Annotated in this window: 57 protein-coding genes and 1 tRNA gene (1 of these 58 running past the window's edge); 41 read left to right on the top strand and 17 right to left on the bottom strand. The window is 57.4% G+C overall.

The genetic code is table 11. The features are described 5' to 3' along the window. Positions 1-103 carry the beginning of an amidohydrolase gene (locus AC2CGQ_RS20935; RefSeq protein ID WP_484593860.1) on the bottom strand. It extends 671 nt beyond the left edge of the window, so the window shows 103 of its 774 coding nt (coding positions 1-103); it begins with the start codon at positions 101-103; the stop codon falls past the left edge of the window. Beyond that, positions 91-1,251: a pyridoxal phosphate-dependent aminotransferase gene (locus AC2CGQ_RS20930; protein ID WP_015376723.1), complete on the bottom strand. Its 1,161-nt coding sequence runs from the start codon at positions 1,249-1,251 to the stop codon at positions 91-93. The genes AC2CGQ_RS20935 and AC2CGQ_RS20930 overlap by 13 nt, the downstream gene beginning before the upstream one ends. Before the next feature lie 142 nt (positions 1,252-1,393). On the opposite strand from AC2CGQ_RS20930, the gene AC2CGQ_RS20925 reads away from it, so the two are divergent. From AC2CGQ_RS20925 to AC2CGQ_RS20915, 3 genes are read left to right on the top strand one after another with little or no spacing between them, the layout of a single operon-like run. Further along, entirely contained in the window at positions 1,394-2,008 is a 615-nt protein-coding gene (locus AC2CGQ_RS20925; RefSeq protein WP_484593859.1) for a methylthioribulose 1-phosphate dehydratase, read from the top strand. Continuing rightward, positions 2,005-2,694: an acireductone synthase gene (gene mtnC / locus AC2CGQ_RS20920; protein WP_021505012.1), complete on the top strand. Its 690-nt coding sequence runs from the start codon at positions 2,005-2,007 to the stop codon at positions 2,692-2,694. The genes AC2CGQ_RS20925 and mtnC overlap by 4 nt, the downstream gene beginning before the upstream one ends. Continuing rightward, complete coding sequence (locus AC2CGQ_RS20915; protein WP_015376726.1) at positions 2,691-3,233, top strand: 1,2-dihydroxy-3-keto-5-methylthiopentene dioxygenase; 543 nt, start codon at positions 2,691-2,693, stop codon at positions 3,231-3,233. The genes mtnC and AC2CGQ_RS20915 overlap by 4 nt, the downstream gene beginning before the upstream one ends. Positions 3,234-3,250: 17 nt before the next feature. Here AC2CGQ_RS20915 and mtnA read toward each other — a convergent pair whose 3' ends face one another. Next, positions 3,251-4,279 carry an S-methyl-5-thioribose-1-phosphate isomerase gene (gene mtnA / locus AC2CGQ_RS20910; protein WP_484593858.1) on the bottom strand — a complete coding sequence of 343 codons (1,029 nt, stop codon included), beginning with the start codon at positions 4,277-4,279 and terminating at the stop codon, positions 3,251-3,253. A 146-nt stretch (positions 4,280-4,425) separates the two neighbouring features. On the opposite strand from mtnA, the gene mtnK reads away from it, so the two are divergent. Continuing rightward, positions 4,426-5,625 (top strand): S-methyl-5-thioribose kinase, encoded by a 1,200-nt coding sequence (gene mtnK / locus AC2CGQ_RS20905; protein WP_033634102.1) that lies wholly within the window; start codon positions 4,426-4,428, stop codon positions 5,623-5,625. Between the two features lie 73 nt (positions 5,626-5,698). Here mtnK and AC2CGQ_RS20900 read toward each other — a convergent pair whose 3' ends face one another. Next, complete coding sequence (locus AC2CGQ_RS20900) at positions 5,699-5,851, bottom strand: Hok/Gef family protein (protein ID WP_004930217.1); 153 nt, start codon at positions 5,849-5,851, stop codon at positions 5,699-5,701. Between the two features lie 284 nt (positions 5,852-6,135). After that, positions 6,136-8,592 carry an acyl-CoA dehydrogenase FadE gene (fadE, locus tag AC2CGQ_RS20895; protein WP_004930218.1) on the bottom strand — a complete coding sequence of 819 codons (2,457 nt, stop codon included), beginning with the start codon at positions 8,590-8,592 and terminating at the stop codon, positions 6,136-6,138. A gap of 246 nt (positions 8,593-8,838) precedes the next feature. Here fadE and lpcA point away from each other — a divergent pair, with 246 nt between their 5' ends. Further along, complete coding sequence (gene lpcA, locus AC2CGQ_RS20890; protein ID WP_004930220.1) at positions 8,839-9,420, top strand: D-sedoheptulose 7-phosphate isomerase; 582 nt, start codon at positions 8,839-8,841, stop codon at positions 9,418-9,420. Positions 9,421-9,521: 101 nt separating this feature from the next. After that, positions 9,522-10,325 (top strand): class II glutamine amidotransferase, encoded by an 804-nt coding sequence (locus AC2CGQ_RS20885; protein WP_004930222.1) that lies wholly within the window; start codon positions 9,522-9,524, stop codon positions 10,323-10,325. On the opposite strand, the gene dpaA is transcribed toward AC2CGQ_RS20885, so the two are convergent. After that, entirely contained in the window at positions 10,260-11,030 is a 771-nt protein-coding gene (gene dpaA / locus AC2CGQ_RS20880; RefSeq protein WP_004930225.1) for a peptidoglycan meso-diaminopimelic acid protein amidase, read from the bottom strand. The two genes, AC2CGQ_RS20885 and dpaA, sit on opposite strands and share 66 nt — an antisense overlap. Positions 11,031-11,584: 554 nt before the next feature. On the opposite strand from dpaA, the gene AC2CGQ_RS20875 reads away from it, so the two are divergent. The 10 genes from AC2CGQ_RS20875 (at position 11,585) to AC2CGQ_RS20830 (ending at position 19,866) form a co-directional block, all read left to right on the top strand. Beyond that, positions 11,585-12,934 carry a Na(+)-translocating NADH-quinone reductase subunit A gene (locus tag AC2CGQ_RS20875; RefSeq protein ID WP_031300185.1) on the top strand — a complete coding sequence of 450 codons (1,350 nt, stop codon included), beginning with the start codon at positions 11,585-11,587 and terminating at the stop codon, positions 12,932-12,934. A gap of 3 nt (positions 12,935-12,937) precedes the next feature. After that, positions 12,938-14,179 carry an NADH:ubiquinone reductase (Na(+)-transporting) subunit B gene (locus tag AC2CGQ_RS20870; RefSeq protein WP_021505005.1) on the top strand — a complete coding sequence of 414 codons (1,242 nt, stop codon included), beginning with the start codon at positions 12,938-12,940 and terminating at the stop codon, positions 14,177-14,179. Beyond that, positions 14,169-14,963: a Na(+)-translocating NADH-quinone reductase subunit C gene (locus AC2CGQ_RS20865; protein ID WP_015376731.1), complete on the top strand. Its 795-nt coding sequence runs from the start codon at positions 14,169-14,171 to the stop codon at positions 14,961-14,963. The genes AC2CGQ_RS20870 and AC2CGQ_RS20865 overlap by 11 nt, the downstream gene beginning before the upstream one ends. Next, a complete protein-coding gene (locus AC2CGQ_RS20860; protein WP_004930232.1) occupies positions 14,956-15,585 on the top strand; it encodes an NADH:ubiquinone reductase (Na(+)-transporting) subunit D in 630 nt (209 codons plus the stop codon). The genes AC2CGQ_RS20865 and AC2CGQ_RS20860 overlap by 8 nt, the downstream gene beginning before the upstream one ends. A 6-nt stretch (positions 15,586-15,591) precedes the next feature. Next, complete coding sequence (gene nqrE, locus AC2CGQ_RS20855) at positions 15,592-16,188, top strand: NADH:ubiquinone reductase (Na(+)-transporting) subunit E (RefSeq protein WP_015376732.1); 597 nt, start codon at positions 15,592-15,594, stop codon at positions 16,186-16,188. Between the two features lie 15 nt (positions 16,189-16,203). Beyond that, entirely contained in the window at positions 16,204-17,427 is a 1,224-nt protein-coding gene (gene nqrF, locus AC2CGQ_RS20850; RefSeq protein ID WP_033634097.1) for an NADH:ubiquinone reductase (Na(+)-transporting) subunit F, read from the top strand. After that, positions 17,411-18,460, top strand: coding sequence for an FAD:protein FMN transferase (locus AC2CGQ_RS20845; RefSeq protein ID WP_049241365.1), 1,050 nt, complete (start codon positions 17,411-17,413; stop codon positions 18,458-18,460). Before nqrF ends, AC2CGQ_RS20845 begins: the two co-directional genes overlap by 17 nt. Before the next feature lie 7 nt (positions 18,461-18,467). Continuing rightward, on the top strand, positions 18,468-18,695 hold the full coding sequence (gene nqrM / locus AC2CGQ_RS20840; RefSeq protein ID WP_004930244.1) for a (Na+)-NQR maturation NqrM: 228 nt from the start codon (positions 18,468-18,470) through the stop codon (positions 18,693-18,695). 216 nt (positions 18,696-18,911) lie between these two features. Next, the gene (locus AC2CGQ_RS20835) at positions 18,912-19,442 is read left to right on the top strand and encodes a type IV secretion protein Rhs (protein WP_176063648.1); all 531 of its coding nucleotides are present in this window, start codon (positions 18,912-18,914) and stop codon (positions 19,440-19,442) included. 4 nt (positions 19,443-19,446) lie between these two features. Continuing rightward, positions 19,447-19,866 carry a putative T6SS immunity periplasmic lipoprotein gene (locus tag AC2CGQ_RS20830; RefSeq protein ID WP_075686141.1) on the top strand — a complete coding sequence of 140 codons (420 nt, stop codon included), beginning with the start codon at positions 19,447-19,449 and terminating at the stop codon, positions 19,864-19,866. Between the two features lie 65 nt (positions 19,867-19,931). Here the strand turns inward: AC2CGQ_RS20830 and AC2CGQ_RS20825 are convergent, their stop codons facing one another. After that, positions 19,932-20,828: a glycerophosphodiester phosphodiesterase family protein gene (locus AC2CGQ_RS20825; protein WP_176063646.1), complete on the bottom strand. Its 897-nt coding sequence runs from the start codon at positions 20,826-20,828 to the stop codon at positions 19,932-19,934. A 183-nt stretch (positions 20,829-21,011) separates the two neighbouring features. Here AC2CGQ_RS20825 and dinB point away from each other — a divergent pair, with 183 nt between their 5' ends. Then, the gene (gene dinB, locus AC2CGQ_RS20820; RefSeq protein ID WP_021505001.1) at positions 21,012-22,073 is read left to right on the top strand and encodes a DNA polymerase IV; all 1,062 of its coding nucleotides are present in this window, start codon (positions 21,012-21,014) and stop codon (positions 22,071-22,073) included. A 42-nt stretch (positions 22,074-22,115) separates the two neighbouring features. Here the strand turns inward: dinB and pepD are convergent, their stop codons facing one another. Then, positions 22,116-23,576, bottom strand: coding sequence for a beta-Ala-His dipeptidase (pepD, locus tag AC2CGQ_RS20815; protein WP_049241371.1), 1,461 nt, complete (start codon positions 23,574-23,576; stop codon positions 22,116-22,118). Positions 23,577-23,915: 339 nt separating this feature from the next. Between pepD and gpt the strand changes: the two genes are divergently transcribed. From gpt to AC2CGQ_RS20750, 13 genes are all read left to right on the top strand, one after another. Beyond that, positions 23,916-24,374, top strand: coding sequence for a xanthine phosphoribosyltransferase (gpt, locus tag AC2CGQ_RS20810; protein WP_004930253.1), 459 nt, complete (start codon positions 23,916-23,918; stop codon positions 24,372-24,374). 303 nt (positions 24,375-24,677) lie between these two features. Beyond that, positions 24,678-25,925, top strand: a complete 1,248-nt coding sequence (gene frsA, locus AC2CGQ_RS20805; RefSeq protein WP_015376737.1) for an esterase FrsA — start codon at positions 24,678-24,680, stop codon at positions 25,923-25,925. A 60-nt stretch (positions 25,926-25,985) separates the two neighbouring features. Beyond that, entirely contained in the window at positions 25,986-26,387 is a 402-nt protein-coding gene (gene crl, locus AC2CGQ_RS20800; protein ID WP_004930258.1) for a sigma factor-binding protein Crl, read from the top strand. A 116-nt stretch (positions 26,388-26,503) separates the two neighbouring features. Continuing rightward, the gene (gene proB, locus AC2CGQ_RS20795) at positions 26,504-27,607 is read left to right on the top strand and encodes a glutamate 5-kinase (RefSeq protein ID WP_033634090.1); all 1,104 of its coding nucleotides are present in this window, start codon (positions 26,504-26,506) and stop codon (positions 27,605-27,607) included. Between the two features lie 9 nt (positions 27,608-27,616). After that, positions 27,617-28,870: a glutamate-5-semialdehyde dehydrogenase gene (gene proA, locus AC2CGQ_RS20790; RefSeq protein ID WP_019454296.1), complete on the top strand. Its 1,254-nt coding sequence runs from the start codon at positions 27,617-27,619 to the stop codon at positions 28,868-28,870. A 189-nt stretch (positions 28,871-29,059) separates the two neighbouring features. Next, a tRNA-Thr gene (locus AC2CGQ_RS20785) sits at positions 29,060-29,135 on the top strand. A 162-nt stretch (positions 29,136-29,297) separates the two neighbouring features. After that, positions 29,298-30,473, top strand: a complete 1,176-nt coding sequence (locus AC2CGQ_RS20780) for a tyrosine-type recombinase/integrase (protein WP_484593857.1) — start codon at positions 29,298-29,300, stop codon at positions 30,471-30,473. Between the two features lie 785 nt (positions 30,474-31,258). Further along, entirely contained in the window at positions 31,259-31,522 is a 264-nt protein-coding gene (locus AC2CGQ_RS20775; protein ID WP_480941304.1) for a helix-turn-helix transcriptional regulator, read from the top strand. Further along, positions 31,522-31,734 (top strand): hypothetical protein, encoded by a 213-nt coding sequence (locus tag AC2CGQ_RS20770; RefSeq protein WP_480941319.1) that lies wholly within the window; start codon positions 31,522-31,524, stop codon positions 31,732-31,734. Before AC2CGQ_RS20775 ends, AC2CGQ_RS20770 begins: the two co-directional genes overlap by 1 nt. Continuing rightward, positions 31,721-32,269, top strand: coding sequence for a host cell division inhibitor Icd-like protein (locus AC2CGQ_RS20765; protein WP_480941303.1), 549 nt, complete (start codon positions 31,721-31,723; stop codon positions 32,267-32,269). The genes AC2CGQ_RS20770 and AC2CGQ_RS20765 overlap by 14 nt, the downstream gene beginning before the upstream one ends. Further along, on the top strand, positions 32,266-32,529 hold the full coding sequence (locus tag AC2CGQ_RS20760; protein WP_484593856.1) for a hypothetical protein: 264 nt from the start codon (positions 32,266-32,268) through the stop codon (positions 32,527-32,529). The genes AC2CGQ_RS20765 and AC2CGQ_RS20760 overlap by 4 nt, the downstream gene beginning before the upstream one ends. Next, positions 32,526-32,861: a DUF5375 family protein gene (locus AC2CGQ_RS20755; protein WP_480941301.1), complete on the top strand. Its 336-nt coding sequence runs from the start codon at positions 32,526-32,528 to the stop codon at positions 32,859-32,861. Before AC2CGQ_RS20760 ends, AC2CGQ_RS20755 begins: the two co-directional genes overlap by 4 nt. 10 nt (positions 32,862-32,871) lie before the next feature. Next, entirely contained in the window at positions 32,872-35,205 is a 2,334-nt protein-coding gene (locus AC2CGQ_RS20750; RefSeq protein ID WP_484593855.1) for a primase-helicase zinc-binding domain-containing protein, read from the top strand. 248 nt (positions 35,206-35,453) lie between these two features. Here AC2CGQ_RS20750 and AC2CGQ_RS20745 read toward each other — a convergent pair whose 3' ends face one another. From AC2CGQ_RS20745 to AC2CGQ_RS20705, 9 genes are all read right to left on the bottom strand, one after another. Further along, positions 35,454-36,560: an SAVED domain-containing protein gene (locus AC2CGQ_RS20745; RefSeq protein WP_484593854.1), complete on the bottom strand. Its 1,107-nt coding sequence runs from the start codon at positions 36,558-36,560 to the stop codon at positions 35,454-35,456. A gap of 1 nt (position 36,561) precedes the next feature. After that, positions 36,562-37,116: a 3'-5' exonuclease gene (locus AC2CGQ_RS20740; protein WP_484593853.1), complete on the bottom strand. Its 555-nt coding sequence runs from the start codon at positions 37,114-37,116 to the stop codon at positions 36,562-36,564. Then, positions 37,106-37,585, bottom strand: a complete 480-nt coding sequence (locus tag AC2CGQ_RS20735; protein ID WP_228392547.1) for a type II CBASS E2 protein — start codon at positions 37,583-37,585, stop codon at positions 37,106-37,108. Before AC2CGQ_RS20735 ends, AC2CGQ_RS20740 begins: the two co-directional genes overlap by 11 nt. A gap of 1 nt (position 37,586) precedes the next feature. Next, positions 37,587-38,813: an SMODS domain-containing nucleotidyltransferase gene (locus AC2CGQ_RS20730; RefSeq protein WP_484593852.1), complete on the bottom strand. Its 1,227-nt coding sequence runs from the start codon at positions 38,811-38,813 to the stop codon at positions 37,587-37,589. 132 nt (positions 38,814-38,945) lie between these two features. Continuing rightward, positions 38,946-39,230: a DUF3892 domain-containing protein gene (locus AC2CGQ_RS20725; RefSeq protein ID WP_063918781.1), complete on the bottom strand. Its 285-nt coding sequence runs from the start codon at positions 39,228-39,230 to the stop codon at positions 38,946-38,948. Positions 39,231-39,656: 426 nt separating this feature from the next. Further along, complete coding sequence (locus AC2CGQ_RS20720) at positions 39,657-41,045, bottom strand: FKBP-type peptidyl-prolyl cis-trans isomerase N-terminal domain-containing protein (protein ID WP_484593851.1); 1,389 nt, start codon at positions 41,043-41,045, stop codon at positions 39,657-39,659. Beyond that, positions 41,042-41,434, bottom strand: a complete 393-nt coding sequence (locus tag AC2CGQ_RS20715; protein ID WP_082997627.1) for a hypothetical protein — start codon at positions 41,432-41,434, stop codon at positions 41,042-41,044. The genes AC2CGQ_RS20720 and AC2CGQ_RS20715 overlap by 4 nt, the downstream gene beginning before the upstream one ends. 2 nt (positions 41,435-41,436) lie before the next feature. Next, positions 41,437-42,057 (bottom strand): helix-turn-helix transcriptional regulator, encoded by a 621-nt coding sequence (locus tag AC2CGQ_RS20710; protein WP_484593850.1) that lies wholly within the window; start codon positions 42,055-42,057, stop codon positions 41,437-41,439. Positions 42,058-42,829: 772 nt separating this feature from the next. Continuing rightward, positions 42,830-43,615 carry a winged helix-turn-helix domain-containing protein gene (locus AC2CGQ_RS20705; protein WP_484593849.1) on the bottom strand — a complete coding sequence of 262 codons (786 nt, stop codon included), beginning with the start codon at positions 43,613-43,615 and terminating at the stop codon, positions 42,830-42,832. A 408-nt stretch (positions 43,616-44,023) separates the two neighbouring features. Between AC2CGQ_RS20705 and AC2CGQ_RS20700 the strand changes: the two genes are divergently transcribed. The 11 genes from AC2CGQ_RS20700 (at position 44,024) to AC2CGQ_RS20650 (ending at position 54,770) form a co-directional block, all read left to right on the top strand. Further along, on the top strand, positions 44,024-44,551 hold the full coding sequence (locus tag AC2CGQ_RS20700; protein WP_484593865.1) for a fimbrial protein: 528 nt from the start codon (positions 44,024-44,026) through the stop codon (positions 44,549-44,551). Positions 44,552-44,630: 79 nt separating this feature from the next. Further along, entirely contained in the window at positions 44,631-45,164 is a 534-nt protein-coding gene (locus AC2CGQ_RS20695) for a fimbrial protein (RefSeq protein WP_484593848.1), read from the top strand. Positions 45,165-45,292: 128 nt separating this feature from the next. Continuing rightward, positions 45,293-47,827, top strand: coding sequence for an outer membrane usher protein (locus AC2CGQ_RS20690; protein WP_484593847.1), 2,535 nt, complete (start codon positions 45,293-45,295; stop codon positions 47,825-47,827). 108 nt (positions 47,828-47,935) lie between these two features. After that, the gene (locus AC2CGQ_RS20685; RefSeq protein ID WP_082997633.1) at positions 47,936-48,679 is read left to right on the top strand and encodes a fimbria/pilus periplasmic chaperone; all 744 of its coding nucleotides are present in this window, start codon (positions 47,936-47,938) and stop codon (positions 48,677-48,679) included. Between the two features lie 27 nt (positions 48,680-48,706). Next, positions 48,707-49,357, top strand: coding sequence for a fimbrial protein (locus tag AC2CGQ_RS20680; RefSeq protein ID WP_484593846.1), 651 nt, complete (start codon positions 48,707-48,709; stop codon positions 49,355-49,357). Beyond that, positions 49,350-49,883 (top strand): fimbrial protein, encoded by a 534-nt coding sequence (locus AC2CGQ_RS20675; protein ID WP_374930460.1) that lies wholly within the window; start codon positions 49,350-49,352, stop codon positions 49,881-49,883. Before AC2CGQ_RS20680 ends, AC2CGQ_RS20675 begins: the two co-directional genes overlap by 8 nt. Then, positions 49,880-50,365, top strand: coding sequence for a fimbrial protein (locus AC2CGQ_RS20670; protein WP_437211200.1), 486 nt, complete (start codon positions 49,880-49,882; stop codon positions 50,363-50,365). The genes AC2CGQ_RS20675 and AC2CGQ_RS20670 overlap by 4 nt, the downstream gene beginning before the upstream one ends. Continuing rightward, positions 50,362-50,895, top strand: a complete 534-nt coding sequence (locus AC2CGQ_RS20665) for a fimbrial protein (protein ID WP_082997637.1) — start codon at positions 50,362-50,364, stop codon at positions 50,893-50,895. Before AC2CGQ_RS20670 ends, AC2CGQ_RS20665 begins: the two co-directional genes overlap by 4 nt. Further along, positions 50,888-51,847, top strand: coding sequence for a reverse transcriptase domain-containing protein (locus AC2CGQ_RS20660; RefSeq protein ID WP_484593845.1), 960 nt, complete (start codon positions 50,888-50,890; stop codon positions 51,845-51,847). Before AC2CGQ_RS20665 ends, AC2CGQ_RS20660 begins: the two co-directional genes overlap by 8 nt. 1,412 nt (positions 51,848-53,259) lie before the next feature. Continuing rightward, positions 53,260-53,466 carry a hypothetical protein gene (locus AC2CGQ_RS20655; RefSeq protein ID WP_484593844.1) on the top strand — a complete coding sequence of 69 codons (207 nt, stop codon included), beginning with the start codon at positions 53,260-53,262 and terminating at the stop codon, positions 53,464-53,466. Positions 53,467-54,338: 872 nt separating this feature from the next. Next, positions 54,339-54,770, top strand: coding sequence for a reverse transcriptase domain-containing protein (locus AC2CGQ_RS20650; RefSeq protein WP_484593864.1), 432 nt, complete (start codon positions 54,339-54,341; stop codon positions 54,768-54,770). Positions 54,771-55,576 lie beyond the last annotated feature (806 nt).

Here is a 55,576-nt window from a genome sequence, read left to right as displayed (position 1 = left end):
GCCCGACGATCGGCGCCAGCAACGCGTCGAAGGCGGCCAGGTTAGCGGGGCCGTCGCGCCAGACCAGAGGTTGCTGCAACAGGGTAATTTTTAAAGTCGACATAACCGCTCCGCAGCTGCATCCAGCGTGGCGTCCTGTTTAGCGAAGCACAGCCGGATCAATTTATGGGGGAAAGGATCGGCACAGAAGACCGACAGCGGAATGGCCGCCACGCCCACGTGCTCAGTTAACCAATGGCAGAACGCCACATCGTCCAGATCGGAGATGGCGCTGTAGTCCGCCAGCAAGAAGTATGTACCGGCGCAGGGTAAAATTTCCAGTCGGCTGCTCGCCAGCGCCTGCACAAAGCGATCGCGCTTGGCGCGATAGAACGCCGGCAGCTGTCGCCAGTGCTCCGGTTCGGTGCGCAGGCTATCCGCCAGCGCCAGCTGCGCCGGAGTATTGACCGAAAAGGTCAGGTATTGATGCACCTTGCGCACCTCGGCGCTCAGCGTGGTGGGCGCCACGCAGTAACCCACTTTCCAGCCGGTCATGTGGAAGGTTTTACCGAAGGAGGACACCGCGATCGCCCGTTGGCGCAATTGCGGGTGGGCCAATACGCTGGCGTGGCCGCCTTTGGCGAAGCAGATGTGTTCGTAGACTTCGTCACTGAGCACGTAGATCTCGCGTTCGGCGATGGCGTGCCACAGCTGCTGCATGTCTTCCGCCTGCCAGGCGGTGGCGGACGGATTGTGCGGCGTATTGACGATCACCAGGCGGGTGCGCGGCGACAGCGCGGCGGCGAACCGTTGCCAATCCACGGCAAACGCGGGCGGCTGCAGGGCGAGGCGTTTGAGTACGCCGCCGGCCAGCGTCACCGCCGGCGCGTAGCTGTCGTAGCTCGGATCGAAACAGACCACCTCATCGCCGGGGCGAACCAGCGCCGTGATGGCGGCGAACAGCGCTTCGGTAGCGCCGGCGGTGACGGTCACTTCGGCGGTGGCGTCCGGCTGCCAGCCATACAGCTCGGCGGTTTTGTCGGCGATGGCTTCGCGCAGCGCCGCCACGCCGGTCATCGGTGCATACTGGTTGGCGCCCTGGGCGACATGCCAGGCCAGGCGTGCTTTCAGGTAGTCCGGCCCGTCGAAATCGGGGAAGCCCTGCGACAGGTTGATCGCCTGATGCTGCTGCGCCAGCGCGCTCATCTGGGTGAAGATGGTGGTGCCCAGGGCAGGCAGTTTACTTTCGGGAATCAATGCGGAAGTGCTCATAGCAGGTGAATACTCCAGGCGCTTATATTGCCGTCAATATAACACGATGCTAGTATTTGGCAATCAAGACGCTTAGATGGCTAAATGCGAAAAAGTGCTTAGCCTGCCTGCTGACTGCTTTAGCGAACGGGAAACGATAATAATGACGGAGAATCCGCAAATTGCCGCGTTACTGGCGGCCTGCCACTGGATTGGCGACAAAGGCTGGTGTCCGGCGACCGGCGGCAACATGTCGCTGCGCCTCGACGAACGTCAATGCCTGGTTACCGAGTCCGGCAAAGACAAGGGCAGCCTGAGCGCCGCCGATTTTCTGCGGGTGGATATTGCTGACAATCATGTGCCGAGCGGCCGTACGCCGTCGGCGGAAACCGGGCTGCATACGCTGCTCTATCGCTTGTACCCGCACCTTGGTGCGGTGCTGCATACCCATTCCGTCAACGCCACCGTGTTGTCGCGGGTGGAACGCGGCGATGCGTTGGTGCTGCAGGGGTACGAAATGCAAAAGTCGCTCGCCGGCCAGCGCAGCCACCTGGACGGCGTGGCGATCCCCATTTTCGATAACGATCAGGACATTCCCCGCCTGGCGTCGCGCGTGGCGGCCTATGCCGAGGTCACGCCGCTGCAGTACGGTTTTCTGGTGCGCGGCCACGGTCTCTATTGCTGGGGAAGCCAGGTGGCGGAAGCCCGCCGCCATCTCGAAGGGCTGGAATTCCTGTTCCAGTGTGAACTGCAACGTCGCTTGCTGGAGGCGAAATGATCCGCGCTATCGTGACCGATATTGAAGGCACCACCAGCGATATTCGCTTCGTGCATCAGGTGCTGTTTCCCTATGCCCGTGAACGGCTGGCGGATTTTGTTCGCCGTCACGCCACGGAGAGCGAAGTCGCCGCGCCGCTGGCGGCGCTGCGCGCTGAAATTGACCAGCCACAGGCGGATCTCGACGCGCTGATCGCCGCGCTGTACCGCTTTATGGATGAAGACCGCAAATCCACCGCGCTCAAGGCGCTGCAGGGCATCATCTGGCGTAGCGGCTATCGCGAAGGGGATTTTCGCGGGCATCTGTACCCGGAGGTCGCGGGGCAGCTGGCCGCCTGGCAGCGTCAGGGGCTGCAGCTTTACGTCTATTCCTCCGGTTCGGTGGAGGCGCAGAAGCTGCTGTTCGGCCACAGCGACGCCGGCGATCTGCAGCCGCTGTTCAGCGGCTATTTCGACACGCACGTCGGTGCCAAGCGTGAAACCGCGTCGTACCGCAACATTGCGCAGGCTATCGGCATCGCGCCCGACGAACTGCTGTTCCTGTCCGATATCCACCAGGAGCTGGACGCGGCGCAGGCCGCCGGCTGGCATACCTGCCAGCTGATCCGCGATGAGGCGGACGCACAGAGCCGGCATCCGCAGGTCAGCCGTTTTGATCACATCGATTTAGGGGAGTTTGTCTCATGAGTGGATTGACCATTTTCAGTGATACAGCGCCGCAGCAGCCGCTGTGGCAGAGCCGCGACGCGCAGGAAATCCAGCGCCAGCTGGCGCAGATCGGCGTGCGTTTTGAGCGTTGGCAGGCGGATCGCGAGCTGGGCGACAATCCGCAGCCGGAGGCGGTGATCGCCGCCTACCAGCATGAGATCGACCGGCTGGTGGCGGAAAAGGGCTACCAGAGTTGGGACGTGATCAGCATGCGGCCGGACCACGAGCAGCGTCAGGCGCTGCGGGAAAAATTCCTGTCCGAACACACGCACGGCGAGGATGAAGTGCGCTTTTTCGTTGAAGGGGCGGGGCTGTTTTGCCTGCATCTGGACGGCAAGATCTTCCAGATCCTGTGCGAAAAGAACGATCTGATCTCGGTGCCGGCCAACACCCGCCACTGGTTCGATATGGGCTCGGCGCCGCACTTTACCGCGATCCGGGTGTTCGACAACCCGGAAGGCTGGGTGGCGCATTTCACCGGCGACAAGATCGCCGATGCCTATCCGCGTCTGGACTGATCGTTAACCGGCGGGCGTTAACCCAGCGTCCGCCGGAAGATCCCCGCTTCAACCTGTTGCGGCGTGATCACGCCGCTGTCGAACACCCACCCGCTGATGAGTTTTGCCGGCGTGACGTCGAACGCCGGATTGTAGACCGGCGCCTCGGCCGGCGCCCACTGGCAGGCGCCGAAGCTGCCTGAAACGCCGGTGACTTCGGCCGCCGCGCGTTGCTCGATCGGGATGGCGGCGCCGTCCGGACAGTGCGGATCGTGGGTGGTATGCGGGGCAGCCACGTAGAATGGAATGCTATGGTAGTGCGCCAGCACCGCCAGGCTGTAAGTGCCAATCTTGTTGGCGACGTCGCCGTTGGCGGCGATGCGATCCGCGCCGACCCACACCGCATCGACCTGGCCCTGCGCCATCAGGCTGGCGGCCATCGAATCGCAGATCAGGCGATAGGGAATGCCCAGCTCGCCCAGTTCCCAGGCGGTCAGACGGCCGCCCTGCAGCAGCGGCCGGGTTTCATCGACCCATACCTGTTGCACCTTGCCCTGCTGGTGGGCGCGCAGCAGCACGCCGATGGCGGTGCCGACGCCGGCGGTGGCCAACCCGCCGGTATTGCAGTGGGTCAGCAGGCGGCTGCCGGGCTTGACCAGACCAGCGCCGCGATCGGCGATGCGATCGCACAGCAGGCGATCTTCCTCCACCAACCGCAGCGCTTCGTTCACCATCGCCGGCGCCCAGTCAGACTCCGCCAGCGCCAGCTTCATGCGATCCAGATTGTTCATCAGGTTAACCGCCGTCGGGCGGGCGGCGCGCAGCGTGTGCAGCGCCTGCTCCAGCTCGGCGCGCGGCAGACCGCGCTCCGCCAGCAGCGCCAACAACAGGCTGGCGGACAGCCCGATCAGCGGTGCGCCGCGCACCCGCAGGCTGTGAATGTGCCCGACCAACTCCTCCACGCTGTCGCAAGCGCGCCACCGCTTTTCCTGCGGCAGGGCTTGCTGATCGAGGATCCAAAGGCGGTTGTCCTGCAGGGTCAAACTGGTGGTGTTAAGCGCTTGCATCGGCGGTTAATTCCTTGTTGCGAGGTTATTGCATCTGAAACGCTATTCTGCCAACATGACTTCCAGATGTATAGACGTCCAAATGCTTTTACGTCTAAATAAACAGAATCGCTGGGGGCAGCGAGAGAGAACAGAGGGGTTGGGGAATGTCGCTTTATCGTACGTTTACGGCTGCCGATGCCGTTGAATACGCCCGCCAATACGGGCAGGTGGCCGATCCGCAGGCGCTGGTCAGCGCCGACGAGATCGGCGACGGCAACCTGAACCTGGTGTTCAAGATCCGCGATCGCGAAGGCGTGAGCCGGGTGATCGTCAAACAGGCGCTGCCCTACGTGCGCTGCGTGGGCGAATCCTGGCCGCTGACGTTGGATCGGGCGCGCATCGAAGCGGAAACGCTGTTGATCCACGGCGGTTTCTGCCCGCGGCATACGGTAAAAGTCTTGCATCACGATCCCGAGTTGGCGGTGATGGTGCAGGAAGATCTCTCCGATCATCGCATCTGGCGCAGTGAACTGGTGCAGGGGAACTATCATCCGCTGGCGGCCGGGCAGCTGGCGGAATACCTGGCGCAGACGTTGTTTCACACCTCCGATTTTTATCAGCCGGCGCAGCAGAAAAAGGCGGAAGTCAGCCGCTTCACCAACCCCGAGCTGTGCCAGATCACCGAAGATCTGTTCTTTACCGATCCCTATATCGACCATGAGCGCAATCAGTTCGAGGCGGCGCTGTTGCCGCAGGTGCAGGCGCTGCGTGAGGATGCGCCGCTGAAGCTGGCGGTCGCCGGCCTGAAACACCGCTTCCTCAGCAAGGCGGAGGCGTTGTTGCATGGGGATATCCACAGCGGTTCGATCTTCGTGGCGGAAGGGCGATTGAAAGCGATCGACGCTGAATTCGGTTTCTACGGCCCGATCGGTTTTGATGTCGGCACTGCGTTAGGCAACCTGCTGCTCAACTATTGCGGCCAGCCTGGGCTGTTCGGGCCGCGCGACGCCGCCGCCGGGCGCGAGCAGCGTCTGCAGGATGTGCGCGAGCTGTGGCTGATCTTTGCCGATCGTTTCCTGGCGCTGTGCCATCAGCAAAGCCGCGATGCGGCGCTGGCGACGCCGGGTTACGCCGAGCAGTTCCTGCTGCAGGTCTGGACTGATGCGATAGGGTACTGCGGTACCGAGCTGATTCGGCGCACTATCGGCCTGGCGCACGTCGCCGATCTGGACAGCATCGCCGACGCCGACATGCGCCTCGGCTGTCAGCGTCATGCGCTGGGCTTGGGGCGCACGCTGATCGTCAATGCGCCGCAGATCGAGCATATCGATGCGCTGTTGGCGCGTATTCGTCAGCAAGGCTGAAAAGGCGGGTGCTCGTGGATCCTGCCTGACATCATCAGCCAACGGGCGGGGCGAACCCCGCCGTTGGGTTGCCTTACCGTTCGGATTCGTAAGCCAAAGTGGCCGCAACCTCCGAGTCTCCCAACCTGATGCGCAGTTCGCACAGCGAACCGCGGGTGAGCCAGATGAACGCGATCAGCGTCATACAGACGATCACCAGTTTAAGCACGACCCGTTTTTGCTGCATTTTTGACCTCCCTATCCTTGCCTTGCGGCGGGTAAGAGGCTAACCTGATGTTGCTTGGCATCAGAGTGGCCTCGGGTTGATAATATCGACTCGGGGCCTTTCTCTTTCTCTCCTTTGCCAAGGCGCCGGACAGAAAGATCCAGAGCACCCGCGGCGCAGTCTACCCGAACTTCCTTCCCGTTAAATCCGCCGTTGCGCCAACCTGCGGCGCGGTGCGCAGTTTGTCATGAAAGCAAAAGAAAAAGGGGCGATGATGATCGCCCCTTGGATGCGTGAAGTGAACCTTAAGCCGCTTCGGTCTGCTGCTGGCGCTTAGACTGCGCCGCCGGCTTTTCCGGCTTGGCGGCCGCCAGCGCGTCCGGCGCGAAGTCGTCTACGTTGATGGAGCGCAGGCGGCTCTCTTCGGCTTTCACCAGGATCTTCGCCTCGTCGGCGCTGATCTTGCCTTCTTCCAGCGCGCGCTCCGCCAAACGATCCAGACGGGTGAACGGCAGGTTTTTGCCGGCTGCCTTGCACAGGCGTTCGTGAATCGGCTCAGCGGCCATCACGTCGGCCAGCGCCGCTTCCAGCAGGCCGATTGGGTTATGCTCGCTCGGCGTCAGGTACTGGCCGCGCCCCAGACGGCTGCGGGTGGCGGAAGGCACCTGCAGGATCTTGGCCAACTGATGATCCAGGCGATCGGACGGTGCGGTATGCACGCGGCCGAACGGGAAGACCACGAAGCGCAGCGCGCCGGCGATAAAGCGGTTCGGGAAGTTGCGCAGCAGATCATCCAGCGCCTGTTCGGCTTTATGCAGGCTGTCTTGCACGCCCCAATGTACCAGCGGCAGATCTTCTTTCTGACGGCCTTCGTCGTCAAAGCGTTTCAGCACGGCGGAAGCCAGGTACATCTGGCTGAGGATATCCCCCAGGCGAGCGGAGATGCGCTCGCGGCGCTTCAGGCTGCCGCCCAGCACGCCCATGGAAACGTCCGACAGCAACGCCAGGTTGGCGCTCAGGCGGTTCAACTGCTGATAGTAACGACGGGTCGCGTCCTTGGTTGGCGTGGCGCTGGTGCGGCCGTTGGTCAGACCCAGCCAGAAGCTGCGTACCTTGTTGCTACCGACGTGGCCCAGGTGGCCGAACAGCGATTTATCGAAGGCGTTCAGATCGTTGTTCTGCGCCGCCGCCATTTCATCCAGCACATAAGGATGGCAGCGGATCGCGCCCTGACCGAAGATCATCATGGTGCGGGTCAGGATGTTCGCGCCTTCCACCGTGATGGCGATCGGTGCGCCCTGATAAGCGCGAGCCAGGAAGTTGGATTCGCCCAGCATGATGCCTTTACCGCCGGCGATGTCCATGGCGTCAACGATCGACTGCTGGCCGCGGTGCGTACAGTGGTATTTGACGATGGCCGACAGCACGGCCGGTTTCTCGCCCTGCACCAGTGCATAGGTGATCAGCGAAGCGGCGGCGTCCATCACATAGGTGTTGCCGGCGATGCGCGCCAACGGCTCTTCGATCCCTTCCATCTTGCCGATGGAGATCTTGAACTGACGGCGAATGTGCGCGTAGGCGCCGGTCGCCAGGGCGATGGATTTCAGGCTGCCGGTGGAGTTGGACGGCAGGGTGATGCCGCGACCGACCGACAGACATTCAACCAGCATGCGCCAGCCCTGGCCGGCCATTTTCGGCCCGCCGATGATGTAATCGATCGGCACGAACACGTCGGTGCCGCGGGTCGGGCCGTTCTGGAACGGCACGTTCAGCGGGAAGTGGCGGTTGCCGATTTCCACGCCCGGCGTGCTGGTCGGGATCAGCGCACAGGTGATGCCCGGGGATTCGTTGTCGCTCAGCAGGCGGTTAGGGTCATGCAGTTTGAATGCCAAACCCAGCACGGTGGCGACCGGCGCCAGCGTGATGTAGCGCTTGTTCCAGGTCAGGCGCATGCCCAGCACCTGCTTGCCTTGCCATTCGCCCATGCACACGGTGCCCACGTCCGGGATCGCGCCGGCATCGGAACCCGCTTCCGGGCTGGTCAGCGCGAAGCAAGGGATCTCGTCGCCGCGCGCCAGGCCCGGCAGATAGTGGTTTTTCTGTTCTTCGGTACCGTAATGCTGCAGCAGTTCGCCCGGGCCGAGGGAGTTTGGCACGCCGACGGTGATCGCCAGGATGCCGGAAACGCCGGCCAGTTTTTGCAGCACCATCGCCTGAGCGTAAGGGGAGAATTCCAGGCCGCCGTACTCTTTCTTGATGATCATCGCGAAGAAACGGTGTTCTTTCAGGTATGCCCAGAGTTCAGGCGGCAGATCGGCCAGTTCATGGGTGATCTGGAAGTCGTTGGCCATGCGGCAGGCTTCTTCCACCGGGCCGTCGATAAACGCCTGCTCTTCTTCCGTCAGGCGTGGTTTCGGGTAGCTGTGCAGTTTGTTCCAGTCCGGCGCACCGCGGAACAGATCGCCTTCCCACCAGGTAGTGCCCGCGTCGATCGCTTCCTTCTCGGTGGTGGACATCGGCGGCATCACCTTGCGGAAGGCGCGCAGCGCCGGCGCGGAGAGCAGAGAGCGACGCACAGAGGAAAGGTTCAGCGGCAGCAGCACGATCGCCAGCGGCAGCAACAGCCAGAAGCTCCACAGGCCGATCGCGCCCATGGCGGCAGTGTACGCCACCAGGATCAGGCTGCTGAGGGTAAGGTTCACTCGGTGGTAGAACACCACGCCGAGGAGCGCCAGTAAAACGACAATACTAAGAACCATCATAAGAAGCTCCGAAGTAGTAAGAGGTCTGACCTGTTGTGTGTATGTAATAGGTTTTAGTACAAGGCAGAATTTTTATCAATGCGTTTACAGTTTAATTACAACTCAGGTCACAAACTGACAGCACCAATCATCAAAAACCTCTCCGCTTCCTTAACCGGCGCGCTGTTTGGCTGAGAATGCTTCTCGCTGTTTCCGCGATCCGGTACACTGCGGAGCGGAAGATTTGACGATAACAAGAGGTTCCTCATGTACCACGACCTTATTCGCAGTGAACTGAACGAAGCGGCTGATACCCTGGCGAAATTTATCAATGACGACGCCAACATCGACGCCATCCAACGCGCGGCGGTGCTGCTGGCGGATTCCTTCAAAGCCGGCGGTAAAGTGATTTCCTGCGGCAACGGCGGTTCCCATTGCGACGCGATGCACTTCGCCGAAGAGCTGACCGGCCGCTACCGCGAAAACCGCCCGGGCTACCCGGCGATTGCCATCTCGGACGTGAGCCACCTGTCCTGCGTCAGCAACGACTTCGGCTATGAGTATGTGTTCTCGCGCTATGTGGAAGCGGTGGGCCGCGAAGGCGACGTGCTGCTGGGCATTTCCACCTCCGGCAACTCCGGCAACATCATCAAGGCCATCGACGCGGCGCGCGCCAAGGGGATGAAAGTGATCACCCTGACCGGCAAGGACGGCGGCAAGATGGCGGGTTCCGCCGATGTGGAAATTCGCGTGCCGCACTTCGGCTACGCCGATCGCATCCAGGAGATCCACATTAAAGCGATTCACATCTTGATTCAGCTGATCGAAAAAGAGATGGTTAAGGCGTAATAGCCTTCGGGGGGCTGCAGCTCCCCATGAATAAGACTGCGGGCGCCGCATATATGCCGCGCCCGCACAGCCTGTGTCAGTGTGGTTAAGGAGTGCTGGCGATGTGTGAACTGCTCGGGATGAGCGCAAACGTACCGACCGATATCTGCTTCAGCTTTACCGGCCTGGTACAGCGCGGCGGCCGCACCGGGCCGCATAAGGATGGCTGGGGCATTACCTTCTATGAAGGGAACGGCTGCCGTACATTCAAGGATCCGCAGCCGAGCTTCAACTCGCCGATCGCCCGCCTGGTGCAGGACTATCCGATCAAGTCTTGCGCGGTGGTGTCCCATATTCGCCAGGCCAACCGCGGCGAAGTGGCGCTGGAAAACACCCATCCGTTCACCCGCGAACTGTGGGGCCGCAACTGGACCTACGCGCACAACGGCCAATTGAAAGGCTATCGCCAGCTGGATACCGGCACGTTCCGCCCGGTCGGCCAGACCGACAGCGAATACGCGTTTTGCTGGCTGCTGCATCAGCTGGCGTTGAAATACCCGCGCACCCCGAGCCAGTGGCCGGCGGTATTCCGCTACATTGGCCTGTTGGCGAGCCAGCTGCGCAAGAAAGGGGTGTTCAATATGCTGTTGTCGGACGGGCGCTTCGTGATGGCGTATTGCTCCACCAACCTGTATTGGATCACGCGCCGCGCGCCGTTCGGCAAGGCGACGCTGCTTGATCAGGACGTGGAGATTGATTTTCAGCAGCAGACCACACCGAACGATGTGGTCACGGTGATCGCCACCCAACCGCTGACCGCCAACGAAACCTGGCACAAGATTGAGCCAGGCGAGTTCGCGTTATTTCACTTCGGTGAGCGGCTTGTTCTGAGCGAAGGGGTTGGTGTTGGGCGTCGGGCTGGCTGACGCGTACTGCGTCATCATGCCGCCGCTGCTCATCAGCGGTTGACCCAAGACGTACTGGCCATTGACCACGCCCATTGTCGGCGGTTGGCGGTTCTTCGCGAAGTAATCGTAGCCCGGCTTCAGCTGGCGCCAGAAGGCGATATAGCTGGATGACGCATGGCGTTTCAGGTTCTGTTCGGTCATGCGGAACGGGTAGATGCTGATGTCGACGCGGCTTTGGCCATAGGCGAAGGCGGCTTCGACGTAGCGATAGATCTCATCCATATAGGTGTTGGTCATCGCGTAACAGCCGATCGATTTACATTCGCCGTGGATCATCAGATAAGCGCCGGAATAGCCCTGCGACTTATCGTAATCGTTAGGAAAACCGATATTGATCGCCCGATAATACTTGCTGTCGGGTTTCAGATGGCGCGCGTCAACGCTATAAAAGCCTTCAGGACTTTTAAAGTCGCCTTCACGACGTTTAGGACCCAGCCCGCCGGAGAAATTACAGATCGGGAACGTGTTGACCAGGCGGAATTCATTGCCCATTCTGGCATACAATTCCAGCTTGCGTTCCTCTTTGAAGATCTGAATATAGACCGGCGAACCCAATAATTGCTGTTTAACTACCGGCGCTTCGGGTACCTGCTCGCTGGCGCTGCAGGCCGTGATCATCGGCATAGAAACAAGCATCGCAAACAACAGCGCGATTTTGCTCATTATAATTCCTGCTTATATTTATCTGCCGGCGCAATCAACCTGGCCAGCATGCCACTGATTATTGTTTTTACTGCTGCAAAACACCGCCAGATTACCAGCGCGTTTATTTTTAGCAATACGTGATATGTATAAAAAAACGACAAAGCTCGATAAAAGTGAAATGACCGGCAGATTTTAACGATAAGTAGTGAAAAACCGGCGAAATTTAATTGCGTTTGCTTGACCCAAGTCACGACGGAACGCAGAACAATGTTGCGAACAATGTTAATATTCCCTCTTCAATTTAACGCGCGGTAGCGATTGAAGCGGCAGGGATTATGGCATATAACCCGGCCGTTTTGGTGGTTATTTGGCTACAGGCCGTTAACACATCGATTATCACGCAAACAACGGAAAGGGGGGAATCAAGGGAATGCGCGTTACCCCATATATTCACTGCGAGAAAGTTCATGTTGGGCGTGCCGCCATGCGCACTGCCCGGCAATCCTGGCATCGTCCGCACCCGCCTCTGGGGCCGGTCAGACGTGTAAACCAAACTACATCGTATAAATCCTATGATTAAGATCAGAAAAGGGTTAGATCTGCCGATAGCCGGGGTTCCGGTTCAGGCGATCCAAGATGGCCCGAACATTCAGCATGTCGCCCTGCTTGGGGAAGAGTATGTCGGAATGCGCCCCTCCATGCTGGTGCAGGAAGGCGATACCGTTAAGAAAGGCCAGGCGTTGTTCGAAGACAAGAAAAACCCCGGGGTTTTCTTCACGGCACCCGCCAGTGGCCGCATCGCCGCGATTAACCGCGGCGAGCGGCGCGTATTGCAATCGGTGGTGATTGCGCTGGAAAACGGCGGCGACGATCAGCTCGAGTTCGCGCACTACCCGCTGGGTGAACTGAGCCAGCTGCCGCGCGAACAGGTCGAAAGCGAACTGATCGCCAGCGGACTGTGGACCGCGCTGCGCACCCGTCCGTTCAGCAAGACGCCGGCTCCCGGCAGCGAACCGCGCGCCATTTTCGTCACCGCTATGGACACCCAGCCGTTGGCCGCCGATCCGCAGGTGATCATCGCCGAGCAGCAGGCGGCGTTCAACGCCGGGTTGGTGGTGCTGGCGCGCCTGACGGCAGGCAAGGTGCACGTGTGCCATGCCGCCGGCGCCTCAGTTGGCCAGCAGAGCGGCCCGCAGATCGCCTACAGCGAATTCGCTGGCCCACATCCCGCCGGGTTGGCAGGCACCCACATTCACTTCCTCGAACCGGTCAGCCTGAAGAAAACCGTTTGGCACATCGGTTACCAGGACGCGATCGCCATCGGCACGCTGTTCACCACCGGCAAGCTCGACACCCGCCGGGTCGTGGCGCTGGCCGGGCCGCAGGTGACGCAGCCGGCGCTGCTGCGCACTCGTCTGGGAGCCAGCCTCGATGAGCTGACCGCCGGCCGCCTGAAAGAGGGCGAGAACCGGGTGATCTCCGGTTCGGTGCTGAACGGCATGCACGCAGCCGGGCCGAACGCCTGGCTGGGCCGTTTCCACTCGCAGGTGTCGGTGCTGGAAGAAGGGCGCGACAAAGAGCTGTTCGGCTGGATCGTGCCGTCGCCGAACAAGTTCTCCATTACCCGCACCACGCTGGGCCATTTCCTGAAGAACAAACTGTTCGCCTTCTCGACCACCACCAACGGCGGCGAGCGCGCCATGGTGCCGATCGGCAACTACGAGCGGGTGATGCCGCTGGATATTTTGCCGACGCTGCTGCTGCGCGATCTGCTGGCGGGCGACAGCGACAGCGCGCAGGCGCTGGGTTGTCTGGAGCTGGACGAGGAAGATCTGGCGCTGTGCACCTTCGTTTGCCCCGGCAAGTATGAGTACGCGCCGGTGCTGCGCGAGGTGCTGACCAAGATTGAGCAGGAAGGATAACCGATGGGCCTGAAGAATTATTTCGAGAAGATAGAGCATCACTTCACGCCGGGCGGCAAACTGGAAAAGTGGTACCCGCTGTATGAAGCGACCACCACGGTGTTTTATACCCCCGGCACGGTGACGCGCGGCGCTTCGCACGTGCGCGACGCCATCGATTTGAAACGCATGATGATCCTGGTGTGGTTGGCGGTGTTCCCGGCGATGTTCTGGGGCATGTACAACGTCGGCCAGCAGGCGATCCCGGCGCTGCACCATCTGTACAGCGGCGACGCGCTGCAACAGGTGCTGGCGGGCGACTGGCATTATCGCCTGGCGCAGTGGCTCGGCGCCTCGCTGGCGGCCGACGCCGGCTGGGTCAGCAAGATGGTGCTGGGCGCCTGTTACTTCCTGCCGATCTACGCCGTGGTGTTCGTCGTCGGCGGCTTCTGGGAAGTGCTGTTCGCCATTATCCGCAAGCATGAGGTCAACGAAGGCTTCTTCGTCACGTCCATCCTGTTCGCGCTGATCGTGCCGCCGACCCTGCCGCTGTGGCAGGCCGCGCTGGGCATCACCTTCGGCGTGGTGGTGGCCAAAGAGATCTTCGGCGGCACCGGGCGCAACTTCCTCAACCCGGCGCTGGCCGGCCGCGCCTTCCTGTTCTTCGCCTATCCGGCGCAGATCTCCGGCGATCTGGTGTGGACTTCCGCAGACGGTTTCTCCGGCGCGACGCCGCTGGCGCAGTGGAGCGCGGGCGGGGCGCACGGCCTGAGCAACGTCGCCACCGGCCAGTCCATCAGCTGGATGGACGCTTTCCTCGGCAATATTCCCGGCTCGATCGGTGAGGTGTCCACGCTGATGATCCTGATCGGCGGGGCGATTATCCTGTTCGGCCGCGTGGCCTCCTGGCGCATCGTCGCCGGCGTAATGCTCGGCATGGTGGCTTCCGCCCTGTTGTTCAATGCCATCGGTTCGGACACCAACCCGATGTTCGCCATGCCGTGGTACTGGCATCTGGTGCTGGGCGGCTTCGCCTTCGGCATGATCTTTATGGCGACCGACCCGGTTTCAGCCTCCTTCACCAATAAGGGGAAATGGTGGTACGGCATTCTGATCGGCGTGATGTGCGTGCTGATTAGGGTGGTCAACCCCGCCTATCCGGAAGGCATGATGCTGGCGATCCTGTTCGCCAACCTGTTCGCGCCGCTGTTCGATTACCTGGTGGTGCAGGCCAACATCAAGCGGAGACAAGCCCGTGGCGAATGAAGCGAAAAATGACGGCATCGGTAAAACGCTGCTGGTAGTGCTGCTGCTGTGTCTGGTGTGTTCAGTGGTGGTGGCTGGCTCCGCCGTCGGCCTGAAGTCCAAACAGCAGGAGCAAAAGCTGCTCGATAAGCAGCGCAATATTCTCGACGTAGCCGGCCTGTTGCAGCCGAAAATGGAGAGCGAGCAGGTCAAGCGCCTGTACAGCGAGCGCATCGAACCGCGCCTGGTGGATCTGAACAGCGGCGAGTTTGTCGCCGGCAAAGCGGCGGCGTTCGATCTGGGCGCTGCGCTGCGCGACGACGCCAAAAGCGTGGCGCTGGCGGCGGGCGACGATCCGGCCGGCATCAAGCGCCGCAGCAACCAGGCGGAAATCTACCTGGTGCGCGATGAAAGCGGCCAGGTGAACAAGATTGTGCTGCCGGTGTACGGCACCGGTCTGTGGTCGATGATGTACGCCTTCGTGGCGCTGGATAACGACGGCAACACGGTCAAGGGCATCACCTACTACGACCAGGGGGAAACCCCGGGGCTGGGCGGTGAGGTCGAGAACCCGTCCTGGCGTCAGCAGTGGGTCGGCAAGCAGCTGTTCGACGATAACGGCCAGCCGGCGATCCGCGTGGTGAAAGGCGGCGCGCGCCAGGGGGATGTGCACGGGGTAGATGGCCTGTCCGGCGCCACGCTGACCTCCAACGGCGTGCAGCATACGTTTGATTTCTGGTTGGGCGAGCACGGCTTCGGCCCGTTCCTGAAAAAAGTTCGTGAAGGAGCGCTGAAAAATGGCTGATTCCAAAGAGATAAAGCGGGTTCTGCTGGGGCCGCTGTTCGACAATAACCCGATCGCCCTGCAGGTGCTGGGCGTCTGTTCGGCGCTGGCGGTGACCACCAAGCTGGAGACGGCGGTGGTGATGACCATTGCGGTGACGCTGGTGACCGCGTTCTCCAGCTTCTTCATCTCGCTGATCCGTCACCATATTCCCAACAGCGTGCGCATCATCGTGCAGATGGCGATCATCGCCTCGCTGGTGATCGTGGTCGATCAGCTGCTGCGCGCCTATGCGTTCGAGATCTCCAAGCAGCTGTCGGTGTTCGTCGGCCTTATCATCACCAACTGCATCGTGATGGGGCGCGCCGAGGCCTACGCCATGAAGTCGCCGCCGATCGAGAGCTTTATGGACGGCATCGGCAACGGGCTGGGCTACGGGGTGATCCTGGTGCTGGTCGGTTTCCTGCGCGAGCTGATCGGCTCCGGCAAGCTGTTTGGCGTGCCGGTGCTGGAAACGGTGCAGAACGGCGGCTGGTATCAGCCGAACGGCCTGTTCCTGCTGGCGCCGAGCGCGTTCTTCATCATCGGCCTGCTGATCTGGGTGCTGCGCACCCTGAAGCCGGCGCAGATCGAAAAGGAGTAAAGGCCGATGGAACACTATATCAGCCTGTTTGTGCGCGCGGTGTTCGTCGAGAACATGGCGCTGGCGTTCTTCCTCGGGATGTGTACCTTCCTGGCGGTCTCGAAGAAGGTCTCGACCGCCTTTGGCCTGGGCATCGCGGTGACCATCGTGCTCGGCATTTCGGTGCCGGTGAACAACCTGGTCTACAACCTGATCCTGCGCGACGGCGCGCTGGTGGAAGGCGTCGATCTGAGCTTCCTCAACTTCATCACCTTCATCGGCGTGATCGCGGCGCTGGTGCAGATTCTGGAGATGATCCTCGATCGCTTCTTCCCGTCGCTGTATAACGCGCTCGGCATCTTCCTGCCGCTCATCACCGTGAACTGCGCCATCTTCGGCGGCGTGTCCTTCATGGTGCAGCGCGACTACAACTTCGCCGAATCGGTGGTGTACGGCATCGGTTCCGGCACCGGCTGGATGCTGGCGATCGTCGCCATGGCGGGGATCCGCGAAAAACTCAAGTATGCCAACGTGCCGGCAGGGCTGCGCGGCCTGGGCATTACCTTTATCACCACCGGACTGATGGCGCTGGGCTTCATGTCCTTCTCCGGTGTTCAGTTGTAAAGGCGGGAAGAATTTATGGAAATTATTTTAGGCGTAGCGATGTTCACCGCCATCGTGATGGTGCTGGTGTTGCTGATCCTGTTCGCCAAATCGAAGCTGGTGAACACCGGCGACATCGCGGTGGAAATCAACGGCGATCTGGATAAGAGCTTCCATGCGCCGGCGGGCGACAAGCTGCTCAACGTGCTCTCCAGCCAAGGGATCTTCGTCTCCTCGGCCTGCGGCGGCGGCGGCTCCTGCGGCCAGTGCCGGGTGGTGATCAAAGAGGGCGGCGGCGATATCCTGCCGACCGAGCTCTCGCACATCAACAAGCGCGAAGCGAAAGAGGGTTGCCGCCTGGCGTGCCAGGTGAACGTGAAGCAGAACCTGAAGATCGAGCTACCGGAAGAGATCTTCGGCGTGAAGAAATGGGAATGCGAAGTTATCTCCAACGATAACAAAGCCACCTTTATCAAAGAGCTGAAGCTGAAGATCCCCGATGGGGAAGACGTGCCGTTCCGCGCGGGCGGTTTCATCCAGATCGAAGCGCCGGCGCACGACATCAGCTACGCCGACTTCGACGTGCCGCAGGAGTATCGCGGCGACTGGGACAAGTTCAACCTGTTCCGCTACCGCTCGACGGTGAACGACACCACGGTGCGCGCCTACTCGATGGCCAACTACCCGGAAGAAAAGGGCATCATCATGCTCAACGTGCGTATCGCCACGCCGCCGCCGAACAATCCGGACGTGCCGCCGGGCATCATGTCTTCCTATATCTGGTCGCTGAAGCCGGGCGATAAGGTAACCATCTCCGGGCCGTTCGGCGAGTTCTTCGCCAAGGACACCGACGCCGAAATGATCTTTATCGGCGGCGGCGCGGGCATGGCGCCGATGCGCTCGCACATCTTCGATCAGCTCAAGCGTCTGAACTCGAAGCGCAAGATCACTTTCTGGTACGGCGCGCGTTCGCTGCGCGAGATGTTCTATGAAGACGACTTCAACCAGCTGCAGGCGGAGAACGAAAACTTCACCTGGCACGTGGCGCTGTCGGATCCGCAGCCGGAAGATAACTGGACCGGCTACACCGGCTTTATCCATAATGTTCTGCTGGAGAACTACCTGAAGAACCACCCGGCGCCGGAAGACTGCGAGTTTTACATGTGCGGGCCGCCGATGATGAACGCCGCGGTGATCAAGATGCTCAAAGATCTGGGCGTCGAAGACGAAAACATCATGCTGGATGACTTTGGTGGCTAAATTGCGCGCATTGGCGACGAAGAACTGGCTGACGGGCGTGGCGCTGAGCGCCACCCTGCTGCTGACCGGCTGCGGGCCGGAACAGGTGGATCTGACGGGTAAAACCATGGGCACCTCGTATTCGATCCGTTACGTGACCGGCGACGATACGCCGTCGGCGCGCGAGATGCAGGCGGAGATCGACAAACGGCTGGAACAGGTGAACGATCAGATGTCCACCTACCGGCCGGATTCCGAGCTAAGCCGCTTCAACGCCAGCCGCGACATTGACCGGCCGTTCCCGGTTTCGCCGGCCACCGCCGAAGTGGTGCGCGAAGCGCTGCGCATCAACCGCGTCACCGATGGCGCGCTGGACGTGACCGTCGGGCCGCTGGTCAACCTATGGGGTTTCGGCCCGGAAGGGCGACCGGACAAAGTGCCGAGCGAGGCGGAACTGGAGCACCGCCGCGCCTGGACCGGCGCCGACAAGCTGTCGGTGCAGGGCAGCGCGCTGGTGAAAAGCATCCCCGAGCTGTATGTCGACCTGTCTTCGATTGCCAAAGGATACGGCGTGGACGTGGTGGCGGAGTATCTGCAATCGCAACACGTGAAAGACTACATGGTGGATATCGGCGGTGAAGTTCGTACCCGCGGGCGCAACGGCGAGCAAAAGCCGTGGCGCATTGCCATCGAGCGCCCGACCGCCGGCGCGCAGCAGCAGGCGCAGCTGGTGATCCAGCCGGGGGAGATGTCGATCGCCACCTCGGGTGACTATCGCAACTACTTCGAACAGGACGGGGTGCGCTATTCGCACACCATCGATCCGGTCACCGGGCGGCCGATCCATCATCGGCTGGTGTCGATCACCGTGCTGAGCCCGACCTGCATGACCGCCGACGGCCTGTCCACCGGCCTGAACGTGATGGGGCCAGAGCGCGGCATGGCGCTGGCCAACCTGCTCGGTATCCCGGTGTTCATGATCGTGAAAACCGCCGACGGGTTTGAGGAGCGTTATTCGGACGCGTTCAAACCCTATCTGAAAAAGCGTTCGTGAGGTTGCTATGTTGACGGTATTCGCCGCTACCTTCGTGTTGTTCCTGCTGATCGTCGGCGGGATGTCGCTGGGTTACGTGTTCAAACGCAAAAGCCTGCAGGGCAGCTGCGGCGGCATCACCGCGCTGGGCATGGAGAAAGTCTGCGACTGCCCGGAGCCGTGCGATGCGCGCAAAAAGCGCGAAGCCAAAGCGGCGCAGCGGCGCGAGCAGTTGGACAAGCACCGCATTCTGTAGCGAAGCGAAAACCCGGCCTTGGCCGGGTTTTTTATTTGATAGGAAAAATGTACATCCTCTATTTTGTTCTTATCAAGCTTTAGGTCTTAAGGTTGATACAGCTCTCATTTTAAAAACATCCGGATTTTTCTGTTGCTTCTCAGTTGGTTAGCTCGTTGGCTCGGTTGGTTAAAATGTCGTCTCATTAGGTTTCTTTTGGATTCAGGGAGTTCCAGGATGGAACAACAAGAAGGGATAAAACGGGTGTTAACGGTGGGTGAAATTAATTTGGCCCGTTCCGTGTTTGGCAGGTCAGTTTTCTATGAGAAGGTGTTTGTCCACTGCGATAGCTATCTGCCGTTTGGATTGCAAGCCAGCAGAACGGCGATGGCGCCCAACGGAGAAGTCTGGTTTAGACAAGCTTTGTATAAGGCTGATTTTTCCACGGCTGCTGCAGGTTTCCAGCATGTATTTATCCACGAAATGAGCCATGTCTGGCAGCACCAAAAAGGTATGTGGGTGAGAACCCGAGGTTTATTGAGTTGGGCTGCTGAATACAAATATCGACTCGATGGTAAACAGCTATTGCATAACTACTCTATGGAACAGCAAGCTTCTATCATCGCTGATTATTGGTTCCTGAAGAAGTATGGTTACACTATCTGGCTGGGCGCGATTAACAATGGCGTGAATTTTCAGGGAGTAACGGATAAAACGATCGCCAGAAAATACGAATATACGCTTTCTCAGTTTCTTAAGCAGAGGTAACAGGATGAACCGCATTATTTTGGTTGGAACTCTGGCTTTGCTGCTCGCCGGCTGCATGCACATGAACGATCCGAGGCCAAAAAACTACTTGGCCAACGCCACTGTCGTTGATAACCACGTCTGTGTGCGGGTTCAACCTGAAGGGGACGAGCGGTTGGCCGGCGTTATTATCGAAGAAATCGGCAACGCCAACGCTATCTTCGGCAAGCACTTCACGGATAACGAGATGCCTGCGGTCACCGCAGCTACGTGTATTCCCGACGATAATTATAAATTCGAAGACGGGAAGTCTTATGGGGTATCGGTGACGCTGTTGTCGCCGGATAAACGAAATAAAGGTCTTGAGCCTGCCGCCCGGCTATTCGGCGCTGGGTTTAGTGTTCGCAATGAAAATGGCATCATCCAGGTAGTTCCTGCTCACTAACGGATGTTGAAAGCCATAAGGGCATAAGGTGGGATGTCGAACCGCCTTATGCCGTAGCCGGTTATTTATTTCGCCTTGCGGAAGCTATTCGCCTCGGCCGGCGAGTTGACCATCACGCCGTCGGCGCCCAGCGCCAGCGCCTGCTGATACTCCTGCGGCGTGTTGACGCCGAACAGAATGATGTGCGCCGGGCCCTGCGAGCGGAAGCAATCCATCGACTCTTTATCCCAGGTCAGAAACGCCTTCGAGCGCCCTTCGCCGAGGGTGTACTTCTCTACCACTTCCACCTCGCGCTTCAGCTCCAGCCCATACCAGCGCGGCTGTCGGTTGTCCGGTTTGACATCGCACTGGTGCGCCATGGTGACGTTGGCCAGCAGCGTGCGGGTCTCGTCGCGGCTTTCAAAGCGCGGGACGGCCGGCGGCAGCGCCTGCAGGTATTTGGCATCGGTAGAGTAAACGCGGGTGCGGTTCAGGCTGTCGGTGCTTTCCAGCGTCGCCAGCAGCGCCTGGCCAAACTGCGCCGGATCGGCGTCCGGGGATTTGATGTCCAGATAGAAGGTGACGTGCGGAAACGCCTTTAGCACCTCGTCCAGCCGCGGAATGCCGATGCCCTGGCCGCGGAACGGATGCGCATCGCCTTTGGCGAACGCCCAGCCGGCATCGGTCTCGGCCAATTGCGCGGCGGTATAGGCAGAGACCGGGCCCTGCCGGTTGGTCAGCGCCTTCAGATCCGAGGGGCGATACAGCACGATGACGCCGTCTTTGGATTCTTGCAGGGTGATCCAAATGGCGTCGGCACCGTTTTTCAGCGCGGTTTCGATGGCGATGCGGGTGTTTTCCGGCGCATCGGCGGTGCCGCCGCGATGGGCGACGATCGCCGGCGCGTGACCGGTGGCGGCGCTGGCCGCCAACGCGCTCAGCGACAGCGCGGAAGCCAGCAGCCAATGAGAAAATCTGATCATGTAGAGTACCTTGTCGTTATCGTTGTGGTGAGCCGCACGGGATGACGGAAATCATACTATTGAAAAATTAAGCTTTTTTAACAACGCGGAAATATCTGGCGGAAACGGCGCTTTCATCGAAGCCTGCGGCCTTGAGCTTTCGGTATCTGACTGTATACTTATACAGTGTTACTGGAGGGTGCGATGCGTAAAATCATTCATGTCGATATGGACTGCTTCTTCGCGGCGGTGGAAATGCGCGACGATCCCAGCCTGCGCGATATCCCGCTGGCGATTGGCGGCAGCGCCGATCGGCGCGGGGTGATCAGCACCGCCAACTACCCGGCGCGGCGCTACGGCGTGCATAGCGCCATGTCTACGGCGATGGCGCTCAAGCTGTGTCCGCATCTCACCCTGCTGCCGGGGCGCATGGCGGCCTACAAAGAGGCTTCGTTGCATATCCGTGAAATCTTCGCCCGCTATACCCCGTTGATCGAGCCGCTGTCGCTCGATGAAGCCTATCTCGACGTGACCGACAGCCCGCAATGCAACGGCTCGGCGACGCTGATCGCTCAGGAGATCCGTCAGGCGATCGCCGATGAGCTGAATCTCACTGCGTCGGCCGGCGTCGCGCCGATCAAGTTTCTCGCCAAAATCGCTTCCGAGATGAACAAGCCGAATGGGCAATACGTGATCACCCCGGCGCAGGTGCCGGCGTTTTTGCAGCAGCTGCCGCTCAGCAAAATCCCCGGCGTCGGCAAGGTGACCGCCAAACGGCTGGAGGAAGTGGGGCTTATCACCTGCGCCGACGTGCAGCAATACGATTTGGCGCAGCTGCTCAAGCGCTTCGGCAAGTTCGGCCGGGTGCTGTGGGAGCGGTGTCAGGGCATCGATCGGCGCGAAATCTCGGCGGAGCGGCTGCGTAAATCGGTGGGCGTGGAGCGCACGCTGGCGGAGGACATTCACGACTGGGAAGATTGCGAAACGCTGATTATCGACAAACTCTACCCCGAGCTGGAGATGCGGCTGCGTAAGGTGAAGCCGGATCTGCATATCGCCCGGCAGGGCGTGAAGCTGAAGTTTCAGGATTTTCAGCAAACCACCCAGGAGCACGTGTTCCCGGTGTTGAATCAGCAGGATTTGCTGGCGGTGGCGCGGCAGGCGTGGCGCGAACGGCGTGAAGGGCGCGGCGTGCGGCTGGTGGGGCTACATGTGACGCTGCTCGATCCGCAGCTGGAGCGGCAGCTGGCGCTGCCTTGGGAATAAAAAAGCCGGCGATTAGCCGGCTTTTTGCGTTAAGCGCGCAGATTACGCGCGCTCAGGGATCGCTTTCAGCAGCGAGGTCAGCAGCTTCCAGTACAGACCGACGCTTTCGATATGCACCTGCTCATCCGGCGAGTGCGGGCCGGTGATGGTTGGCCCGATCGATACCATATCCATGTTTGGATACGGCTTTTTGAACAGACCGCATTCCAGGCCGGCGTGGATCACCATGATGTTCGGCGTCTTGTTGAACAGCTCCTGATACAGCTCGCGCACCAGGTGCATCACCGGCGAGTCGGCGTCCGGCTGCCAGCCCGGGTAGCCGCCCTTCGGCGCCACCTTGGCGCCGGCCAGCTGGCCCAGCGCGGTCAGCATCTCGACCACGTAATCTTTGCCGCTGTCGATCAGAGAGCGGATCAGGCAGATGATTTCCGCTTCGTTTTCGCTGGTGGTGACCACGCCGACGTTCAGCGAGGTTTCCACTACGCCTTTGACCGCGTCGCTCATGCGGATCACGCCGTTCGGCGTGCCGTTCAGCAGCGCCAGGAAGCGTTGCTGGCTGTCGGCGCTCAGCGCCTGCGAAGCGCTGGTGGCCGGCTCCAGCAGCACGGTGATGTTCTTCTCTTTGGCGGAGAGTTCGTTCTGCAGCACCGCCAGGAACTCCTGGCTCAGCGCTTTCAGCGCGTCGGCTTTTTCCGCCGGCACCGCAACCACCGCGGAGGCTTCACGCGGAATGGCGTTGCGCAGGGTGCCCCCGTTCAGATCCAGCACGCGCAGGTTCAGCGCCGCCGCATGGGCGAACAGGAAGCGCGCCAGCAGTTTGTTGGCGTTGCCCAGCCCGACGTGGATCTCGGCGCCGGAGTGGCCGCCTTTCAGGCCCTTGAGGGTCAGCTTCAGGGTTTGGTAGCCGGCCGGCACCGCTTCGCGCTGCAGCGGCAGGGTGGTGATGAAGTCGATACCGCCGGCGCAACCCATGTAGATTTCGCCTTCTTCTTCGGAGTCGGTATTGATCAGGATGTCTGCCTGCAGCCAGTTTGGCTGCAGCCCGAAGGCGCCGTCCATGCCGGCTTCTTCGGTCATGGTCAGCAGCACTTCCAGCGGGCCGTGCTCAACGCTGTCATCGGCCAGCACCGCCAGGGCGGAGGCCATGCCGATGCCGTTGTCGGCGCCCAGCGTGGTGCCGCGCGCTTTCACCCACTCGCCGGCGATATAAGGCTGGATCGGATCCTTGGCGAAGTCGTGCACGGTGTCGTTATTCTTTTGCGGCACCATGTCCAGGTGCGCCTGCAGCGCCACCGGCTTGCGGTTTTCCATGCCTTTGGTGGCCGGTTTGCGCAGCAGGATATTGCCGACCTGATCGCGCTCGGCGTGCAGGTTCTTCTCTTTGGCCCAGGTGAGGATGTGCTGCGCCAGCGCTTCTTCATGATAAGAAGGGTGCGGGATAGAACAGATCTTGGCGAAAATATCCCACAGCGGCTGTGGCGAAAGCTGAGACAATTCAGACACTATAAGTCTCCTGTGACGGCAGGCTCCGACAGGACGGGCGTGCCGCGCGGTTGAGGTGAGCGGGTATCTGTGCGTCGTGGCACGATCGTTAGAGAATATCACTTTATTTCCGGCGGCGCGCGCCCCGTATTGTGCGGTTTAAGCGCTTGATCACACGGCTTCGCGGCGGGAACGTTCGCTTTTTCAGCATCAATCACCGAAAAGCCGCGCGGCGGAAATCGCGAGGTTTTCCTCGGTACAGCTGGAATTCAACGCGGCCAGTCTCTATAATCTCGCGCAACCTTTTTTCCCCTGAACTATAAAGTAAGCCGCTTCACCAGCCGGCTGGGACACGATTCTATGAGCGAAAAATACGTTGTTACCTGGGATATGCTGCAAATACATGCACGCAAGCTGGCGCACCGCCTGCTGCCTGCCGACAAATGGACCGGCATCATTGCCGTCAGCCGCGGCGGCCTGGTGCCGGCGGGCCTGCTGGCGCGCGAACTGGGCATTCGCTATGTGGATACCGTCTGCATTTCCAGCTACGACCATGACAACCAGCGCGAAATGAAAGTGCTCAAGCGCGCCGAAGGCGACGGTGAAGGCTTCATCGTGGTGGACGATCTGGTGGATACCGGCGGCACCGCAAAAGCGATCCGCGACATGTACCCGAAAGCGCATTTCGTCACCATCTTCGCCAAGCCGGCGGGCCGTCCACTGGTGGACGACTACGTGATCGACATCCCGCAGGACACCTGGATTGAGCAGCCGTGGGACATGGGCGTCAGCTTCGTTCCCCCTATCGGCGGTCGCTAAGCTCAGCCAGTTCCAAGTCAACGCCCGGTTATGTCGGGCGTTTGTTTAAGGATAAACGTGATGGCGTTGTCAGGCTTACCGAAGGCAAGATATAAAAAATAAGGAAAATCAATTTATTGATTTTCGGCCGTTGACCACAAAGGAGGAAAAACCACGCTTTTTCCTCCTTTGTCAGCCGCCTGACGCCCGGTTATGCCGGGCGTTTGCGTTATCTTGGTTTATCCCGCCAGAGTTAGGTACACTACCTCCAGTTAAGTAGGCCTGTTGCGGCCTATCGCCAGATTTACGGAGGCTGTTGTTACCATGGCACAGGCCAACCTTTCTGAAATTCTTTTCAAGCCCAAATTCAAACACCCTGAAACCTCGACGCTGGTGCTGCGCGCGCGCAACAAAGTGAGCGCCGCCATGCATTCCGCATTGGAAGGCGACACCACCGGCAGCTGGTACCGCATGCTGAACCCGCTGCTGTGGGCCTGGCGCGGCGTCAGCCCGATCGAAATCCACGAAGTGCTGGCGCGCATCGCCGCCTCCGACGCCGAGCGCAGCAACCCGCAGCGGCTGGATACCGTGGTGGGCTACCGCAACGGCAACTGGATTTACGAGTGGATCCATCAGGGCATGCAGTGGCAACAGCGGGCGACGGAGCAGCAGGATCCGCTGGTCGGCGGCGAGTACTGGCTGAAGGCCGCAAGCCTGTACAGCATCGCCGGCTACCCGCACCTGAAGGGCGACGAACTGGCTGAACAGGCGGAGATGCTGGCTAACCGCGCGTACGAAGAGGCGGCGCTGCTGCTGCCGTATCAGCTGAAAGAGCTGGAGTTTCGCATCGAAGGCGGCGGCAGCGTCACCGGGTTCCTGCACATGCCGGAGAAGGGCGAAGCGCCGTTCCCGACGGTGCTGATGTGCGGCAGCCTCGATACGCTGCAGACCGACTATCATCGCCTGTTCCGCGACTACCTGGCGCCGCACGGCATCGCCATGCTGACGCTCGACATGCCGTCGATCGGCTCCTCCTGCAAATGGAAGCTGACGCAGGACTCCAGCTACCTGCACCAGCAGGTGCTGATCCAGCTGGCCTCGGTGCCGTGGGTGGATCATCAGCGGGTGAGCGCCTTCGGCTTCCGCTTCGGCGCCAACGTGGCGGTGCGATTGGCCTACCTGGAGCCGCAGCGGCTGCGCGGCGTAGCCTGCCTGGGGCCGGTGGTGCATCGCCTGCTGTGCGACAGCAGCACCCAGCTGAACGTGCCGGACATGTATATGGACGTGCTGGCGAGCCGCATGGGCATGGCTAACGCCTCGGACAACGTGCTGAAGGTGGAGCTGAACAGCTACTCGCTGAAAATGCAGGGGCTGCTGGGGCGCCGTTGCCCGACACCGATGATCTCCGGCTACTGGGAGCGCGATACGCTCAGCCCGAAAGAGGAGTCGCAGCTGATCGTCACCTCCTCGGTGAGCGGCAAGCTGATCGCTATCCCGCGCACCCCGGTCTACGACAGCTTCCACCGGGCGTTGCTACAGATGTCCGGTTGGCTGAGGGACAAAATGCGTTAATTAGTTGCTAAATTTTAACAGTTTGTTAAAAAGAGTGGTCTACATTGAGGAGGTTAGAGAATGACGTTACCGAGTGGTCACCCTAAAAGCCGACTAATGAAACGTTTTGCCAGCTTGGGGCCGTACCTGCGTGAAGGGCAATGTGAGAACGACCGGTTTTTCTTTGATTGTTTGGCCGTCTGCGTCAATGTAAAGCCCGCTCCGGAGAAGCGCGAGTTCTGGGGCTGGTGGATGGAGCTGCAGGCGGAAGAGGCGCGCTTCACCTATTCGTACCAATTCGGCCTGTTCGACAAGGAAGGCGACTGGACGGCGCAAAACATTAAGGATGATGAAGTGAACGCCAAGCTGGAAGACACCCTGCGCGACTTCCATCGCCGCCTGGGCGAGCTGCTGGCGACCATGGAGCTGGGGCTGGAACCCGCCGACGATTTCAAAGAAAAACTGATCAAACTCTCCGCCTGACCCCGTTTGACCACGTATTGTGCTGATTTCGCGTTGTGCCTGTTGGCATAACGCGTCTCTCCTGTTACAAAGACCTTTGCACTCTTCTTCTCATCATTACACACGGCAGAAATACTATGAACGGCAGCCAGACATTGGTTGTGAAATTGGGCACCAGCGTGTTGACCGGCGGATCGCTGCGTCTGAACCGCGCCCACATCGTCGAATTGGTGCGCCAGTGCGCGCAGCAACACGCCGCGGGCCACCGCATCGTCATCGTCACCTCCGGCGCCATCGCCGCCGGGCGCGAGCACCTGGGCTATCCCGAGCTGCCCGCCACCATCGCCTCCAAGCAGCTGCTGGCGGCGGTAGGGCAGAGCCGGCTGATCCAGCTGTGGGAACAGCTGTTCTCCATTTACGGCATCCACGTCGGGCAGATGCTGCTGACGCGCGCCGATCTGGAAGACCGCGAGCGCTTCCTCAACGCGCGCGACACCATGACGGCGCTGCTGGACAACCGCATCGTGCCGGTAATCAATGAGAACGACGCCGTCGCCACCGCCGAAATCAAAGTGGGCGACAACGATAACCTGTCGGCGCTGGCGGCCATTCTGGCCGGGGCCGATAAACTGCTGCTGCTGACCGATCAGCAGGGCCTCTACACCGCCGATCCGCGCAACAACCCGCAGGCCGAACTGATCCGTGAAGTGCACGGCATCGACGACGCGCTGCGCGCCATCGCCGGCGACAGCGTCTCCGGTCTGGGCACCGGCGGCATGGGCACCAAGCTGCAGGCGGCCGACGTGGCCTGCCGCGCCGGCATCGACGTGGTGATCGCCGCCGGCAGCAAGCCGGGCGTGGTGGCGGACGTGATCGAGGGCAAACCGGTGGGCACCCGTTTCCACGCGCTGGAAACCCCGCTGGAAAACCGCAAGCGCTGGATCTTCGGCGCGCCGCCGGCCGGTGAGATCACCGTCGACGACGGCGCGGTGGAAGCGATGATGGCGCGCGGCAGCTCGCTGCTGCCGAAGGGCATCCGCGAAGTGAAGGGCGACTTCTCGCGCGGTGAAGTGATCCGCATCCGCAACCTGGCGGGGCGCGATCTGGCGCACGGCGTCAGCCGCTACAACAGCGATGCGATGCGCATGATCGCCGGGCACCACTCGCAGGAAATCACCGAAATCCTCGGTTATGAATACGGTCCGGTGGCAGTGCACCGCGACGATATGATTGTCAGTTAAGGAGTGAGCATGCTGGAGCAGATGGGGAAGGCCGCCAAGCAGGCCTCCTGGCAGCTGGCGGTGCTGAGCACGGCGAAGAAGAATCAGGTGCTGTCGGTGATGGCCGACAGGCTGGAAGCCAACAGCGAAGCGATCCTGCTGGCGAACGAACAAGACATGGCGCAGGCGCGCGCCACCGGCATGAGCGAAGCGCTGCTCGATCGCCTGCTGTTGACCCCGGCGCGGCTGGCGGCGATCGCCAACGACGTGCGCCAGGTGTGCCGCCTGAACGATCCGGTCGGCCACGTGTTGGACGGTAACCTGCTGGACAGCGGGCTGAAGCTGGAGCGCCGCCGGGTGCCGCTCGGCGTGATCGGCGTGATTTACGAGGCGCGGCCGAACGTCACCATCGACGTCGCCAGCCTGTGCCTGAAAACCGGTAATGCGGTGATCCTGCGCGGCGGTAAAGAGACGCACAACACCAACCAGGCGACGGTGAAAGTGATCCAGCAGGCGCTGGAACAGTGCGGCCTGCCGGCGGCGGCGGTGCAGGCTATCGACAGCCCGGATCGCGCGCTGGTGAACGAACTGCTGCGCCTGGATCGCTATGTCGACATGCTGATCCCGCGCGGCGGCGCCGGCCTGCACAAGCTGTGCCGCGAGCAATCGACCATCCCGGTGATCACCGGCGGCATCGGCGTGTGCCACACCTACGTGGATGCCGACGTCGATTTCGACAAGGCGCTGACGGTGATTGAAAACGCCAAGATCCAGCGCCCGAGCGCCTGTAACTCGCTGGAGACGCTGCTGGTGAACCGCAGCATCGCCGCCGAGTTCCTGCCGGCGCTGAGCGCCAAAATGGCGGCGGTGGGCGTGACGCTGCACGCGGCGGAAAACGCGCTGCCGCTGCTGCAGGGCGGCCCGGCGACGGTGGTGCCGGTGAATGCGGAGGATTACGACGACGAATGGCTGTCGCTGGATCTGAACGTGCTGCTGGTGGACGATATCGATCAGGCCATCGACCACATCCGCACCCACGGCACCAACCACTCCGACGCGATCCTCACCCGCTCGCTGAGCAGCGCCGAGCACTTCGTGCGCGCGGTGGACTCCTCGGCGGTGTACGTCAACGCCAGCACCCGCTTCACCGACGGCGGCCAGTTCGGCCTGGGCGCGGAAGTGGCGGTGAGCACCCAGAAACTGCACGCCCGCGGGCCGATGGGCCTGGACGCGCTGACCACCTACAAGTGGATCGGCTACGGCGACGATCTGGTGCGCAGCTAAGGCCGCATTGCGGTCATAAAGACGTCAGGGCGCAGCGTGCTGCGCCCTGATTGTTTTTGGAAAAGGGGGCTGCACGATAGTCTGGTTGCTTGCAAAACAACCAAACGCCCCGGCGGCTATTGACTCATTTCGCGCGCAGGTCTACCTTGTTCAACGCACTTCCGGCTTGCCCCGCAGGCCCGGCTCGATGCCGATATAGCTCAGTTGGTAGAGCAGCGCATTCGTAATGCGAAGGTCGTAGGTTCGACTCCTATTATCGGCACCATCCTCTCTTCCTGTAACGTCCGTAATCATCCAAAAATACATTAAATAACAATACATTGATTGAGTTTTATGTCCGTGACTGTCCGGCGCCGTCCTGTGGAATCCAATATCAGGTGTGTGTAGAATTGCGTGTACTTCTGTTCGGTCTTGAGTTTCTATACACATGCGACTTAATAACTTACAAATCCGGAATGCTAAACCCACCCCTAAACCTTACACGTTGAGTGATGGGTTGGGCTTATCCCTTTTGGTTGAACCCAATGGCAGCAAGAGCTGGCGCTTTCGTTATCGCTTTGCTGGTAAGCCCAAGATGATTTCATTCGGCGTCTATCCTGTCGTTTCGTTGGCCGATGCTCGGTCAAAGCGCGATGAATCCAGAAAGTTAGTTGCTGAGGGGCAGAACCCCAGCACAGTTCGTAAAGAGAAAAAGCTGGCGCAGCTATACGGGAATGCAAACACCTTTGAAGCGATCGCGAAGGAGTGGCATCAGTCCAAATTGGCGACGTGGTCAGCAGGGTATGCGGCCGATATTATGGACGCGTTCAACATTGATATTTTCCCCTATCTGGGACAGCATCCCATTTCGGCGATAAAGCCGCTTGAGCTACTCACAGTGCTTCGCAAAATTGAGGCGCGTGGGGCGCTTGAGAAAATGCGTAAGGTCAGACAGCGCTGCGGTGAGGTCTTCCGATATGCCACGGCAACCGGGCGGGCGGAGTTCAACCCAGCCGCCGATCTCTCCAGCGTTTTGATTAGCCCAAAATCTACTCATTATCCTTTTTTATCCGTTGACGAAATCCCCGATTTTCTTGCGGCGCTGGAGATGCACTCCGGCAGTCGGTTGGTACAGCTGGCGACGAAGTTACTGATGTTGACCGGAGTCAGGGGGATTGAGCTGCGCATGGCGCAATGGCATGAGTTTGATCTGGATAACGCGCTTTGGGAAATTCCGCAGGAGCGCATGAAAATGCGTCGAGCCCATCTCGTACCATTATCGACGCAGGCGGTGGCCATCCTGAATGAACTGAGAACCTATACGGGCAACTATCGCTATGTTTTCCCGGGCCGTAATGACGTCAACAAGCCGATGAGCGAAGCGAGTATCAACCAGCTCCTTAAGCGTATCGGCTATCACGGTCGACTCACCGGCCACGGCTTCAGGCACATGATGTCCACGATTTTGCATGAGCAGGACTTCAATACCGCCTGGATAGAGATGCAGCTCGCCCACGTGGACAAGAACGCCATTCGCGGCACTTACAACCACGCGCAGTACCTTGAGAAACGCCGTGAGATGCTGCAATGGTACGCCGATTTTATCGCGGGCCTTGCTCGCTAGAAAATGCCGCCAATAAATCGTTAAAACCCCCTGGCGCGCAATGCTACCCCCGCCTCGCCTGCGCACTTCATGTGTCGCTTTTCATGCAGGTGCATTAAGGGGCACAGACCGCGCCGTTGCTGGCACGGCAGGGGATAAAAAATGCATTTTCTTGCATGCAAAATCATGCACTCTAAGCATGCACGCGTTCTTTGACACCCGCTAGCCAGAAAAAGGCTGTTTTCGGGGGAAGGATAGAGGGCGTGCGATGGACGCGGGCGTGATTATCCCATCATAGCGAGGCCCGTGATGGGGACTTGCGCCGCCTTTCTTCCAGCCTGCGTTTTTGTTATGCGGCCGCCTCAGATATTGATTGCAAAATCACCTTTGCGATTTTAGTTCTTCTTTAAACTCTTCACTACTGTTCACTCAAATAAAAAAGTAGTTAAATCAACAAATAAAACTGTGATGAGTCATTTCTTTACTCATCACCCGGTGTTCACTACTGTTCACCCGGCTAAGAAGGGTCTTTTCTCTGGCTAGCCTGGGGTTGCACCTGTGAGCCTGTTTCTGCCTATTAATAAACGGCTATTCATGGCTCGTTTATTCCTTTAGGGTTGCCAAGGTTTGCCAATAAAGGTCAATATTAACCTATATGCCCATTTGGTTGAAAAATAGGCATAAAAGCTGTCCCACCACACAACAACACCTTGTTGCTACCCCGATAAATATTCACATAATAGGGCGCTACCGAAGTTCACACAGTCCCGGCCAGCGTTGGCCGGAAACAAAGAGGTAGCGTTTTTATGATGCCCGTTTCCACCCCCACCCCATCCACCCCGTCGCCGGTGCTTCCTGGCGGTTACACCCCGCGCGAACGTTTTATCCGTCTGCCTGAAGTGCTCTACACCACCGGCCTGTCCCGTTCCACCGTGTACGAGATGATGAGCCGCAAACAGTTCCCGGCCCAAGTCTCCCTCGGCGGTAAAAACGTCGCCTGGCTGGCCTCCGAGGTCGAGCAGTGGATGGACGAACGTATCGCCAACCGTCACCAGGGGAGCGCTGAGTGATGCAGTTAACCCTCGGTCGACACTGTTTTACCCTGAGCGGCAACGACGCCTTGTTTGTGGCCGAAGCCATCTTGTTGCAGCGCAAGCACCCGGATATCGTCTTGCCTGAACATTGCAGTGAAAAACACGGTGTGATTTGCCTGACGAACCGGCAGGCAGTGGTGCGTCGTATCTGTGCTGACGAAGTGGTTGATCACAATGCGATCGATTGAACGCCCGGGGGCGTCTTACGGCTTGCCCCCACGTCCGGCTCTGCGCTATAGTCCTCCCGCTGCCGCAAAATCGGCAGCCGGGCGTGGAAACCCGAGCTTAATCTTGGCGACAAATGAACACGCGCCACGCGTGTTTTTTTATGTCGCGGCCTTAGTGCGCTCATTTTTTGCGCGGTGGATGTTATGCTATCGCAGCAGTCAATCAATGGTGGCTCAGGCGGGGCTGACTTCGGTCAGGCCGGTTCCCAAGGTTGCCGGTATTTCCACCCCCGTCTGGGCTACCACCCATAAGCGTGGAAACTTCGGTGGTAGCGGTAATCCATTAACCTTGGAGGCTGCCACCATGGCTACGACCCTCACCCCGACTCACCCTACATTCTGCTTCCTGTTTGCGGCCGTGCGCCGTTCTGCGCTGACGGCTTCACCGCGTATGGTGCGCACCGTGGCGGATTCTGAGCACAACGCCCGCCGCGTGCTGGCCCGTGATTACGTGTTGTCCTTTGCCGGTCGTCTGCCGGTTAAGGCGGCAGCATGAATACCCTGGCCGACCGCTACTACCGCGACACCCATTACCCTATCCCGCATGCCGATTTTCTGCGTCTCCAGCATGCGCACGCTACCGGCGTGCTGTTCCTTGACCTGCTGGACACCCTCGACTCGAGCGGGCAGCGCCCCAATCCCGTGCAACAGGCCTCGCTCGCCTCGGTCATTGCCCTGCTGACCGACCAGCTCGGCCACGTCGTCAACACCTGTGAATCCCAAATCCTTGCCCGCATGGAGGCCACCGCCGCATGAACACCTCATCCTGTTTACCGATTGAAGTCCGTACCGCCGTTTTCCGCCGCGCCGTGGCGCAGGCCTATCTAGATACCTGCGCCTTTTACCGGGTGAGCCTGGGGTACACGCTGGACGAGCTGCAGATGACGATTGCCCTGCGTTTGGAAGGGCACTTTGTGCGTCAGTACGGCGCAGAGGACGGCATGGACATGGCGTGCACCATGCTGAGTGACATGGTGCAGCCCGACGTTCTGGTGGCCGCACCGCGCCTGACCGCGCTGGGGCAAAAGATGATGGACGAGCTGTGCTGCGAGCGCCTGTCGGCGGCACAGAACACCACCGTACACTGAGGAGAAGAGCATGAGCGCCCAGTTCGTTTCCCAGACCGTACGCATCGTCACCGGCCACTGGCCGGTGATACTCCCGGCTCTCGGCATTACCTTGCAGCCGAACGGCAAGCCGCAGCCGTGCCCGACCTGCGGCGGTAAAGACCGCTTCCGTTTCGACAACCAGGACGGACGCGGCACCTGGTTTTGCAATCAGTGCGGGGCCGGTGACGGCCTCAACCTGGTGGAAAAAGCCCTGTCACTGTCTGCCCGGGCCGCCGCTGAACAGGTGGCTGCCGTGATGGGGGATAATGCCAGCACTTTACCACCGGCCGCTGAGGCCGGTCATTCACCACAAGACAAGGCCGAGGCTCAGCGCAAGACCGCGCGACAGGCACAGGCTCTGGTGGCTGCCGCTCAGTGCAAAAGCGGCAATGCCTACCTGAGCGCCAAGGGCTGGCCGGAGGTGGACACCCTGACCTTGCAGGGCCAGTCGCTGCGTGTTGGCGGTATCACCTTCCGGCCCGGCGACCTCTTGCTGCCGCTGCATAATGCCGGAGGCGAGGTGGTCAACGTGCAACTGATTAACGCCAACGGTGACAAGCGCATGCTGGCAGGCGGGCAGGTGAAAGCCGCCTGCCACACCCTCAGTGGTCCGGACAATGCGGTTATCTGGCTCACCGAAGGTTATGCCACCGGCCTCACCGTGCACCGCCTGACCGGTGAGACGGTGTGCGTAGCGCTCAGTGCCAACAATCTGGTGGCGGTGGCGGAGCAGGTACGCAGCCACTACCCGGATACGAGGCTGCTGCTGGCGGCCGATAATGACCGCAGCGGCACCGGGCAGACCCGCGCCGCCGAGGCGGCAGCACTCACCGGCGGTGTCCCTGCGTTGCCGCCAACGGAAGGCGACTGGAACGACGTTTACTGTCAGCAGGGCGCTGAGGCCACACGTACGCAACTCCAGACGCTCAGCCAGCCGCCGCAGCCGAGCCCGTTCGACACGCTGAGCGATGCCGATTTGAAAGCCATGAGTGCCAGCGAGAAAGCCGAGCTGTTGGCCGAGCACTACGGCAACACCCTGGCGGTGCCGCCGGTGGGGGAAGAACTCTGCCGCTATACGCGCGGCGCCTGGCAGGTGCTGCCGCACCGGCAATTGAGCCGGGAGATTGCCGCGCTGTTCCAGAAGGTGCGTGCGCCGTTCTCTGCCGCCGGTATCAACAGCATTTTGGACACCCTCAAGCTGATGGTGCCGCAGATGGGCGACCCGGCCCGCCGGTTAATAGGCTTTCGTAACGGGGTATTCGATACCGTCAGTGGCCAGTTCAGCGCCCACCGACAAGAGCACTGGCTGCGCACCGTCAACAGCGTGGACTACACGCCGCCGCGCGCCGGGGAGAACCTGGCCGACCATGCACCGCACTTCTGGCAGTGGCTGACGCGGGCTGCCGGGAGCAATCACGACAAGCAAGAACGTATCCTCGCGGCGCTCTTTATGGTGCTGGCCAACCGCTACGACTGGCAGCTGTTCCTCGAAGTGACCGGCCCCGGCGGCAGCGGCAAGAGCGCGATGGCGGCCATCGCCCGGCTGCTGGCGGGAGCCGATAACACCACTTCGGCCACCATCGACAACCTGGAGTCGGCGCGCGAACGGGCCAGCGTGGTCGGCTACTCGCTGATACTCCTGCCTGACCAGGAGAAGTGGAGCGGTGACGGGGCGGGTATCAAGGCCATCACCGGCGGCGATGCGGTCGCCATTGACCCCAAATACCGCGATGCCTACGCGGCACACATTCCGGCGGTGATACTGGCGGTCAACAACAACCCGATGCAGTTCAGCGACCGCAGCGGCGGTGTCTCCCGGCGACGGGTGATTATTACCTTCCCGGATACGATACCGCTGGCCGAGCGCGACCCGCAGCTGCTGGACAAAATTACTAATGAGCTGGCCGTCATCGTGCGTCACCTGATGCAGCGCTTCGCCAACCCGAACGAGGCCCGTACCCTGCTCCAGGCGCAGCAAAGCTCGGACGAGGCGCTGACCATCAAACGCCAGGCCGACCCGCTGGTTGATTTTTGTGGCTACCTGACGGTGCTCGGCACCGCAGAAGGCATGATGATAGGCAATGCCAACATCATACCGGCCAACCCGCGTCGCTACCTGTATCACGCCTACCTGTCATTTATGGCGGCACGGGGCTATCAGCACGTGATGAACCTGACGGCCTTTGGTTTGGCGGTGCCGCAGACGTTAAGGGAGTATGAGAAAACCCTGCTCAAGCGTAAAACCCGGCTGGGGATGCAGACTAATGTGGTATTGAGTGAAGAGTGCGAAGCGGACTGGCTGCCGAAATGTGGGGCGGTGTGACGATGAGCAGGACGATCGGCCGGGCCGATCAATTGTCCTTTATTGATCTGCCGAACCCATTGGACGCTCACTCGCCGCGCCGCCTATAGTGACAGTGAAAAATACGCAGCAACACCAGGGCATTACCCCGGCCGCAGAGCGGCCGGTATCATAACGACAAGCGCTCCCAAACCGGCTCAGGCCGGTTTTTTTATATCCTCGTTTCGCCCCCTATTGACGCTGTACTGAGTCGCAGGACAGCCCGACAGTCAGTCGGTTGAGGGAACGGCGGAAGGCTTAACCACCGCCCCCCGACGCTGCCCCTGCGTCGGCATCACCACCCCCCAGGGATAGGCCGGTTGCTGTTCTTTCTCATACTGATAAACAATGAGTTGCGCAAGGTTGCGGTGGTCATAACGGCGGCCAAAATTGAGCGCAATGCTACTGGGGGCGGCCAAAATCACGTGGATGCGTTCGGCGCCGCACGCCGTCAGCATTTTGACCTGTTCGATAAATTGCAGTGCCAGCCGGGTTTGTTTGGACAGCGACCAGTGATTACCGAGCGTTGTGGAGCTCAGCGAGAGATGCGACAGCGGGTAGGCGGGGAAGGTTTGGCGTATGGCCGTAATGTCGGCCTGGTAGGACACCGAGACCGCCAGCACCACATCTTTGGCCGCTGAGGTGACGAGGCTTTCCATCAGGGTAAAATTGGCGCGGTCATCATCGGCATTGTTGTCAATCAACCGCCAGGCCTCTTGCGTTCTGTCCCAGTCATAGACGCAGACCGGGCCATTGTCATCGAGAATGGCGCCAATGTAGAAGGTGAACGGAACCGGCAATTGCCCGCCGTACACCAGCGTCAAATCCTGATGGTCGATACCGTCAATGCGGGTGGCGATATTGCTGGCCAGCGTGCTGATATTGTCGTCAAAGGCCTCTTCCGGGTGACTGATTGCGCCATCCCGCATCCGCTGCGTCATATCGAGGGTTAATGCGTCTATCTTTCCGTTGAAATGACGGGAGACCGTTTTATGCAGCGGCGTTGTCGCGACTTTGCGCAGCGCTCTCCCTTCGATAACCACCCCCTTTTTGCGCACCGTGATTTTAGCCTCCCGGTAGGCGTCGACCAGCAACCAGACAAATCCCCCCAGGATGATGGATGCAGCCACGAAATTGACGAAATAGTCCGTGATGACATTCCCCTCCGAGACGGCCAGCGAGAAGCGGGCATCGCCTTTCTCCAGCGTTAATGCCCTTCCCAGCGAGTTATTCACACTCAGGATCCCGGCGCCGAGCAGCATGATGAGGTATTGAATTTTCCGCTGGCGCGTTTTCCAGTCGACCAGCTTAATCAGAATGTATTTTACCGTTTCCATGTCAGTGCATTTCCCTCATGTATGCGTTGATTTTCACAAACATCTCAGCCTGATACAGCGCGTCATCCAGCGCGTTGTGGCTGCCGTGGTTTTTGAGATTAAATCGGGCGTCGATACGGCTGGAGCGGGTGTCCTGCCAGTCGCAGCCGGTGGCGCCCATGTACAGGGCTTTGATATCGAGGGCGGCAAAGCCAAATGGGTTATGACCGAGATAAACGTGAAAGTAGTAATTGATGAATGACCAGTCGAACGCCGCATTGAAACCGACCAAAATCGGTTTGCTCGTGGCGTTGGTGACGGAAGTTACCCAGTGGGCAAATTGTTGCATGGCCTCTTTCGGGTCGATGCCGCGCGTTATTTGGGTCTGCAGATTGAAACCGGTGACAGCCAGCGCCTCAGGCTCGTAATGCAGATTCAGCGGCTGCACTTCAATGTAAAAACGTTCCGCCGGGCGGTCGATGACGCAGGCGCCAATAGAGAGGAGGCTGCACATGCCGGGTATGGGCCCGGCGGTTTCAATATCGACCGAGATAAAGCTTTCATGTTCAACGCTCATTTTTTACCTCGCTGGTGCGTGGGTGCTTGCCGCCGCCTTCCCAGTGGCCGGTGTACAGCCACTGTTCAAAATAAAACAGCCAGAGCGACGCCCAGGGAATGAGGGTGTCGCTAATTTTTAACTGGGCGCGCCATTCGCTGAGCCCGTCGTCGGCCTGTGAACGGGGCAAAAACAGGCACAGCCTGGCGCCGGGAATATGCTTGTCGGCGGGATACAGGTGCGGGATGGCCCGTGTGCCAGCCAGCGTGAAGAGATCCGGTTCTGTCACCACGCAAATCGGTGGGGTGCCGAGGCTATACCGGACCGCGACCCTGTAGCGGCGGCTGAACACTGAGGGTTGCAACCATCCTTCCCACAGCAGGGTGCGGTCGTGATGGATAATGCGCAGCCGTTCATACGGGCCGCCAGCTTTCAACGCGCGATATTGCTGAGCGATGGTCAGCGGTTTGCAGTGATGCCTGATAACCACGTTATTCACCGTAGAAGGTGTTTTTAGGCACGCCGGCCTGGGTTGCCGTACCGGCGAGGCCGGTGGCAATCAGCCCGCCGGTTTTCTTATCAATATGCAGGCTGCCTTGTTCTCTGGCTGACTGCATATGTTCCATCAGACGTTGCCTGACGACATCGACCGGGTCTTTGCCGAAGCTGTCTTCGAGGCTCAGGAACAGGTTATCTTCCCCCACGCTGGCGGCGATGGTGTTAAACGTCGCCTGGGCCGCGGTATGCCACTGGTAAAAGGTTTCACTGCGCTGAGGGCCCTCATCCTGCTCTGAACGGTTCCACTTCTCGGCGAAGTTTTCCTCCGGCATGTGCGGGTTGCTGACCTGTATTTCTCCCTGTGTCGACACGATGAAATCCGGCATCAGTTCCAGCACGTCTAACAGGATATCCAGGTCGTTGTCGTAGGCGCGCCTGTCAGCAATGATGTTGTTGTAGGCATGGCACGCCAGCGTGGTAATGATGACCGAAATCGGGCGGCAGCGCTGCCGGACCTCATCCTGCTCGACGGCCCATTCGTCACGGTGGCGTTTGAGAATTTGTACGATGCGATTAAGCAATTTCTTGTCGGTGCTGTCCGGCAATGGGAGTAACGCCTCGGTGCCGACGCGGCTGGCGGAATCCATGACCAAAATGGAGCGCAGGGGCTGCGCGCTGGCGCTGCTCTCGAACCACTCGGCGTAGCCGCTGGGGTTGGACTCCTTCCAGGCGGTTTGTGCATCCACGACCCACAGTGGCTGACCTAAACGTTCTGCTGCACCGGTGTGATCGCGGCCCGGTGTGATATCCAGATGGTAATCCCCGGCGTAATTGATGCGAAACCCGCGCGGTAACTCGCTTAATAGCGTTTTGTAGGTTTTATGTGATTCCAGCCGCTGGCGAATGGCCGATATCACGCCGGTATAATCCGCCTGGGTGGCATGGGGCAGATAACAAATCAGGTCAATGTCGTATTGCTCTTCATTTTTGGGTTTTACGGTGGTGTTGAGCCGCACGCTGCCCTGCGGGTAAATAACGGCATCTTGCAATAGCGGGTCGTCGCCTTCAGCCAGGAAGGTGCCGACGCCGTTATAGGCGCTTTCGATGTTGGCATATTGGGTTTTGGTGAGATCCAGCGTTTCAATAATTTGCGATAATAAATCGGCGATACGCTGTTTTTTCCCTGCAGGCAGGTTTCTGGCGGTCGCGGAACCGTACATAGTATTTCCTTATGCTATGGGGCCGCTGTACTGCGGGCGTGAGAACGCCACAGCGGCCAATAATAAAAAGGGGGGAAGCGATGGGCCGCAAGCGGCCCCACAAACCGTATCAATCATGAAACTCGGGTTGCGTCAGGGGCATTCCGGCAGGCTCAGCAGGTTATTGGGTTGTTCGCCGTCATTTTGCGTTTTGAGGTATTTATTCCCCGCCGCGCTGGTTGAGACAATCACCCAGACGGAATGGCCATTCGCCGTGACCCAAAACCGCCAGGTGCCCGCCTCGATACCGGCAATGGCGTCTGCCTGGGGCAGTGACCAGCGTGTGCCATCGGCATTGACGCCGCCAATAGCTTGAATGCGCTCATGCGCGTTTTGGCGATCGGATTTTTTGATGCAGGTGACTTGATGGTCCGACATAACAACTCCTTGGTTAGGGGAATATTTACGCATAGGCGTAAGGGAAAACAGAAACAATGGGCCTGGATATCCGTTTACGTAACCTGGGGTGAAATCACTGCTATAAATGTATAGCCGGCTAATAGTGGTGCATTCAATAGCCAGTCTATTATGGGTAATGAGGTTTCTAACTATCTGTCGCATTAATCATGTTTTTTCTCTCCTTACAGTCAATAATATAGGATGGTTTTTTAATTTATTACCATATAATTTATATTTAATTTGATAATATGTTGATGGCGACTCTGAATTGAATGTGTTTATGTTCGTAATTTAATTTAATTTAATTTAATTTAATCGCTATGCCGGGTTTTATCTGTCATTGATAGGGTGCACATTAGCTGGATATCCCTATTAAACTCATGAGAGATATCAGGGCTAGTGGGGCTAGGGCTGCGTTTTAGCTTGAGCGGTTGGGTATACCTCCGCTATGCGCAAGGTGTAGATCATGGTGGCGTTGGGGGGAACTTTAGGTGGATAGCCTTTCTCTCCGTAAGCCTGCTCTGGAGGAACCACCAGGGTCATCGTGCCGTGGTTTTTCAGCAGCGAAATTGCCTCTTTAAACAACGGTGGGAAATCTGCCACCGGTTGCGACAGCGTGGCACCAGTCGCTTCCATATCTTGCACTACGGTGCCGTCGACCAGCGTTTCTTTTACCACCACATCCACCGAGGCGGTAGCGGGGATCTGCGCATCGCCCGCATAGTCGATACGGTACCAGAACCCGGACGATGCCTGGTGAGCACGCTTATCTTTCTTGAACTCCCCTAGATAGGCCGCGCCTTTTTGCCGTTGGGCTACACTGATTTTTTCTCTTGCGGATACCACCTTTTCCTCGGCGGCGGCCAGAGTGTTATTGAGTTCATCATCCGACAACATCCGCTTGCCCGCAAAGGCATCTGCAATGCCGGCCAAGAGCATTCCCTTCTCCGATTTTACTCCCCAACGCTGCCGTTCTTCCTGCATTTGCAGAATTTCCTCTCCCAGTGAAACGCCTGCGGCGTAATCCTCACGCTGTTGTGCGCCTTTGAGCGCATCGGCTGTCACCAGACGGGGGCTTCGCGCTTGCAAAGAAGTTATGTCGGCTCGCGTATCTGCCAGTTTCTTGACGGCATCATCCAACTCGGCTTGCATCAGTTGGCGCTGCGAGCGCAATTCAGCCTGTTGCTCCCGCTGCGCCGCCTCGCGCTTTTCTGCTTCCAGCAGCAAATTTTTTTGCTGGTTGGCTGCCGCTGATAAGATCTGGTTTTCTGCTTTTGCTTTGGACAACTGTTGCTGTAATACCGCCCGATCCTGATCCCACCGCTGCTGAATCTGTAATAGGTTGGCTTTTGCCTGGCGTTCTGTCTGAGTCATCCCCAGCGCCTGGCGCAAGCTTTGCGCCAGTTGGGATAGCGCAGCCCAGTCGGGCGTAACCCTTGCCGTTACGGCGTTTTGCTGCAGACGGGTTATCTGTAATTTTAGCTGGGCGATTTCCGTGCGCTGTTGCTGGATCTCCTTATCCTTAATTCGCCAGGTTTCGCGCTGTGGTGCCGGTTTTTTATAGAGCTTACCTTTCTCAGCAGCTTGGGTTGGGCGTTTTTCAGTGCGAGGGCTATCCCGCGCGGCAGGGGCTTTTTCTGCCGCATAGCTTTTTTCGCTGTACTGCTCGGCAAATTGCAGCAAAGCCGGAATATCGGCATTACCCTTGCTTGGCGCTGATGAAGCTGCTGGCAGCATCATCCCCCCAACCAGGCAGGCCAAAAAACGGTAGGTCAGCCGTTTCCAGACGATCATTTTATCGCACCACCGCGTTTCGCCAGTTCGGTAAGTAATGCCTGATTAATGTCGGCGCATTGATAGCTCACCTGATAACGATAGAGGGCATCAACGGTCTCTTGCATGCGCTCGTTGACCTGGGTGCGCACACCGGCATATTGCGAAGCGCCGGACATCAGGTTGTCGAACACCTGTTTTTTAGCCGGGTAATCCGCCGTTTTCAGCGTCCCCAGTGCGTTTAAATTCTGTTGGCACTGCTTTAAATCCTGGGTTTCACGCTTGGCCTTTTCATCCTGCAATGCGCTGGCCGAGGCGGCTTTTATCTGCGGCGTTTTGGGGGACTGGCAACCGCTGACCAACAGTACGCCCATCAATACCGCCGTGATGGATAGAGACGAATAGCTCATGTTCAATTTCCTTTTCTCGGTTGGTGGTGGGTTAATCCACCCTGGATCATCCAATGGAGCAGTTCGCTGGTTCGTTTAAAATTCAGCTTTTTCATAGCAGCGCGTTTGTGTGAGCTGATGGTTTTGACCTTTATCCCCAGACTGGTTGCCACGCAGGCAGGTGTTTTACCCTCTTTCAGTTGATGCAGCACTTCGCGTTCTCGCTGTGTAAGTGGGTTAGGAAGCAACGTTGCTGAAGAGGGGGGGGATTTCTCCGGTGCTTTCTGTAGAGAAATCATGATGTTTTCCATAAGCTTCAAGATTAGGCTCACCGATTGGTGTCGATAAAGGATGTTGGATTTATTAACGTTGCGGTATAAGTGTTGCAAATGTGCATCCTTTCTTTCAGCGATGGCGACATACAGGGGCTTATCGTTGTTCGTACAGGTTGAGCTGTGAGGCGCGATGAACGTGCCGCAGCGTATTGCCTGAAAAACAATATCTGTCGTTTTTCCTAAAGCGTGATTAGAAAAGAACTCTGCTTTCTGGCCTCGGTTTTTTAAGTACATCGTCAACATCATCGCTAATCCAGCGGTGTAAAATTTATCCTCATCAAGGATAACGATGTTCAATGTTTTATTCATGATTGCATTTTTTCGTGCTTTTTTGGGGTTGATAAAACTTCACTGCTTTTTACGATAACGATAGCAGACTAGCCAACCAGCCATGCGGCATGCAATTTAATCAATTTTATTGGTGTTCTTTGTGATTTAATTTTTCAATTTTATTGATTTAAGGTGTTTTGTATCGTCATGCGAGGGTCTTAATCTAATGGTTTGGTGATTAATATGGGGTGCTTTGGGGTGTAATTAGAAGGGAAGGGATTTAATCGCTTGTAGGCAAGCGATTAAATCGTGGTGAGGGTCACTGTTTCGTTATGGTGCACGTAAATATTGGATTGTCTAGTCCTTTATAAAGGATTAAGTTTTTCCTTAATTTTTTTGTTTCTACGTAGAATGGGACGCCTGGAACTTCTGGTAATATGTAATGTTGCCAGAGTGTTTCGGGTACGTTGTCTTTAGGATGGCGTTTCTCATTCGTAATCACGGTTGCACTATAACCATTAATATCAGAGGGTTTATGGGTGACAAATACCCTCCTATAGACAGCGTAACTTTCACTATTCACCTTAAGGGTGCCTATCACGAGAACTTCACTATAGTCTTTATGAAAGGCAATAACATTTATATTCACGTTGAACTTAATTCTGTTACTGTTTTTTGTTGCCATATCTGCGCTCACTTGAGTGTTACAGCGGAACGGTTTCCAGCTGATGCTGTTCAGATAGAAGAAGAACAGGCTCGCGGCGATGACGGTAAGAATAGACATCCAGATAATTACTCTGTTCATATCAATTTACTCAACCAGTTTATAGTTATTGCAGTTTTTATAGTTCATATCGGCGCTTTGATTACAAACCGCCATAAACTTAATTTTCAATGAGTCATTGGCAGGGCGTGCTTCAATATAGTAGATGTCATGATTTTTGTGCATGCAGTCTATCTTTTCATCGTAGAGCATTTTTCGTGCACGAACAGATTGTTCATTATTTTTCTTATTATCCCCAGGAGTATAAATCTCGCATTTATCCTGAACACCGACGAGCATAGGTTCGTCATCTCTGTTCAGAGTAATCAGCTTTATTGCCGCAGTAATGGCGAATAAACCAAGGGCAAGTGCCAGGCTTGGCTTCAGCATGCGGCGCAGCGTGGTTTTGTGGCCCGAATCTGTGAAGTTAGCCGTTACATTATCCTGTATTGCCGGCTCACTAGCAGCAACCGTGGGCTCAATCATTTCAACGGTCGGTAGTTTGGTTTCGGGGTGAATTTCTGCTTCCATTTTAAAGCCTACCCGCGGCACCGTGATCAGAATGTCTTTGCTGCCTCCTAACGCCTCAAATGCTTTTCTCAACTCACTGATATGGTTGCTCAATGTGGCGCTCGACGGAGAGAACCCATAATCCTCCCAGACGTGCTTGATCAACGTTTCACGCGTTAGTTCATTTTTATTGTTTTTTATTAGCTCGATTAACAATCGGGTGGCTGGCTTGGATAACCCGATAGTAATTTGGTCATTGTTTCTGAGCATTAATAACCGGCTGTCCGGGTCGAAGGTAATGATTAGATTTATTATGTATTTCATGGTGTTATCTTTTTATTCCTGGTGCTGAAGCTTTAATTTAACTAACGTTAAGAATAGTCTTGTTTAGAGATTTATAAAACTTATTGGATGAAGGTGCTCTCCGTCAACTTGTTTTTATGCTGGTGCTTTTTATTGCCAATGTGTTTGAAAATCAATAAGAATTACAATTTAACCAATTGATATTTTTTGAATTAAAAATCTATTTTTATTGCCTTTTGGTGTATTTTTTGGTTTTTTAATCTAATTTTTTGCTATTAAATAGATTATTTATCTTTTTTTGTTTTTTGTGATTACTATGTTCACCAGTTGCCGGCAGCCGTAACGTTGCAAGTTAACTGTTAACTGGTAGGTGCCGAAATAATGGCGACTTCACGAAATGGGATAGACCTTAATAAGGATAAAGTAGAAATGAAATTGAATAAAATCATGATGGCAGCCGTACTGGCATTTGGCACTATTTCTGGCGCACAAGCTGCTGATGAAGGGCACGGTAAAGTAACCTTCACCGGATCTATTATTGATGCACCTTGTTCAATTGACCCGAAGTCAATTGATCAGACTGTAGATCTGGGGGCAGTGTCAAACGTTTCTCTGCTGAACGGCGGTAACTCTGACCCGAAACCGTTTGAAATCCATTTGGAAAAATGCAGCCTGGAAACAGCGAAAACTGTAACCACCACCTTTGACGGTGCGGCGGGTAAAAATGGCTTGCTGGGTATGACTGGCGATGCCAAAGGTGCCAGCATTGCGATTACCGATGGTAGCAATAATGTCATTGAATTGGGCAAACCAAGCGCTGGCCAGCTTATCAGCGCCGGTGCTTCCGAAGCGACTTTGGCTTTCAGCGCCTATCTGAAAGGCGATGGCGGCGATGATAAATCTATCGTTCCAGGTAAATTCCAGAGCGTGGCTAACTTTATCCTGAACTACAAATAATTTGATTTGTTAAACGGATTAATCATGCATGCGGGGATGCCCCGCATGCATTATTGTCGGCGTACAGGAGAATGATGAGATGAAATCGCCAAAAAGGTGTTATTCGGCATTTTGCCTGTTAATGCTGTTACCGATGCAGAGCAGCCTTGCTGCGGCAGGTTGGGGACGGGTTAACATGCAAGGTGCTGTAATAGAAACGGCCTGTGCCATTGATACTGAGAGCCGCGATCAGACTATTGATATGTCCATAGCGCCGTTGAACCAAATAATACGTGATGGGAAAGGGGCTACGCGCGCATTCAGTATTCGCTTGGTTAATTGTGTATTGGAGCGCATAGACGAAAATTTACCGAAGTGGCATCGCTTTCAGGTGACGTTCGATGGCCGGGTGGATAATGGGTTATTCGGTGTCGATGGGCAGGCGCGTGGTGTTGCTCTCCAACTTGCCGACAGCGAAGGCAATATAGTTTCGCCAGGCAACCCAACGCCATTAATGGATATTACCGCAGGTAACAGAGAATTAAATTACTCGCTGCGGTTGGTCAGTAATCAACAGCTATTGCGCAGTGGAGAGTTCACCTCGAGTATTAGATTTAAAATAGACTATTACTGAGTGGATTCTAACGACACGTTAAATTTTAACTTGCAGGGTATGCCCTTGGATTATTCCGTTTTCATGGGAATAAAAGGGTTTGCATTGATAGCCTTGGCGTAAAAATAATAATGAAGGGATTGACAAGAATGATGATGCCGAACTGGTCTTTATTACCCTTCCGTCCGCGTGTCATGGGTGTTTATATTGCCTGCGCATTGGGTTTTTTTGGGTATTACGCCAGTGCGGAAGAGGTACAGTTCAATACCGATGTTCTGGATGTCAAAGACCGCGAAAATATTGACCTGGGCCAGTTCTCGCGTGGCGGTTACATCATGCCGGGCGATTATATGATGTTGATCCGCATTAATAAGCAGGAGCTGCCAGAGCAATCAGTAATTTTTTATGCGACGGAAGCGGATGCTAACGACAGTGCCGCGTGTATCAGCCCGGAAGTGGTGGAGCAGTTTGGCCTGAAACCGGACATGAAAGAAAAGCTCACCTGGTGGCATAAGGGCCAATGCCTATCTTTGGATAGCCTACCGGGCATGTCGGCGCGCGCCGATTTGGGTTCTGCCAACCTGACCCTGAACATACCGCAGGCCTATCTGGAATATGCCGCCGATAACTGGGATCCGCCGTCGCGTTGGGATGAAGGCGTGCCGGGTTTACTGCTGGACTATTACCTCAACGCACAGACCCAACGGCAACAACAACGGGGTCAGCAGGGGTATAACCTCAGCGGCAACGGCACGGTTGGCGCTAATCTGGGGGCATGGCGTCTGCGAGCGGACTGGCAGACGCGGTTGGATCATCAAACCGGTAGCGGCGTGGGCACGCGCCAAAATTGGGACTGGAGCCGTTATTACGCCTATCGCGCAATACCGCGTTTGGGGGCAAAGCTGTCGGTTGGGGAGAATTACCTATATTCCGACATCTTTGACAGCTTCCGCTTTACCGGCGCCAGTCTGATCAGCGACGACAGCATGTTGCCGCCGAACCTGCGTGGCTATGCGCCAGAGGTCACCGGGGTGGCACGCACCAACGCCAAGGTGGTGATTAGCCAGCAGGGGCGGGTGCTATATGAAACTCAGGTCGCATCCGGCCCGTTCCGCATTCAGGACATCAACGATGCGGTTTCGGGGCAGTTGGATGTGCGGGTGGAAGAACAGGACGGCAGCGTACAGGAGTTTCGTATCGACACTGCCAGCATCCCGTATCTGACCCGACCGGGGACGGTGCGCTACAAAGTGGCTAGCGGTCGCCCTTCGGACTGGAAGCACAACACCAACGGACCGCTGTTTGCGACCGGTGAGTTCTCCTGGGGCGTCAGTAACGGCTGGTCACTTTACGGTGGCGGTGTCGCGGGCGGAGATTACAACGCCCTTGCGGTCGGTATCGGGCGGGATCTGATGATGTTCGGTGCGCTGTCGTTCGACGTGACTCAGTCGCGGGCACGCTTGCCGCAACTGGAAGACGGTACCCTGACAGGCGGTTCCTACCGGCTGAGTTACTCGAAAAACTTCGACGAGTATGACAGCCAGGTCACCTTCGCCGGTTACCGTTTCTCGGAACGGAACTACATGTCGATGAGCGAATACCTGGATGCGCGTACCTACGGTACGCGTAACCAGAACAGTAAAGAGATGTACACCATCAATTTCAGCCAGCACTTCCGCGATCTCGGGTTAAGTGCCTACCTGAACTACAACCATCAGACTTACTGGAACAGCGCGGCCAACGATCGATACACCCTGACGCTGTCGCGCAATTTCGATATTGGTGAGTTCAGGAACCTGAGCCTGTCGGTGACGGGGTATCGCAATAAGTATAACGGCGTCAACGATGACGGCATGTATCTCTCGCTGTCGATGCCGTGGGGCGGCAGTGGGTCGCTCAGTTACAGCGGCAGTTTCGACCGCAACGACAACACCCACCAGGTGGGGTATTACGATCGGCTGGACAACGGCGACAGCTATCAGTTGAGCAGCGGCATCACCCGCAACGGTGGAACGGCAAGCGGTTATTACACTCATCAGGGCGATATCGCGCAGGTTAACGCCAACGCCAGCTATCAGGAAGGGCGCTATTCGTCCGCCGGACTGTCGCTGCAAGGAGGCGCGACCGCCACCTTGAAAGGTGCGGCGCTGCACCGGTCAGGGATGATAGGCGGAACCCGAATGATGGTGGATACCGGCGGCGTGGCGGATATCCCCATCGGCGGTTATGGGGCTGTGACGCGTACCAACCGCTTCGGCAAAGCGGTGGTGACCGACGTCAGCAGCTACTACCGCAACCGGGTGAGCATTGATGTGAACAAGCTGCCGGAGAATGCCGAAGCGACACGCTCCGTAGTACAGGCCACATTGACAGAAGGGGCGATTGGCTACCGCCGATTTGAAGTGATCGCCGGTGAGAAAGCGTTGGCGGTGATCCGCCTGGCAGACGGCTCCACGCCGCCGTTTGGTGCCACGGTGCAAAACCACAAAAAGCAGGATGTGGGCATCGTAAACGACGACGGCAATGTATACCTGAGCGGCATTAACCCGAACGAGGATATGACCGTGCGATGGAATGGGCGGGCGCAGTGTGCGCTGACCTTACCGGCGCAAATACCGCAAGGCGATGTGGCCAACCTGCTGTTGCCGTGCCGCCTGCTGCCGGAGAACGCGACAGCGGAATAACGGCGGAAACGAAAACGTATTTAGCCACAGTGGCAGGCCGGAACTGCTTCTCTACCTCTCCGGCCATTTTATTGAATTTAAAGAAGTGAGAAATTAACGGTGAACCTAATGAAACAATCCTTTTTTCCGCTGATGGGCGGCCTGCTGGCTAGCGTGCTGGGTATTCAGCAGGCTCAGGCGGCGATAGCGCTGGATCGCACCCGCGTAGTTTTTAACGGTGGCGATAAATCGACCAGTCTGAGTGTCAGCAATGAAAACAAACAGCTGCCTTACCTGGCGCAAGGCTGGGTAGAGGACGCTCAAGGCAATAAAATCACCACGCCATTGACGGTATTACCGCCACTGCAGCGCCTGGAGCCGGGGGCAAAAAGTCAGATCAAGGTACAGGCCTTACCGGCCGCAAACCTGTTGGCGCAAGATCGCGAGACGCTGTTCTATTTCAACCTGCGTGAGATCCCGCCAAAGAGTGAGAAGCCCAACACGTTGCAGCTGGCACTGCAGACACGCATCAAACTGTTTTATCGGCCAAAAGCGCTGAGCAGTACCGAGGGTGCAGCCCCCTGGCAGGAGCAACTGACGCTGACCAAAATGGGCGACAAATACCAGGTTAATAATCCAACGCCGTATTACATCACCATCGTAGATGCCAGCAATAAACCGGGGGCGGTGAGCGCCAAGGGGTTTGAACCGGTGATGGTCGCGCCGAAAGGCAAAGAGATGCTAAACGTTGGTGTATCGGCGTTGGGCAATGCGCCGGTGCTGACGTATGTCAATGACTATGGTGGTCGCCCGCAGTTGCAGTTCAACTGCAGCGGAGTGGAGTGCAAGGCCAACCCCGTCAAGCCAAGCTGATCTCCGGCTGTAAACAAGGAACTGAACATGCAACCACAAAAACAAAGGAACGGCTTCCTGTCTTGCCCTGAGCGGCAATACCTGTTGGCCCGAGTGGCAGCGGTACTGATGGTGCCGATTGTGATCGGCAGCATGCTGGCGCTGATGCCTGCGGCCTGTGCGGCAGATAACTGGAACGTAGACGGTGCCAATGGGGTGTTGCATGTGCATGGTGCCTTGACCGAAAGCGCCTGTCGCCTGGAAATGACCTCGGCTTATCAGGATGTGTGGCTGGGGGAAACCGGTACTGCCAGGTTGGCGAAGATCGGGGCGCAGGGTACGCCGGTGGCGGTTCAGTTGCGTTTGCAGGATTGCCTGCGCAGCCCGGCGAATAATCGTGATGAACGCAGCGGTAATCTGTTGTGGAGTGCTCATCAACCTGCGGTGTCACTCAGTTTTGTCGCCCCGGCGGACGCGGACAACCCGCAGTTAATCGCGGTGCGTGGGGCATCCGGTGTGGCATTGCGGATGGTAGACACCCAAGGCAGGGAAATTCGCCTGGGTAGCCGTGGGGCGCCGCTGATGCTGGCCGTGGGCCAGAACATGCTGGAGTATATCGTGACGCCGGAACGAACCCGAGCAGCGTTGCAGGCGGGGGCCTATTCGGCCCATGTGGATTTCAGGCTCAATTATGACTAAGGCGGGTGCCATGGGGGCAGATAAGTCATACAGATCAAACCCGGCATGTGTTGCGGCGGGTCTGGCGCTCATGTTCTGGGGCGGATGTTTCCCTGTATTGGCGAAAACGGCCACCGCAACGGTGACGGTTAAAATTACGCTGACTGCGCCGCCATGCGAGGTCAATAACAATAACCTGATCGAAGTGAATTTCGGCAATGACGTAATGACCACCCGTGTGGACGGCGAGTACAAAAAAATGCCAATCAACTACACGCTGCAATGCCAGGGGGGAGCGTCCAATGCGGTGCGGATGCGGATTGACGGCCAGGGGGCTTCGTTTGACGGTGGGGTTTTGAAAACCGACAAAGCGGATTTTGGCATTGCGCTGCTGAATAACGGCAAACGCTTTCCCATCAACGGCTGGTCGAACTTTACTTATCCTAATCAACCCATGCTTGAGGCGGTACCGGTGAAGCGCAGCGGCACCAGGCTGAGCGGTGGGGCGTTTTCCGCCGGGGCGACGATGAGGGTGGAATATCAATGAAACGCTTTTCAGGTATTGCCTGGTTGCTGGCCTTTGGTGCGCTGAGCTCGCCGGGGCAGGCGGCGGAGAACATGAAATTCTTCGGCACCCTGGTCGAGCCCCCGGCTTGCACCATTAATAACGGCGGGAATGTTGACGTCGATTTCGGCAATCGGGTGGGGGTTAAAAAGGTGGATGGGGTGAACTATTTGCAACCGATGAATTACCAGATCACCTGTGATCCCAGTGCCAATGCCTGGCGGATGACGCTGGAGATCGCCGGAAAAGCGGCGAGTTACGATAAAGCGGGCGTTGTCACCAATGTCACCGATTTGGCGATCCAGATCCGGCAGAACGGCGTTCCTTTCGAGCTGAACAAACCGATAGCCATCAGCCTGACTAATCCGCCGCAGCTGGAGGCGGTGCCGGTGAAACGGCCAGGGTCGACGTTAAAAGAAGGGGCGTTTGAGGCGACGGCCACTCTGAAGGCGGTTTACCAATGAGCGGGTTCGGGGCAGGTTTTCATGCGGCTTTGATCGCCGGGGTGTTGGCATTTAGCTGTTTGGCGCAGGCCGACAACGTTCGCTTGCACGGTGCATTGGTCGCCGAACCCTGCGTGATTGCGCCAGGGGATGAGAACGTGCGGCTGGATTTTGGCACGGTGATCGATAAATACCTGTATGCCAATGAGCGCACCCACGGGCAGGCATTCGATATACGCCTGGGAGAATGCGACCTGAGTTTGGGGAAAACGGTGAAAGTGACCTTCCGAGGCCCGGAAAACTCAAGCCTCAAAGGGTTACTGGCGATTGACGGCGGCAGTCGGGCATCCGGCATAGCGATCGGTATGGAGACCCTGGGGGGCCAACCCTTGCCGTTGAACAAGGCCGGTGAGGGCTACCGCCTGATTGATGGCAACAACATCCTGACGGTGCTGGCCTATGTGCAGGGTGAGCCGGAGGCGATTGCCCAACGCAGTATTGTGCGTGGGCCGTTCAGCGCCGTCGCCACCTTTAGCCTGGAATATGAATAAGGCTGAACGCGATTGGCTTGAAGCCTATAGCTGGTTGGGAAAACGACGGCGACATGCGCCGCCCAACGCGGATGTTTGGCATCTGCGGTTTCATTGGCGGGAACATGGTGAGTCGTTGTATCAGCAAGTGCGCAGCGGCAAGTACCGTTTGCAACCTATGCAATTGTACCGTCATCACGACAAAAGCTGGGTACAGTGGAGCTCACAAGATGCGTTGGTGCTGAAATGGGTCACTTTGCAGGTGGAAGAGCAATTGCCCACCCATCCACGTTGCGTCCATCTAAAAGGACGCGGTGGGGGCAGGCAGTCTGTAGCGCAGGTCTGGCAGGCGCTCACCTCGGGTGAGTACGCGTTCGTTTATCGGACGGATATACGCGGGTATTACCGCCATATCCACAAAGCGCAGGTGCTGAGCCTCGTGCAACAGCACATTGATAATCCGGTGCTGACCGGCCTTATCGCACAGTATTTGTATTACAGCGTTGAGGATGGCGGCGAGATTTTTACTCCGCAGCACGGCATTTGTCGCGGTTGTGCGCTTAGTCCGCTGATTGGTGCCAGTTTATTGCACCACGTGGACAGTCATTTTGCCGCGCAGCAGGGGATCTACTATGTGCGGTATATGGATGACTTTGTGTTGCTGGCCCGCACGCGCTGGCAACTGCGGCGCTGCGTTAAGCAATTACATCAATATTTCAATTTGGCGGGCTTTGAAACGCACCCGGATAAAACCCAATTGGGGAGAATTGAACATGGATTTGATTGGCTGGGCGTGTGGTTTACCCCCACGGGGACCGCCATTGCGCCACGCGCGTTAGAAAATCACCGAATAAAGCGCCTGCGGCTTTACGAGCAGGCCCGTCGACGGGGGCTGTCAATAGCAGACTCTGAGTCACGGGTGCGGGCGTATGAAGCTCGGTGGATGTTATGGGCGAACGAACTGTGTTCGTAATGAACCGCCCACCCTAAACCAACCAGGGGGTAACTTGTACCGGTTATTGAAATTACTAGGCTTATTTATGGCAGGAATGTGGTCGAACCATGTGATCGGAATGGAGATTACGGTAAGTCCGGGGCATGAGTGTGTGTATTGTGATCAACGAGTGTCTGATCCCTCCATTCCGAGTACAACGCGTACGGTGCACAACGGCAGGCCGTACTGCAACGTTACCTTGGAAATGAAGGATCAGGACGCAGTGGGGGCATGGGTGTATCGGGTCTACCGCAGGTATGGGGATGCTGAACGAACCCAGCGGGGATTAAGTTGCGACGGGTATGAGGTAGGAGGCTATGGGAATGTTCAGGATGGATTGAAAAGCTGGATAGCAGCTGGGGTGGTAATGCGTTATGAGTCGACGATTTCGTGGGGGGGGGGAGAAGGGTCGGGGTCTGATTGTCATTTGGAGGTGGCTGTGTCAGACGGGAGAGGGTGGGAGGGACGGACTTGGTCTAACCGCAAGTGTGATGTCAAGCCCGACCCTGTAACATGCAAAATAGAGCAGATACCCGATGTTGTACACCCGACGTCGAACAGCGGGAGCGTACGGTCTACCGCCTATGGAGAGATACGGGGCGTGTGTAGCGGGACCGCGTCGGTGAAACTGCTGGTAGATGGGACCACCATGGAGCTGCAGGATAATACTGCATCGGCTAGAGTGACGGCACAGATATACGTGGGGGGGGTGGGCAATGGGTCGATTGTGACTACTGCATCACCGGGCTTCATGGAGAAGGTAGTTAGTGTTATTAACTCGACCGGGACTGCACCGGGTGCGTATAAAGGCTCTAAGGTAATCATCGCGTCGTGGGATTGAGTGTAAGGACTGAAAAACAGCATGGTCACAAAGGGTCAACTGAAGAAGACTCTGAAGTAGAACGAATGGGGGCGGCTCGTCGGCTTGTTTAAGTCGCTTCTTGAAAATGCTGACAGTATGGGGGTCAAGCCGAAGTGATTTAGGGGCCCCGTGAGGGATCCGGTTTATGTATAGATACCGGCTACGAGAAATGACCAATGGCTGATGCGAGTTCTGCGCCGATTGACGCAATATTTCCAGCGCAGAGCAAAGGGTGACAGCTGGTTGGCCGAGATTAATGGATAAGCGCGTCAGACGTTGAATTGCGTACACCAAAAACCTGTTAGGCTTTTTTAATATCGTATCTGCACCGAGGCGGCGAGCCTGCTAATAGTGAACGAATACGGTGCTAGATGCACCTGGAAATGGGGCCGCAGAGGGTGTGATCCCCTGACGCCTGGATTCAGCTGGCGCTACCACATTAGCGAGCGTAGTGGCGCCGACAATCATCACCTAACCCGATTGCCGATAATGGTGTCGCTATCATCTAGGGGCGTTCCAGTTGGAACCTATGGCTGAAGTACGTTTAATTTTTCTTGTTCATAAATCGCCTGATTCATCTGGTGAGAATGTCAACATGCGTGGTGGCCAAATTTACAGTGCCAATACATTACGTGCTGATTACGTGGGGTGGCAATGGCTGAGTCTTGGCCTATATCTGTATACGGTTGCTGTTAGTTCTATTGATTTCTGGCCATTCACCCAACGTCCACAGTAATGCATAGTAGAGTGATGAGCAGTTTTAAATTAATTGTTTGATTTAAATAAATCTAATGAGTGAATAGTGAGTATAGTTTCCGCGCGAATCTTTCTTGCAGAAGTGTGCTCGAGAGTGGGGTGTAAATTTGTAAAAATAAATGTTCGTAAGGGGTATACTTTTGTATTTCAGTTCTGATCCGGAAAGGAAACCGAGATTGTAAATATGCTCCAAATTTCGGATCGGAACTCTGCCTGTGCTTGGAGCAAAACTTTCTCTGGGGGCATCAAAAGGGGAAAACGCCTTCTTTTTGATAATTTAGTATTTATTTTTCAACTTGTTGGGGTTGTTTAAGTCCGGCCGCGGATTCGTGTGTCATGCCGGTGCGACTGGTTTCGACCGACTCAGAATGGCGATGAGCTGGTGCTCGGTGGATCTGATTTTAGGAGAGATCACCTCAGGAACGTATGTTGGAAACTCTCTAAAAGTGAACGGCTATGCATACATTGAACTAACCATTCCCTATATAATGTTCTGATTTATAATCACATTATTAACAGTGACTACTGTGACCTGTTTTTCGATAAATCTTTTTCATGTCAGTGCCGATTTGTAGAGGTTGAGTAAAAATTCTTCGTGGAGGTGTTTGTGTATAGTGTGGTGTATAAAAACAATTTTTTGATTAAAATTTATTTAATATCAATATGATAAATTAAAATTATCACTCCTGTGATCGGACGGATATACGTGGGTATTATCGCCATATCCGCAAGGCGCAGGTGCTGAGTCTGGTGCAACAGCACGCCAAAGCCTCGGCGCTAACCTATCTTATCGCGCAGTATTTGTATTACAGCATTGAGGATGGCGGCGAGATATTTACCCCGTAGCACTGCATTTGTCACTATTGTGCCCTTAGTCCGATGATTGGTGCCAGTTTATTGCACCACGTGGACAGTCATTTTGCCGCGCAGCAGGGGATCTACTATGTGCGGTATATGGATGACTTTGTGTTGCTGGCCCGCACGCGCTGGCAACTGCGGCGCTGCGTTAAGCAATTACATCAATATTTCAATCTGGCGGGCTTTGAAACGCACCCGGATAAAACCCAATTGGGGAGAATTGAACATGGATTTGACTGGCTGGGCGTGTGGTTTACCCCCACGGGGAGCACCATTGCGCCACGCGCGATAGAAAATCACCGAATAAAGCGCCTGCGACTTTACGAACAGGCCCGTCGACGGGGGCTGTCAATTGCAGATTCTGAGGCGCGGCTGCGGGCGTATGAAACACGGTGGAACATATGGGGAAATGGCATGTTGCCATGATCCCCCCTCAACTGAACGGGATTACCGCGAAATGATAATTAAGGTGCTGGTACTGATATTGGGGATGTGGACAATGTATTCGTGGGCGCTTGTGGTAGAAGTGGCTGGATGGGAGGCCGTTAAGGCTGCCGGTGTGACCGCGGTGGCAGGGGCGTCTGTTGCTGAATCGGAAATCGCCTATGGGAGCGCGAACGGGAATCCAGGTGTGGCATCAGTGGTTGTTACCTATATTCAAACGAGTCCCTATCGGTGGGTACGGTTTAGAACCTCGTGCTACAGTAATATATCGACCGGTTGCTGGGGCGCACCGGTAAACGACTACACGCGCGCGACCGCTAGGGGGGTATTTGCTCAACCGAAAAGGAACCTTACTTATGATAGCGGGACTGTAAGTATTGCAGGACTAACTCCTGACCGGTGTACGGTGATACAAACGTTTACGAAGGAACACGCCGGGAATGGTAGTCCGTGGGGATGGGTGGCGAATACAGAATTGGGAGGGACATGCGCAATGAGGCCCGTTCTTACACGATGTGAAATGAAAGTCCCGCCGGTCATGCAACACAAAACCATGGTCGCGGGTGGTGGGCAGTCCGTGGCTGAAATTACCGCGGAGATTTCATGCAACAGGATGACGAACGTGCGGGTGACCGGGCCTCGAAGTATCAAGATGTCCGACGGGAACAGAGAAATAGCCTCAGCGGTAACGGTGGGGGGGGAGTCATCGACCATCGTGATCCCAAACCCCACAACCACGTTCCAGGTCAAGAGTACGATTGATACAACCGGTGCCTCGGCTGGAGCGT

The organism is Serratia sp. DFXYC6, from assembly GCF_057196085.1.
This window is presented reverse-complemented; position numbering and strand designations above follow the sequence as displayed.

Bases quoted from the DNA above. Each gene is read 5' to 3' on its own strand.
- AC2CGQ_RS20930 (WP_015376723.1), bottom strand. From the start codon at position 1,251: ATGAGCACTTCCGCATTGATTCCCGAAAGTAAACTGCCTGCCCTGGGC.
- AC2CGQ_RS20925 (WP_484593859.1), top strand. From the start codon at position 1,394: ATGACGGAGAATCCGCAAATTGCCGCGTTACTGGCGGCCTGCCACTGG.
- mtnC (WP_021505012.1), top strand. From the start codon at position 2,005: ATGATCCGCGCTATCGTGACCGATATTGAAGGCACCACCAGCGATATT.
- AC2CGQ_RS20915 (WP_015376726.1), top strand. From the start codon at position 2,691: ATGAGTGGATTGACCATTTTCAGTGATACAGCGCCGCAGCAGCCGCTG.
- mtnA (WP_484593858.1), bottom strand. From the start codon at position 4,279: ATGCAAGCGCTTAACACCACCAGTTTGACCCTGCAGGACAACCGCCTT.
- mtnK (WP_033634102.1), top strand. From the start codon at position 4,426: ATGTCGCTTTATCGTACGTTTACGGCTGCCGATGCCGTTGAATACGCC.
- AC2CGQ_RS20900 (WP_004930217.1), bottom strand. From the start codon at position 5,851: ATGCAGCAAAAACGGGTCGTGCTTAAACTGGTGATCGTCTGTATGACG.
- fadE (WP_004930218.1), bottom strand. From the start codon at position 8,592: ATGATGGTTCTTAGTATTGTCGTTTTACTGGCGCTCCTCGGCGTGGTG.
- lpcA (WP_004930220.1), top strand. From the start codon at position 8,839: ATGTACCACGACCTTATTCGCAGTGAACTGAACGAAGCGGCTGATACC.
- AC2CGQ_RS20885 (WP_004930222.1), top strand. From the start codon at position 9,522: ATGTGTGAACTGCTCGGGATGAGCGCAAACGTACCGACCGATATCTGC.
- dpaA (WP_004930225.1), bottom strand. From the start codon at position 11,030: ATGAGCAAAATCGCGCTGTTGTTTGCGATGCTTGTTTCTATGCCGATG.
- AC2CGQ_RS20875 (WP_031300185.1), top strand. From the start codon at position 11,585: ATGATTAAGATCAGAAAAGGGTTAGATCTGCCGATAGCCGGGGTTCCG.
- AC2CGQ_RS20870 (WP_021505005.1), top strand. From the start codon at position 12,938: ATGGGCCTGAAGAATTATTTCGAGAAGATAGAGCATCACTTCACGCCG.
- AC2CGQ_RS20860 (WP_004930232.1), top strand. From the start codon at position 14,956: ATGGCTGATTCCAAAGAGATAAAGCGGGTTCTGCTGGGGCCGCTGTTC.
- nqrE (WP_015376732.1), top strand. From the start codon at position 15,592: ATGGAACACTATATCAGCCTGTTTGTGCGCGCGGTGTTCGTCGAGAAC.
- nqrF (WP_033634097.1), top strand. From the start codon at position 16,204: ATGGAAATTATTTTAGGCGTAGCGATGTTCACCGCCATCGTGATGGTG.
- AC2CGQ_RS20845 (WP_049241365.1), top strand. From the start codon at position 17,411: ATGACTTTGGTGGCTAAATTGCGCGCATTGGCGACGAAGAACTGGCTG.
- nqrM (WP_004930244.1), top strand. From the start codon at position 18,468: ATGTTGACGGTATTCGCCGCTACCTTCGTGTTGTTCCTGCTGATCGTC.
- AC2CGQ_RS20835 (WP_176063648.1), top strand. From the start codon at position 18,912: ATGGAACAACAAGAAGGGATAAAACGGGTGTTAACGGTGGGTGAAATT.
- AC2CGQ_RS20830 (WP_075686141.1), top strand. From the start codon at position 19,447: ATGAACCGCATTATTTTGGTTGGAACTCTGGCTTTGCTGCTCGCCGGC.
- AC2CGQ_RS20825 (WP_176063646.1), bottom strand. From the start codon at position 20,828: ATGATCAGATTTTCTCATTGGCTGCTGGCTTCCGCGCTGTCGCTGAGC.
- dinB (WP_021505001.1), top strand. From the start codon at position 21,012: ATGCGTAAAATCATTCATGTCGATATGGACTGCTTCTTCGCGGCGGTG.
- gpt (WP_004930253.1), top strand. From the start codon at position 23,916: ATGAGCGAAAAATACGTTGTTACCTGGGATATGCTGCAAATACATGCA.
- frsA (WP_015376737.1), top strand. From the start codon at position 24,678: ATGGCACAGGCCAACCTTTCTGAAATTCTTTTCAAGCCCAAATTCAAA.
- crl (WP_004930258.1), top strand. From the start codon at position 25,986: ATGACGTTACCGAGTGGTCACCCTAAAAGCCGACTAATGAAACGTTTT.
- proB (WP_033634090.1), top strand. From the start codon at position 26,504: ATGAACGGCAGCCAGACATTGGTTGTGAAATTGGGCACCAGCGTGTTG.
- proA (WP_019454296.1), top strand. From the start codon at position 27,617: ATGCTGGAGCAGATGGGGAAGGCCGCCAAGCAGGCCTCCTGGCAGCTG.
- AC2CGQ_RS20780 (WP_484593857.1), top strand. From the start codon at position 29,298: ATGCGACTTAATAACTTACAAATCCGGAATGCTAAACCCACCCCTAAA.
- AC2CGQ_RS20775 (WP_480941304.1), top strand. From the start codon at position 31,259: ATGATGCCCGTTTCCACCCCCACCCCATCCACCCCGTCGCCGGTGCTT.
- AC2CGQ_RS20770 (WP_480941319.1), top strand. From the start codon at position 31,522: ATGCAGTTAACCCTCGGTCGACACTGTTTTACCCTGAGCGGCAACGAC.
- AC2CGQ_RS20765 (WP_480941303.1), top strand. From the start codon at position 31,721: ATGCGATCGATTGAACGCCCGGGGGCGTCTTACGGCTTGCCCCCACGT.
- AC2CGQ_RS20760 (WP_484593856.1), top strand. From the start codon at position 32,266: ATGAATACCCTGGCCGACCGCTACTACCGCGACACCCATTACCCTATC.
- AC2CGQ_RS20755 (WP_480941301.1), top strand. From the start codon at position 32,526: ATGAACACCTCATCCTGTTTACCGATTGAAGTCCGTACCGCCGTTTTC.
- AC2CGQ_RS20750 (WP_484593855.1), top strand. From the start codon at position 32,872: ATGAGCGCCCAGTTCGTTTCCCAGACCGTACGCATCGTCACCGGCCAC.
- AC2CGQ_RS20745 (WP_484593854.1), bottom strand. From the start codon at position 36,560: ATGGAAACGGTAAAATACATTCTGATTAAGCTGGTCGACTGGAAAACG.
- AC2CGQ_RS20740 (WP_484593853.1), bottom strand. From the start codon at position 37,116: ATGAGCGTTGAACATGAAAGCTTTATCTCGGTCGATATTGAAACCGCC.
- AC2CGQ_RS20730 (WP_484593852.1), bottom strand. From the start codon at position 38,813: ATGTACGGTTCCGCGACCGCCAGAAACCTGCCTGCAGGGAAAAAACAG.
- AC2CGQ_RS20725 (WP_063918781.1), bottom strand. From the start codon at position 39,230: ATGTCGGACCATCAAGTCACCTGCATCAAAAAATCCGATCGCCAAAAC.
- AC2CGQ_RS20720 (WP_484593851.1), bottom strand. From the start codon at position 41,045: ATGATCGTCTGGAAACGGCTGACCTACCGTTTTTTGGCCTGCCTGGTT.
- AC2CGQ_RS20715 (WP_082997627.1), bottom strand. From the start codon at position 41,434: ATGAGCTATTCGTCTCTATCCATCACGGCGGTATTGATGGGCGTACTG.
- AC2CGQ_RS20710 (WP_484593850.1), bottom strand. From the start codon at position 42,057: ATGAATAAAACATTGAACATCGTTATCCTTGATGAGGATAAATTTTAC.
- AC2CGQ_RS20705 (WP_484593849.1), bottom strand. From the start codon at position 43,615: ATGAAATACATAATAAATCTAATCATTACCTTCGACCCGGACAGCCGG.
- AC2CGQ_RS20700 (WP_484593865.1), top strand. From the start codon at position 44,024: ATGAAATTGAATAAAATCATGATGGCAGCCGTACTGGCATTTGGCACT.
- AC2CGQ_RS20695 (WP_484593848.1), top strand. From the start codon at position 44,631: ATGAAATCGCCAAAAAGGTGTTATTCGGCATTTTGCCTGTTAATGCTG.
- AC2CGQ_RS20690 (WP_484593847.1), top strand. From the start codon at position 45,293: ATGATGATGCCGAACTGGTCTTTATTACCCTTCCGTCCGCGTGTCATG.
- AC2CGQ_RS20685 (WP_082997633.1), top strand. From the start codon at position 47,936: ATGAAACAATCCTTTTTTCCGCTGATGGGCGGCCTGCTGGCTAGCGTG.
- AC2CGQ_RS20680 (WP_484593846.1), top strand. From the start codon at position 48,707: ATGCAACCACAAAAACAAAGGAACGGCTTCCTGTCTTGCCCTGAGCGG.
- AC2CGQ_RS20675 (WP_374930460.1), top strand. From the start codon at position 49,350: ATGACTAAGGCGGGTGCCATGGGGGCAGATAAGTCATACAGATCAAAC.
- AC2CGQ_RS20670 (WP_437211200.1), top strand. From the start codon at position 49,880: ATGAAACGCTTTTCAGGTATTGCCTGGTTGCTGGCCTTTGGTGCGCTG.
- AC2CGQ_RS20665 (WP_082997637.1), top strand. From the start codon at position 50,362: ATGAGCGGGTTCGGGGCAGGTTTTCATGCGGCTTTGATCGCCGGGGTG.
- AC2CGQ_RS20660 (WP_484593845.1), top strand. From the start codon at position 50,888: ATGAATAAGGCTGAACGCGATTGGCTTGAAGCCTATAGCTGGTTGGGA.
- AC2CGQ_RS20655 (WP_484593844.1), top strand. From the start codon at position 53,260: ATGGCTGAAGTACGTTTAATTTTTCTTGTTCATAAATCGCCTGATTCA.